29 protein-coding genes and 1 pseudogene are annotated in these 42,004 nt (G+C 72.3%); 12 read left to right on the top strand and 18 right to left on the bottom strand.

All coding sequences use genetic code 11. The annotated features are described in order from the left end of the window. Window positions 1–137 precede the first annotated feature (137 nt). Window positions 138–1,766, top strand: a complete 1,629-nt coding sequence (locus tag ACFYW9_RS30640; RefSeq protein WP_389157224.1) for a SpoIIE family protein phosphatase — start codon at window positions 138–140, stop codon at window positions 1,764–1,766. A 31-nt stretch (window positions 1,767–1,797) separates the two neighbouring features. Here the strand turns inward: ACFYW9_RS30640 and ACFYW9_RS30635 are convergent, their stop codons facing one another. The 7 genes from ACFYW9_RS30635 to ACFYW9_RS30605 form a co-directional block, all read right to left on the bottom strand. After that, on the bottom strand, window positions 1,798–2,295 hold the full coding sequence (locus ACFYW9_RS30635; RefSeq protein ID WP_326789595.1) for a hypothetical protein: 498 nt from the start codon (window positions 2,293–2,295) through the stop codon (window positions 1,798–1,800). A gap of 125 nt (window positions 2,296–2,420) precedes the next feature. Then, window positions 2,421–5,312: an ATP-binding protein gene (locus ACFYW9_RS30630; protein ID WP_389157096.1), complete on the bottom strand. Its 2,892-nt coding sequence runs from the start codon at window positions 5,310–5,312 to the stop codon at window positions 2,421–2,423. Between the two features lie 245 nt (window positions 5,313–5,557). Then, on the bottom strand, window positions 5,558–5,800 hold the full coding sequence (locus ACFYW9_RS30625; RefSeq protein ID WP_389157093.1) for a DUF397 domain-containing protein: 243 nt from the start codon (window positions 5,798–5,800) through the stop codon (window positions 5,558–5,560). A gap of 82 nt (window positions 5,801–5,882) precedes the next feature. Further along, window positions 5,883–7,049 carry a thiolase domain-containing protein gene (locus tag ACFYW9_RS30620; RefSeq protein ID WP_389157090.1) on the bottom strand — a complete coding sequence of 389 codons (1,167 nt, stop codon included), beginning with the start codon at window positions 7,047–7,049 and terminating at the stop codon, window positions 5,883–5,885. After that, window positions 7,046–8,101 (bottom strand): thiolase domain-containing protein, encoded by a 1,056-nt coding sequence (locus ACFYW9_RS30615; RefSeq protein ID WP_389157087.1) that lies wholly within the window; start codon window positions 8,099–8,101, stop codon window positions 7,046–7,048. The genes ACFYW9_RS30620 and ACFYW9_RS30615 overlap by 4 nt, the downstream gene beginning before the upstream one ends. Continuing rightward, a complete protein-coding gene (locus ACFYW9_RS30610; RefSeq protein WP_389157084.1) occupies window positions 8,102–9,055 on the bottom strand; it encodes a Zn-ribbon domain-containing OB-fold protein in 954 nt (317 codons plus the stop codon). Between the two features lie 78 nt (window positions 9,056–9,133). Next, complete coding sequence (locus ACFYW9_RS30605; RefSeq protein WP_389157081.1) at window positions 9,134–9,934, bottom strand: crotonase/enoyl-CoA hydratase family protein; 801 nt, start codon at window positions 9,932–9,934, stop codon at window positions 9,134–9,136. A 197-nt stretch (window positions 9,935–10,131) separates the two neighbouring features. On the opposite strand from ACFYW9_RS30605, the gene ACFYW9_RS30600 reads away from it, so the two are divergent. The 5 genes from ACFYW9_RS30600 (at window position 10,132) to paaK (ending at window position 18,228) form a co-directional block, all read left to right on the top strand. Then, complete coding sequence (locus ACFYW9_RS30600) at window positions 10,132–11,778, top strand: acyl-CoA synthetase (RefSeq protein ID WP_389157078.1); 1,647 nt, start codon at window positions 10,132–10,134, stop codon at window positions 11,776–11,778. A gap of 151 nt (window positions 11,779–11,929) precedes the next feature. Next, window positions 11,930–14,119: a sulfatase gene (locus tag ACFYW9_RS30595; RefSeq protein WP_389157075.1), complete on the top strand. Its 2,190-nt coding sequence runs from the start codon at window positions 11,930–11,932 to the stop codon at window positions 14,117–14,119. A 237-nt stretch (window positions 14,120–14,356) separates the two neighbouring features. Next, a complete protein-coding gene (locus ACFYW9_RS30590; RefSeq protein WP_389157072.1) occupies window positions 14,357–15,316 on the top strand; it encodes a 5-dehydro-4-deoxyglucarate dehydratase in 960 nt (319 codons plus the stop codon). A gap of 113 nt (window positions 15,317–15,429) precedes the next feature. Then, a complete protein-coding gene (locus ACFYW9_RS30585; RefSeq protein ID WP_389157069.1) occupies window positions 15,430–16,764 on the top strand; it encodes an enolase C-terminal domain-like protein in 1,335 nt (444 codons plus the stop codon). 153 nt (window positions 16,765–16,917) lie between these two features. Next, a complete protein-coding gene (gene paaK, locus ACFYW9_RS30580) occupies window positions 16,918–18,228 on the top strand; it encodes a phenylacetate--CoA ligase PaaK (protein WP_389157066.1) in 1,311 nt (436 codons plus the stop codon). 52 nt (window positions 18,229–18,280) lie between these two features. Here paaK and ACFYW9_RS30575 read toward each other — a convergent pair whose 3' ends face one another. Continuing rightward, window positions 18,281–19,780: an acyl-CoA synthetase gene (locus tag ACFYW9_RS30575; protein ID WP_389157063.1), complete on the bottom strand. Its 1,500-nt coding sequence runs from the start codon at window positions 19,778–19,780 to the stop codon at window positions 18,281–18,283. Window positions 19,781–19,931: 151 nt separating this feature from the next. Between ACFYW9_RS30575 and ACFYW9_RS30570 the strand changes: the two genes are divergently transcribed. Beyond that, a complete protein-coding gene (locus ACFYW9_RS30570; protein WP_389157060.1) occupies window positions 19,932–22,355 on the top strand; it encodes a penicillin acylase family protein in 2,424 nt (807 codons plus the stop codon). A 65-nt stretch (window positions 22,356–22,420) separates the two neighbouring features. On the opposite strand, the gene ACFYW9_RS30565 is transcribed toward ACFYW9_RS30570, so the two are convergent. Then, on the bottom strand, window positions 22,421–23,971 hold the full coding sequence (locus ACFYW9_RS30565) for an acyl-CoA synthetase (protein WP_389157057.1): 1,551 nt from the start codon (window positions 23,969–23,971) through the stop codon (window positions 22,421–22,423). Continuing rightward, window positions 23,968–25,080: an NAD(P)H-dependent flavin oxidoreductase gene (locus ACFYW9_RS30560; protein WP_389157054.1), complete on the bottom strand. Its 1,113-nt coding sequence runs from the start codon at window positions 25,078–25,080 to the stop codon at window positions 23,968–23,970. The genes ACFYW9_RS30565 and ACFYW9_RS30560 overlap by 4 nt, the downstream gene beginning before the upstream one ends. A 172-nt stretch (window positions 25,081–25,252) precedes the next feature. Between ACFYW9_RS30560 and ACFYW9_RS30555 the strand changes: the two genes are divergently transcribed. Beyond that, on the top strand, window positions 25,253–27,058 hold the full coding sequence (locus ACFYW9_RS30555; protein WP_389157051.1) for a serine hydrolase: 1,806 nt from the start codon (window positions 25,253–25,255) through the stop codon (window positions 27,056–27,058). A 101-nt stretch (window positions 27,059–27,159) separates the two neighbouring features. On the opposite strand, the gene ACFYW9_RS30550 is transcribed toward ACFYW9_RS30555, so the two are convergent. The 6 genes from ACFYW9_RS30550 to ACFYW9_RS30525 all read right to left on the bottom strand — a co-directional run bounded on the left by ACFYW9_RS30550 (window position 27,160) and on the right by ACFYW9_RS30525 (window position 34,007). Further along, a complete protein-coding gene (locus tag ACFYW9_RS30550; RefSeq protein ID WP_389157049.1) occupies window positions 27,160–27,567 on the bottom strand; it encodes a hypothetical protein in 408 nt (135 codons plus the stop codon). Window positions 27,568–27,780: 213 nt separating this feature from the next. Next, a complete protein-coding gene (locus tag ACFYW9_RS30545; RefSeq protein ID WP_389157046.1) occupies window positions 27,781–29,346 on the bottom strand; it encodes a phytoene desaturase family protein in 1,566 nt (521 codons plus the stop codon). A gap of 77 nt (window positions 29,347–29,423) precedes the next feature. Then, window positions 29,424–30,569, bottom strand: a complete 1,146-nt coding sequence (locus tag ACFYW9_RS30540) for an RNA polymerase sigma factor (RefSeq protein ID WP_389157221.1) — start codon at window positions 30,567–30,569, stop codon at window positions 29,424–29,426. Window positions 30,570–30,577: 8 nt separating this feature from the next. Beyond that, on the bottom strand, window positions 30,578–30,985 hold the full coding sequence (locus tag ACFYW9_RS30535) for a YciI family protein (RefSeq protein WP_328458672.1): 408 nt from the start codon (window positions 30,983–30,985) through the stop codon (window positions 30,578–30,580). A gap of 163 nt (window positions 30,986–31,148) precedes the next feature. Further along, window positions 31,149–33,425 (bottom strand): tetratricopeptide repeat protein, encoded by a 2,277-nt coding sequence (locus ACFYW9_RS30530; RefSeq protein WP_389157043.1) that lies wholly within the window; start codon window positions 33,423–33,425, stop codon window positions 31,149–31,151. 396 nt (window positions 33,426–33,821) lie between these two features. Beyond that, window positions 33,822–34,007 (bottom strand): hypothetical protein, encoded by a 186-nt coding sequence (locus tag ACFYW9_RS30525; protein WP_389157040.1) that lies wholly within the window; start codon window positions 34,005–34,007, stop codon window positions 33,822–33,824. A 93-nt stretch (window positions 34,008–34,100) separates the two neighbouring features. On the opposite strand from ACFYW9_RS30525, the gene ACFYW9_RS30520 reads away from it, so the two are divergent. The 4 genes from ACFYW9_RS30520 (at window position 34,101) to ACFYW9_RS30505 (ending at window position 39,938) form a co-directional block, all read left to right on the top strand. Further along, the gene (locus ACFYW9_RS30520; protein ID WP_389157037.1) at window positions 34,101–34,730 is read left to right on the top strand and encodes a TetR/AcrR family transcriptional regulator; all 630 of its coding nucleotides are present in this window, start codon (window positions 34,101–34,103) and stop codon (window positions 34,728–34,730) included. A 217-nt stretch (window positions 34,731–34,947) separates the two neighbouring features. After that, entirely contained in the window at window positions 34,948–36,606 is a 1,659-nt protein-coding gene (locus tag ACFYW9_RS30515) for an isovaleryl-CoA dehydrogenase (protein WP_389157033.1), read from the top strand. 485 nt (window positions 36,607–37,091) lie between these two features. Further along, on the top strand, window positions 37,092–37,757 hold the full coding sequence (locus tag ACFYW9_RS30510) for a DUF4389 domain-containing protein (RefSeq protein ID WP_351865399.1): 666 nt from the start codon (window positions 37,092–37,094) through the stop codon (window positions 37,755–37,757). 210 nt (window positions 37,758–37,967) lie between these two features. Then, entirely contained in the window at window positions 37,968–39,938 is a 1,971-nt protein-coding gene (locus ACFYW9_RS30505) for a potassium transporter Kup (RefSeq protein WP_389157030.1), read from the top strand. Between the two features lie 195 nt (window positions 39,939–40,133). On the opposite strand, the gene ACFYW9_RS30500 is transcribed toward ACFYW9_RS30505, so the two are convergent. Further along, window positions 40,134–41,270, bottom strand: a complete 1,137-nt coding sequence (locus tag ACFYW9_RS30500; RefSeq protein ID WP_389157022.1) for an FAD-dependent oxidoreductase — start codon at window positions 41,268–41,270, stop codon at window positions 40,134–40,136. Window positions 41,271–41,597: 327 nt separating this feature from the next. Beyond that, window positions 41,598–42,004: pseudogene (locus ACFYW9_RS30495) on the bottom strand (LysR family transcriptional regulator); the annotation flags it as partial.

Below are 42,004 nucleotides of genomic sequence, written 5' to 3'. Positions count from 1 at the left end.
CCCAGACCGAAGCCCTCTTCGGCTACGGGCGCGAGGAACTGCTCGGACACCCCGTCGAGCTCCTCGTGCCCGGCCGCTTCCGCGGCCACCACCACCATCACCGCGACGGATACGCCGACAACCGGCAGGTCCGCCCGATGGGCGCGGGACTCGAACTCCACGGACTGCGCAAGAACGGCACCGAGTTCCCCGTCGAGATCAGCCTCAGCCCGCTGGAGACCACCGACGGGCTCCTCGTCTCCGCCGCCGTCCGCGACGTCAGCGACCGCAAGCGCGCCGAGGCCCGGATCAACGAACTGGCCGGTCTCGTGGAGTCCTCGCAGGACGCGATCCTCGCCAAGACCCTGGACGGTCACATCACCTACTGGAACGCGGCGGCGCAGCGGCTGTACGGCTACTCGCGTGCCGAGGTGATGGGCAGGCACGTGTCCCTTCTCGCGACCACGGAACGGCGGAGCGAGATCGACCTGCTCCTCGACCGGCTGCGCAGCGGTGAGAAGGTCGAACATTTCGAGACCCTGCGGCTGACACGCTCGGGCGCCCTGCTGGACGTGGACATCACGCTGTGGCCCACCCGTGACGCGGGCGGTACGGTGATCGGCGCGTGCGCGATCGTCCGGGACATCAGCGACCGCAAGAAGGCCGAGGCGGAGCTGACCTTCCTGTACGAGCAGCAGCGGCACATCGCCCTCACCCTCCAGCGCAGCCTCATGGGAACCCCGCCCGCCATCCCCGGTCTGACCACCGCGAGCCGCTACCGGCCCGCCACGCAGGGAGCGGGGGTGGGCGGGGACTGGTTCGACCTGATCCCGCTGGGAGCCGGCCGGGTCGGGGTGCTGATCGGCGATGTGATGGGCCGCGGTCTGGAGGCCGCCGCCGTGATGGGCCAACTGCGGTCGGCCGCGCACGCCCTGGCCAAGACCGGTATGCAGCCCCGCCAGTTGATGCAGGCCCTGGAGGCCGTCGTCGGTGACCTGGACGTGCCCGACCAGCTCGTGACCTGCTGCTATCTGGTCATCTCCGCCGACGCGGGCGAGGTGACGGTCTGCTCGGCCGGGCATCTGCCGACCCTGGTGGCCACGCCCGGCGTCGGCGCCCGGCCGCTCCCCGCGCCGGTGAACGCGCCGCTCGGTGTCGGCGACATCCTCTATGAGCAGGCGACGTCGACGATCCCGCCCGGGGCGACCCTCGTCCTGTACACCGACGGTCTCATCGAGACGCCCGGCAGCGACATCGAGGACCAGCTCACCGAGCTCACCACCACCCTCACGGACCTGTTCGTCGCCGCGCCCGATCTGGAGGACGCCGCCGACCACGTGCTGTCCGCCCTGCTGCCGGACACCGACGGGCACAACGACGACGTCACGCTGCTGCTCACCCGGCTGCCCGAAGGACCCCTGGCCACCGTCAACACCGACCTGCCCGCGGTGCCCGAGTCGGTCCCGGAGGGCCGCGCCTTCCTCAGCAAGGCGCTGACCGCCTGGGACTGCGCCCCCGCGGCGGACGACGCCCGGCTGCTGCTCTCCGAGATCCTCACCAACGCCGTGCAGCACGCACAGGGGCCCATCGGTCTGCACCTGTGCCGCACCGCGACCGACCTGACCGTGGAGATCAGCGACCGCAGCCCGCACCTGCCGCAGCCCCGGACGGCCGGCGAGGGCGAGGAGTCGGGACGGGGTCTGATCCTGGTCCGCGCGCTCGCCGACAACTGGGGTGTGCGTCCCACCGACGCGGGCAAGACCACCTGGTTCACCCTCAAGCTGTGACACCGGGCGGGGTGTTGGGCCGCGTCGGGCCTCAGCCCTGCTGGAAGAGTTCCGCCGGGAGCGGCTTCAGGAGCGCGTACAGGTCGTCCGTGATCGGACGGTCCCAGGCGGCGATGGTCACCAGGACGTTGTCGCTGCGGTCGAACTGGACGCAGGAGATACGGGTCTCGGAGAGCTTCAGCCGGCGCACGATCAGAAGGTTGTCGCCCTGCATCACCGGCATGTCCTCGGTCCCGGTGACGGTGACCTCTTCGTTGTTCTCCAGCGCGATGAGGAGCTGGGCCACCTCGAAGGGGACCTCGTTCTCGGCGACGTCCCGGGCCTGGGAGCCCTCGGGCAGATTGCCGATGATCATCGCGGGACCGCGGCCGCCGAACAGGTCGTAGCGCAGGAAGACACCCTGGCAGCTGCCGTCGGGTGCGGGCAGCAGACCCGCACCGAGATTGCCGGGCCAGTCGCCCGGATCCATGGCCAGAACATCGAACTCGGGCCCGGCGGGCGTGGCACTGCGGCGGCGGAGGAAGGACATGCCGCAATGGTACGTGCACGGCCGCGTACCGGGCCCACGGGAGCTGTGCGTATCCGGCCCGCGGGTGCTGTACGCGGCGGGCTCACGGCGGCCGCGCGTGCGGGGCGGAGGACGGCCCGGCCGCGTCAGGACGTGGCCTGGTCCCCCAGGGCCGCCCCGAGTCCTCTGCGGTCGGTGCCGACCTTGCGGTAGACCGCCGACAGGAGCCGGGTCACGGTGTGCTCGTCGATGTGCAGTTCCTCGGCGATCTGGGCCGGGGTCCGGTCCCGTGCGGTGAGCGCGGCGGCGGTGCGCTCACGGGCGGTGAGGGTGTCCGTCTCGGTGCCGTGCAGACGGCGCGGCCGCAGCCCGGCCGAGGTCAGCTCGTCGCGGGCGTCCTCGATCAGCCCGTCGGCACCGCACTGGACCGCCGCGTCGAGGCCGCGGTAGAGGTGCTCGGCGGCTTCCCTGGGGCGTCCGGCGCGGCGCAGCTCGGTGCCCAGGGCGACCAGGGAGCAGGCCAGTTCGTAGGCGGCCGGGGAACGCTCCAGATGACCGACGGACTCCTCGAGGAGCTGGACGCGGGCCGGGCCGGGGGAGACCTCGGCGGCGACGCGCAGGGCCTGGCCGATCGTGGAGGGGGCGCCGTACTGGCGGGCGCGGTTCACCGCTTCGAGTGCCGTGTCGACGGCGCGCTCCGGGGCGTCGTGGCTCTCGGCGCGGGCGAGGTGGAGCTGCCAGGGGCACCAGGCGGGGTTGCGCATGCCGCGCCGGTCGAGCCTGCGGCCGGCGGACGCGAGCTCGGCGGCGGCGTCCTCGGTGAGGCCGCGGGCGAGCAGGAGTTCGCCGTACACGGTCTGGGCGTCGGGGAAGGTCACGGCGGCCGAGAAGGGCGCGTGGAAGGCGTAGGCCTCGCCGGTGCGCGCGGCCTGATCGACCTGGCCCCGGGCGAGCAGGACCTGGATGAGGGTGCCCACCGCGTACCAGTGGACGGGCGTACCGGGCCCGACGCGTTCGGCGAGCCTGAGGCCCGCGCGGACGAAATCCTCGGCCTCGGCGAGACGGCCGCGGCGGAAGCGGACGTATCCGAGGATCGTGTAGCCGAAGGAGAGGTGGGCGCCGTGCCAGCCCTGGGATTCGAAGTCGGCGATCCCGGTGGCGAAGAGTTCTTCGGTCCGGCCCGGCCGGTCGGCGTACATGAAGGTCATGGCGACCAGGACCGGGACCTCGAAGCCGCGGTCGGCCTCGGCCCAGCCGAGGCCGCCGGCCAGGGCGCGCTCGGCGTGCTGGAGGGCGACGGGGGCGGGTTCGCCGCGCAGGGTGGCGTCCCAGGCGCGCAGCCCGATGACATAGCGCTCGGTGAGGTCGTGGCCGGTGAGCCGGTCGGCGAGGCGGGCCAGCCGGCGGGAGCGGGCGGGCGAGTCGGGTTCGTCGGCGCGGAAGGCGTCCCACATGAACTGCTCGGACTGCATGCGCAGGCGTACCCGGGCGTCGCCGGTGACGGGGATCTCGCGGGCGAGGGTCTCGGAGGCCTCGGCGAGGCGGTCGCTGTGGGCGAGGACCTGGGAGAGGCGGTAGACGATGTTGTGGCGCAGCTCGGGGTCGGTGATCGGTTCCTCGAGGGCCGCGCGCAGATGGTTGACCGTGGTTCCCGGCTCGGTGAGCAGGGACGCGCAGCCCAGTTCGTACAGGACGGCGGCGCGGTCCTCGAAGGGCGGCGGTTCGCGCAGGGCGCGGGCGAGGTAGCGGCGGGCGGCGTCGGGGGCTCCGGCGCGCTGGGTCTCACGGGCGGCGGCGCGCAGTTGCTGGACGATCCAGGTGTCGCCGTCCGGGTGGGTCTCCATGAGGTGGCGGGCGGCGGCGGCCGGGCCGAGGCCTTCGTCGATCACGCACCAGGCGGCCTGGCCGTGCAGGGCGACGCGGACGCTTCCGGGGATGTCGCGGTAGACGGCGGTGGCGATCAGCGGGTGGACGAATTCGAGGGGGTCGACGCCGGTCAGGATGCGGGCGGTGCGCAGGGCGTCCGCGGCGTCGGCGGCCTCCTCGGAGCCGAGGCCCGCGACGGCCGCGGCGAGCGTCGGGTGGATCTCGGTGCCGAGGACGGCGCAGGCCCAGGCGAAGCGGACGGTCGCGGTGCCGAGGCGTTCGAGGCGGGCGATCAGGCCACTGCCCTTGACGGCGGCGGCGAGGTCGCGCAGGAGGTGCGCTCCGTCCTCGGTCGGGACCAGGCCGCGGTCACGGACCTTGGCGGTCAGCTCGACGGCCTCGAACGGGTTGCCCGCGGTGACCGCCCAGCACTCGCGGCAGAACGCGTCGTCGGCCTGGGTGCCGAGGTCTTCGCGGACGAGCCGGGCGACGGCCGCCGCGCTGAGCGGTTCGAGGCCGATGGGGCGCTGTCCGGCGCGACCGGGCAGTCCCCTGAACGCCTCGGCGTGTTCGGGCAGTTCGTCGGGGCGGTAGGCGACGACGAGCAGCAGGGGGAGTTGTTCGGCGCGGGGCGCGAACGCGGCCAGCCAGCTGAGCGATTCGGCGTCGGCCCAGTGCGCGTCGTCCAGGAGGAGCACCATGGGGGCGCGCTGTACGGCGAGGTGGGTGAGCACCCAGTCGAGTCCGGCGCGCAGGCCCTGCTGGTCGGGCGGGGCGCCCTCGGACGGTGCGCAGAGGCCGAGCGCGGGGCCGACGATGGCGTACCAACTCCCCAGGGAGGCACGGAGTTCGGCCTCGGTGAACCCGGCGAGCTGCGGTTGCAGGAGCTGTCGGGCGACGTGGAAGGCGACGCGCTGTTCCTGTTCTCCGCCGCGCGCGCTCAGCACGGTGCAGCCCTTGGCCGCGGCGCGCCTGCGGACCTCGCCGAGGAGGGTCGTCTTGCCGATCCCGGCACGTCCGGCGAAGGCGAGGAGCGCGCCGCGGGGGCGGCCGGGCGGCTCGCCGGGTTCCCGGCGCAGGCCGACGAGGTCGCTCAACGCCTCGTCTGCGGCCGAGAGTTCACTCTCGCGCTCGAAGAGCGTCCGACGGCTGCGAAGGCTGCGTTGCCCCATGATCACCCCCTGCCACGATCACGCGTCCGCGCGGGGAGCGAATGCGCACCGTGACCTCCAGGCACCTCAGCGTACGCCCCGATCATCCACGGGGCAGCCCGTTCGGACGCTCCTGGTCAGAACCTCGTGAGCGACGGCGGAGCCGCGGGAGGACCGGCCGGTGGGCGGCGTTCCGGGCGCGGGGACCCCGGCCGCCGCCCTTCCTCACTCTGGGGGCGGCGGAGCGGGTTCCGGCGGTCGTCGGTTCAGGTCAGGTCGAACTCCCCTTCACGGGCCCCCGATACGAACGCCCCCCACTCCGCGGGCGTGAAGATCAGGGAAGGGCTCTGGGGGAGGCCACTGTTGCGCATCGCGATGAAGCCCTCGACGAAGGCGATCTGGACATCTCCGCGCCCTCGGCTGCTGGACTGCCAGTCGGCTTTGCTGAGGTCCAGCTCCGGCTTGTCCCAGCCCGCGAGCGGGTGCTGCTCGATGGTGCTCTCGGCCACGTCCTGCTCCTCCCGGTTCGTCGTCCGCGGCCAGCCTAGCGATCGGTCCGTGCCGCGCACAGGCCATGTGAGGGGGACGGTGTCAGGAGGTGGGCGGCTCGGCGCCGACCAGCCACATCGAGAAGAACTGGGATCCGCCGCCGTAGGCGTGGCCGAGCACCCTGCGCGCCCCGTCGACCTGGTGCTCTCCGGCCTGGCCGCGTACCTGGAGGGCCGCTTCGGCGAAGCGGATCATGCCGGAGGCGCCGATCGGATTCGTGGAGAGGACGCCGCCCGACATGTTGACGGGCAGGTCGCCCTCCAGTTCGGTCACGCCCGACTCGGTGAGTTTCCATCCCTCGCCCTCGTCGGCGAAGCCGAGGTTCTCCAGCCACATGGGCTCGTACCAGGAGAACGGGACGTACATCTCGACGGCGTCGATGTCGCGGCGGGGGTCCGCGATCCCGGCCTGGCGGTACACGTCCGCCGCGCAGTCCTTTCCGGCCTGCGGGGACACGAAGTCCTTGCCGGCGAAGAGGGTCGGCTCGCTGCGCATGGCGCCGCCGTGCATCCAGGCGGGCGGGCGCGGTGAACGGGCCGCGCCGGCGCGGTCGGTGAGGATCATCGCGCAGGCCCCGTCGGAGGAGGGGCAGGTCTCCGAGTAGCGGATCGGGTCCCAGAGCATGGGCGAGGCCTGGACCTTCTCCAGGGTGATGTCGTGCTCGTGCAGGTGCGCGTACGGGTTCTTCAGCGCGTTGCGGCGGTCCTTGTAGGCGACGAGCGAGCCGACGGTGTCGGGGGCGCCGGTGCGCCGCATGTAGGCGCGTACGTGCGGGGCGAAGAAGCCGCCGGCGCCGGCGAGCAGCGGCTGCTGGAAGGGGATGGGCAGGGACAGGCCCCACATGGCGTTGGATTCGGACTGTTTTTCGTAGGCGAGGGTCAGGACGGTGCCGTGGACGCGGCCGGCGACAAGGTTGGTGGCGACGAGTGCCGTCGATCCGCCGACGGAGCCCGCCGTGTGCACCCGCAGCATGGGTTTGCCGGTCGCCCCGAGCGCGTCCGCCAGGTACAGCTCGGGCATCATGACGCCCTCGAAGAAGTCGGGCGCCTTGCCGATGACGACGGCGTCGATGTCGGCCCACGTCAACTCGGCGTCGGTGAGCGCGCGTCGGGCGGCCTCGCGGACGAGTCCCGCGATGGACACGTCCCGGCGTGCCGCCACGTGCTTGGTCTGGCCGATCCCTACGACGGCCACGGGCTCCTTGCTCATCGGGCGTCCCCTTCGAGTACGGCGACCAGGTTCTGCTGGAGGCAGGGGCCGGAGGTGGCGTGGGCGAGCGCCCGGTCGGACTCCCCGCGGTGGACGCGTGCGGCGGCCTCGCCGATGCGGATGAGCCCTGCCGCCATGATCGGATTGGCGGCGAGGGCGCCTCCCGACGGGTTGACGCGCACGCTGTCGCCGAGCCGCAGCGCCTTGCGCAGGACGACTTCCTGGGAGGAGAAGGGGGCGTGCAGTTCGGCGGTGTCGACGGGTCGTTCGAAGGCGCCCGCCCGTTCGGCGGCGAGCCGGGCGGACGGGGAGTCGGTCAGGTCGCGCACGCCGAGGGAGTGCGCCTCGATGCGGTGGTCGATGCCCCTGATCCAGGCGGGCCGCTCGCACAGTTCACGGGCCCGGTCCCCCGCCGCGAGGATCACGGCGGCGGCGCCGTCGCCGATGGGCGGGCAGTCGCCGGTACGGAGGGGGCGTACGAGGTAGTCGCCCTGGGGCACCGAACCACGGAGCTGGGCGTGGGAGTTGGCGCTCGCGGAGGCCCGGCTGCGGGCGCCGACGGAGGCGAGTCCGGCCTCGTCGGTCTCGCCCGCGTCGATGAGCGCCCGCGCCTGGAGTGCGGCGAGGGCGACCGAGTCGGGCCAGAGCGGGGCCAGGTAGTACGGGTCCAGCTGGCGTGTCAGGACGTCGCGGACGGAGCCGGGCGAGGACTTGCCGTAGGAGTAGACGAGCGCGGTGTCGGCGTCGCCGGTGAGCAGTTTGGTCCAGGCCTCGTACAGCGCCCAGGCGCCGTCCATCTCGACGTGCGACTCGGAGATCGGCGGCCATGCGCCGACGCCGTCGAGCGCCATGGTGAAGGAGAAGGCGCGGCCCGCGAGGTAGTCGGTGGAGCCGGAGCAGGTGAAGTCGATGTCACCGGCCCGCAGGCCCGTCCGGTCGAGGACCTCGTGCAGGACGGGGAGGAGCATCTCCACCTCGGAGAACTCGTCGGAGGTGCGCCGGTGGTCGCTCTGCGCGAAGGCGACGACGGCGATGTCCCTGATGGGCTCCATCTACAGCATCTCCTTGTACGTCTCGTAGTCCGCGTCGGGTTCTCCGGTGGGCCGGTAGTGGTCGGGATGGCGGCCCCCCTCGGACCACACGGGCTCCACGCGCAGGCCCATCCGGACCTCGTCGTAGGGGATGCCGCCGATCCGGCCGTGCAGCGCGAGGCCGGCGCCGTCGAGGGCGATGTGCGCGTATACGTACGGGACTTCGATGTCGAGGTTCTTCGCCTTGATGTTGACGATGCAGTACGTGGTGACGGTGCCGCGCGGTCCGACCTCGACCTGTTCGGAGGTGGCCACCCCGCAGGTGGGGCAGGCCCCCTTGGGCGGGACGTAGACCTTGCGGCAGGAGGGGCAGCGTTCGCCGAGGGTCCGCCGTTCGGCGAGGCCCGCGATGTAGGCGGCCTGGGCGCGGCCCGGCGAGTAGACGTAGTCGAGCCGTGCGGGGGCGACGATTCCCGTGACCATGTCCGCGAACCGGCCGTCGTGGCCCGCGGGTTCGCCCGCCGGTTCGTCCGGGGTGCCGTCGTGGGGCTCGAAGCAGGCGATGTCGGTGATCGCGCCGGAGCGTTCGCGGGCCCAGCGGACGCGGACGCGCATCCCGGTGCGCACGGCCTCGGGGCCGGGGGCGTCGAGGGCGTGCAGCAGGCCGGTGTCGGCGCCGTCGAGCCTGACCAGGACCCAGGCGAAGGGGGTGTCGAGGGGCTGGCCGCGGCGGGGTTCGTGGTTCCAGGCCCAGGTGGTGACGGTGCCGGTGGGGGCGACCTCGACGAGGTCGTGTATCTCCTCGGCGGTGACGGGGTCGTACTCGACGGGCGGGACGAGGGTGCGTCCGTCGGCGGTCCGCACGCCGAGGACGACCTGTTCGCGCAGGCCCGTGAGGAAGGCGCTCTGCACGGGGCCGAGCGAGCGGGTGAAGGGGAACTCGACGACGAGGGGGGCTTTGAGGACTTCGGGCATCCCGGATCTCTCCTTCCAACGGCCGGCCGTGCCGTGTCCGCGGGGCGGACAGGTCACGTCCGGGGCCGGGCGTGCGGGTCAGGCCCGGCGGTAGACGGGCGGGCGCTTCTCGGCGAAGGCCCGGGAGCCTTCCTTGGCGTCGGCCGTGTCGAACACCGGCCAGCCTCGCCGCAGTTCGGCGGCGAGCCCGTCGGTCTCGGTCAGCTCGGCGGTCTCGTACACGGACGCCTTGACGGCCTCGACGGCGAGCGGGCCGCAGGCGTTGATCTGCTCGGCGACGGCGAGCGCCTTCTCCAGGGCCGTGCCGTCGGGCACCACATGACCGATCAGCCCGATGTCCGCGGCCTCTTGCGCGGTGTACGGGCGTCCCGTGAGCAGCATTTCGAGGGCGTGGGTGCGCGGGATCTGGCGTTGCAGCCGCACCGTCGAGCCGCCGATCGGGAAGAGTCCGCGCCTGACCTCGAAGAGCCCGAAGGTCGCGGAGGCTCCCGCGACGCGGATGTCGGTGCCCTGGAGGATCTCGGTGCCGCCCGCGACGCAGTGCCCCTCGACGGCCGCGATCACCGGCTTTCGCGGGCGGTGGTGGCGCAGCATGGCCTTCCAGTGCAGATCGGGGTCGGCCTTGAGCCGGTCCCGGTACTGCTCGCCCTCAAGGCCCCGGCCGGCCAGGGCCTTGAGATCCATCCCGGCGCAGAAGGCACCGCCGGCGCCGGTGAGCACGATCGAGCGGACGGCGTCGTCCTCGTCGGCCTCGACCCAGCCGTCGTACAGACCGACCAGCATCGGCAGCGAGAGCGCGTTCCTGGCCTCGGGCCTGTTGAGCGTGAGCACCAGTGTGGCGCCTTCGCGTTGCACGGTGAGGTGTTCGGTCCCACCCATGGGCGTCCTCCCGTCTCGGATGCGAGAACAGGTTGCAGGAGCCGTCCATCCAGTACAAGGGTTTTCTGACAGACAGTCAGATTTCTTGTGCCGGGGCCCTTCCCACTTGGGTCGGGCTTTGCTCTGATGACCGTCGGGTCCGGGGCGGACACGCCCTGGCGGCACTCGGCCACGGACGTGCACGGTCAGGAGGAGCGGTGGAGTACAACCTTGCCGACCTGTTCGAATCGGTCGTCGACGTGGTCCCGGACCGCGAGGCGCTCGTCTACATCGACCACCCCGGCACGGGCGCGGAACGCCGCCTGACGTACGCGCAGTTGGACGCGGCCGCGAACCGGATCGCGCACCATCTGATCGACAGCGGGATCCGCCCCGGCGAACACCTCGGCCTGCACCTGTACAACGGCGTCGAGTACCTCCAGACGGTGCTGGCCTGCCTCAAGGCACGCATCGTCCCGGTCAACGTCAACTACCGCTACGTGGAAGACGAGTTGGCCTACCTCTACCAGGACGCGGACCTGGTGGCCCTGGTCTTCGACGCGGAGTTCGGCGACCGGGTGGCGGCGGCACGGCCACGGGCACCGCGGCTGCGGCATCTCGTCCGCGTGGGGGCCGCCGCACCCGGAGCGGGCGCGGAGGGCCCGGCGGGCTCCGAAGGCGCGGTGGACGCCGTGGACTTCGGTGACGCCGAGGCCACTGGTTCGCCCCTGCGCGGATTCTCCCCGCGTTCCGCGGACGACCAGTTCATCATCTACACCGGCGGCACGACGGGGATGCCCAAGGGCGTCATGTGGCGGCAGGAGGACCTCTTCTTCGCCGGGCTCGGGGGTGGCGCGCCGACCGGCGATCCGGTGACGAAGCCACAGGAGCTCGCCGAGCGCGTCGCGGCCGGGGGTGCCGGGATCACCTTCTTCCCCACTCCCCCGCTGATGCACGGCACTTCGACGCTCACCGCCTTCATCGGCTTCAACTTCGGCCAACGGGTCGTGCTGCACCGCAAGTTCTCACCCGAGGACGTCCTGCGCACGATCGAGAAGGAGAAGGTGACCAGTGTGTCGCTGGTCGGCGACGCGATGCTGCGGCCCCTGATCGACGCGCTGAACGGCCCCCTGAAGGGCACGGACTGCTCCGCCCTGTTCAGCGTGTCCTCATCCGGCGCGATCATGTCGGACACCGTGCGCGAACAGTTCCAGGCGCTCGTCCCGAACGTGATGCTGCTGAACAACTTCGGCTCCTCGGAGTCCGGCTTCAACGGCACCGCGACGGCCGACTCCGGACCCGGGCGCGGCTTCCGCATCCGCGTCAACGCCCGTACGCAGGTGGTGGATCCGGTGACGTACGAGCCGGTCACGGCGGGCGAACCGGGACGGGTCGCCCAGCGCGGCCATGTGCCCCTCGGCTACTACAACGACCCGAAGAAGACCGCCGAGACGTTCTTCCGCAAGGGCGACGAACGCTGGGTGCTCCTCGGCGACATGGCCACGGTCGACGAGGAGGGCATCGTCATCATTCTCGGCCGCGGCTCCCAGTGCATCAACACCGGCGGCGAGAAGGTGTACCCCGAAGAGGTCGAACAAGCCCTGAAATCGCATCCGGACGTGTACGACGCCCTGGTAGCCGGAGTGCCGGACCCGAAGTGGGGCAGCCACGTGGCGGCCGTCGTCCAGCTCCGCGAGGGCGCGCCGCGGCCGTCGCTCGACGACATCCAGACGCACTGCCGCGCCCGTCTGGCCGGGTACAAGGTCCCGCGCCAGTTGGTGATCACCGACTCCATCCAGCGTTCGCCGAGCGGCAAGGCCGACTACCGGTGGGCGCGGGAGGTGGCGGTGACGGCGGACCGGTAGCGGCCGGCGGTGACATCCGGGTGATCCTGTCGACGTACTCTGTGCGCGGTCGGCCTCCGCCGTTGAACCGGAGGTGACGGCCGGCCGTATGGGGGGTGACGGAAAAGCCTCCGTCGCGCCAGCACCGGGTTACGCACGGAAGGACCTTCGGGTGTCGCACCACACGCCTCCTCGTCAACTGCCGGATGCCGAAGCGGGTCCGGACCCCGACGCGACGGCGCCGGACGCGACCCGGGGGGACCCCGAGGCGGCCGAACGGACCGGGGCGCACACCGGTGCCGGAACGGATGAGCGGGCGGAGGAGCGGGCCGACGACGAAGAGCACCGCGATACCCCCGTCGAAGCCGGCGTCCCACGCCCCACCGCCCACGACGAAACCACCACGCACCCGGCCGACGACGAGGCCACCGTCCCGCACCCCGCCGACGACGAGGCCGCCGTCCCGCGCACCGCCGCCGCCCCTGCCGAGCCCACCGTCCCGCACGCCACCACCGACGACGAAGGCACCGTCCCGCACGCCACCGGTGAGGACGAGCCCACCGTCACGGACCCCGCGGAGGACGAAGCCGCCTCCGAGGCCGCCGACCGGCATCCGTCCGAGCCCGCGTCCCCGGACGAAGCCGAACCCGCCGCGGACGCCGCCTCCGCCGTCCGTCCCGGATGGTTCGGGTGGTTCGGGTGGCGCCGGCGCCACCCGCGGGCCGCGCGTGCCGTGCGGGTGGGCACGACCGTCCTGGCCGGTGCGCTGGTGGTCACCATCCTCATCCTGCCCAACCGCCTCGACTGGATGAGCGTCCGGGCGTTCTTCCGCCTCCCGGTCGAGGCGGTCTTCCTGTCGGCCGTCCTGCTCGTCCTGCCGGCGAGGGCGCGGCGCGTCACGGCCGGATCCCTCGGGGTGCTCCTCGGGCTGTCCGCCATCCTGAAGTGCCTCGACATGGGCTTCCGCCAGACCCTGGCCCGGCCGTTCGACCTGGTCTTCGACTGGGTCCTGCTGAGCGACGGGGCGGACTGGGTCAAGGACTCCTTCGGGCGCTCGGGCGAGGTGCTCGCGGTGGTCGGGGTGATCGTCCTGGTCATCGCCGTGCTCGCCCTGAGCGTGCTCGCGATGACGCGGCTGGCGGACGTCCTGGCCCGGCACCGCACCGGGGCCGTACGCGCCACGCTCGTCCTCGGCGTGGCCTGGGTCGTCTGCTTCACCATGGGCGCGCAGACCGGCGGCGTCACGATCGCCACCAAGGGCTACGCCCAGTACCTCTCCAACCGTGTGCAGTACGTCCGCGACGGCCTCGGTGACGCCGACGTCTACAAGAAGCAGATGGCCGTCGACGCCTTCGCCGACACCCCGTCCGACCAGTTGCTGACCGGGCTGCGCGGCAAGGACGTGATGCTCACCTTCATCGAGAGCTACGGCCGGGTGGCCATCGACGACCCGGCGATGGGACCGGAGGTCGACGCGACGCTCAGGGAGGGCGACGCGAGGCTGAAGGCGGCGGGCTTCTCGGCGCGCAGCGGCTGGCTCAAGTCGCCGGTGACGGGCGCCGGCAGCTGGCTCGCCCACTCGACGTTCCTGTCCGGCACGTGGGTCAAGAACCAGCAGCGATACCGGTCCCTGACCACCAGTGACCGCGCGACCCTCACCAGCTACTTCCAGAAGACCGGCGCGTGGCGCACGGTCGGCATCGTCCCCGGCGTGCGCAAGGCCTGGCCCGAGGGCAAGTACTTCGGCCTCGACCACATCTACGACTCGACGCACCTCGGCTACCAGGGTCCGTACTTCAGCTGGACGCCGGTACCGGACCAGTTCAGCCTGGAGTCCTTCCAGAAGCTGGAGCACGGCAGGAAGAACCGCGACCCGATCATGGCGGAGATCATCCTCGCCTCCAGCCACAACCCCTGGTCCCCCATCGCCCGCACGATCGACTGGAAGGACCTCGGGGACGGCAAGGTCTTCTACAAGATCAAGAAAGAGGGGACGAACCCCACGGAGGTCTGGAAGAGCTCGAAGCGTGTGCGGACCGAGTACCGCAAGGCCATCCAGTACTCCCTGGACAGCCTGACCCAGTGGGTCCAGCGCTACGGCGACGACGACACCGTCCTCGTCTTCCTCGGCGACCACCAGCCCGTTCCGACGGTCACCGGGAACAGCGCCGACAGGGACGTGCCCGTCACCATCGTCGCCCGCGACCCGAAGGTGCTGGACCGCGTCTCCGGCTGGGGCTGGACGGACGGGCTCAAGCCCGCGGCCGACGCGCCGGAATGGCCGATGAACGAGTTCCGCGACCGCTTCATGACGGCGTACGGCCCGAACCCGGACACCGGGGCCGCGACGACGTCGCACTGACGGCCCCGAGCCCGGCCGGGCCCTTCCCGCTCCCGCGGAGGCCCCGGCCCGCTCCGAACGTCCGACCCGAACACAGCGGGCCCGCAGCCTCCCCGGCCGCGGGCCCGCCGCGTTGCGCGGACACCCCGCGCCTGCCCGGCACCGGATCCGCGGCACCCTCCCCATTGACCCCGAGGGTTCACGAATCTAACCTGAGTTCTCATACATAGACAGCATCTGCATACAGGGATGAGACTCATGGCAGGGTTCAGCACGGATCCGGGCGACGTGGTCCAGCGGCTGCGGGACGGCATGGCGAGCGGGGTCCTGTCCTTCCCGCTCACGAGCTTCACGGCGGACGGCGACCTCGACCCGGAGTCCTACCGGACCTACCTGGCCGCCCAGGTCGCCACGGCCCCCGGCGCGGTGTTCCCCGCCTGCGGAACCGGCGAGTTCAGCGCGCTGGACGAGGACGAGTACCGCGCCGTGGTCACCGCCACGGTCGAGATCGCGGACGGCCGCATGCCCGTGGTCGCGGGCACCGGCTACGGATGGGCGCAGGCGCTGCGGTTCGCCCGGATCGCCGAGGAGGCCGGCGCGGACGCCCTCCTCGTACTGCCGCACTACCTCGTCGAGGCCCCCGAGTCCGGCCTGGTCGAGCAGCTGCGCCGGATCGCCGCCGGCACCCGGCTGCCGCTCGTCGCCTACCAGCGCGGCCCGGTCGCCTTCACCCCCGAGGGCCTGCGGGCCGTCGCGGCGATCCCGAGCGTCATCGGGCTCAAGGACGGACACAGCGACCTCGACCGGCTCCAGCGCCTCACGCTCGCCGCGCCCGACGGCTTCCTGTTCTTCAACGGGGCCGCCACCGCCGAGATCCAGGCCCGCGCGTACGCCGCCGTGGGCGTCCCCGCCTACTCGTCGGCCGTCCACGCGTTCGCACCCGAGATCGCCGGCGCCTTCTTCAGCGCCCTGCGCACCGGCGACGAGGCCACCGTGAACAAGCTGCTGCGCGACTTCTACGTCCCGCTCGTCGAGCTGCGCGACACGGTGCCCGGCTACGCCGTGTCCCTCGTCAAGGCCGCCGCCCGGCTGCGGGGGCTGCCCGTCGGCCCGGTGCGCGCGCCGCTCACCGATCCCGCCCCGGCCGATCTGACCGCTCTGGAGCTGATCCTCGACACCGGACTGGCCCTCGTCGGAGCGGTGCGGCGGCCCGCCTGAGGCACGCGGGGGAACGGCCCCACGGGGCTCGGGCCGGGCCGACCCCCCGGCCCGGCCCGTCGCCGTCACCCTGGGATTCCCGGCCCCGGTCACCCACGTACGCAAGGAATGTGATGAAGAGTCAGCAACCGACGATCGCCGAGTTCTCCGTCTACCCCGTCGCCGGACGGGACTGCATGGAACTGAACCTGTCGGGCGCCCACGGTCCCTGGTTCACCCGCAATGTCGTGGTCCTCAAGGACTCCGAGGGGCGGACCGGGCTCGGCGAGGTGCCGGGCGGGGAGAAGATCACCCGGACACTGCGCGACGCCGGGTCCCTGGTCCTCGGGGCGAAGGTGGGCGACCACCAGCGTGTCCTGCGCGAGATCGGGGACCGTTTCGGCGACCGGGACGCGGGCGGCCGCGGCGCCCAGACCTTCGACCTGCGCACGACCGTCCACGCCGTCACGGCCGTCGAGTCGGCCCTTCTCGACCTGCTCGGACAGCACCTCGACGTGCCCGTCGCCGCCCTCCTCGGGGACGGCCAGCAGCGTGACCGGGTCCGGGTGCTCGGCTACCTCTTCTTCGTCGGCGACCCGGACCGCACGGATCTGCCGTACGTACGCGAGAGCGGCTCGGACGTGGACTGGTACCGCCTGCGGCACGAGGAGGCGCTGACGCCCGCCGGGATCGTCCGGCAGGCCGAGGCCGCCCACGCGCTGTACGGCTTCCGTGACTTCAAGCTCAAGGGCGGTGTCCTGGAAGGCGCGGAGGAGGTCGCGGCCGTACGCGCGCTCAAGGACCGCTTCCCCGACGCCCGCGTGACGCTCGACCCCAACGGCGCCTGGTCCCTGCGCGAGGCGATCGAGCTGTGCGGACCGCTGGCCGGCACGCTCGCCTACGCCGAGGATCCCTGCGGCGCCGAGGACGGCTACTCGGGGCGGGAGATCCTGGCCGAGTTCCGCCGGGCGACGGGGCTGCCGACGGCGACCAACATGATCGCCACGGACTGGCGGCAGCTCACCCACGCCCTGGCGCTCCAGTCGGTCTCGATCCCGCTCGCCGACCCTCACTTCTGGACCATGCGCGGCTCGGTGCGTGTGGCCCAGCTCTGCAACGCGATGGGCCTGACCTGGGGCTGCCACTCGAACAACCACTTCGACATCTCGCTGGCCATGGTCACCCACTGCGGAGCCGCGGCACCGGGCCCGTACAACGCCCTCGACACCCACTGGATCTGGCAGGAGGGCCTGGAACGGCTCACGGTCGACCCGCCGCGCATCGTCGACGGCGAGATCGCCGTGCCGGACGCACCGGGCCTCGGCGTCGAGCTGGACATGGACCGGCTGCTCGCGGCGCACGAGCTGTACCTGAAGGAGGCCCTCGGCGCCCGGGACGACGCGGTCGCCATGCGCCACCTGGTCCCCGGGTGGGAATTCGATCCCAAGCGGCCCGCCCTGGTGCGCTGACCGCCGCCCGGGGCCGGACCCCTCCGGCTCCGGCTCCCGCAAAAAGCGCCGCCGACCCCTTGCACCGGCCACGGACACCTCATTACTGTCCGGAGCAGGACGACCGAATGATCGGTCGTCCGGTATGGCATGGTTGGCGAGGAAGAAGGCGCGATGACGGGCGGCTCGACGGACTCGAAGGGCCTGCTCGACGCGGGCGAGCGGCTGGACGCGGAGGAGCTGCGGGCGCTCCAGCTGGAGCGGCTGCGCGCGTCGCTGCGGCACGCGTACGAGAACGTCCCCTTCTACCGCGAGTCCTTCGACAAGGCCGGACTGCGCCCCGACGACTGCCGCTCGCTCGCCGATCTGGCCCGGTTCCCGTTCACGACGAAGGCGGACCTGCGGGAGAACTACCCGTACGGGATGTTCGCCGTGCCGCAGGAGCGGATCCGGCGCATCCACGCGTCGAGCGGGACGACCGGCCGCCCCACGGTCGTCGGCTACACGGAGAACGACCTGTCCATGTGGGCCGACATGGTGGCCCGTTCGATCCGCGCGGCGGGCGGCCGGCCCGGCGACAAGGTCCACATCGCCTACGGCTACGGGCTGTTCACGGGCGGACTCGGCGCCCACTACGGCGCTGAACGGCTCGGCTGTACGGTGATCCCCGCGTCCGGCGGCATGACGGCACGTCAGGTCCAGCTGATCCAGGACCTGAAGCCCGAGATCATCATGGTGACACCGTCGTACATGCTGACCCTGCTCGACGAGTTCGAGCGCCAGGGCGTGGACCCGCGCGGCACCTCGCTGCGGGTCGGCGTGTTCGGGGCCGAGCCGTGGACCGAGGAGATGCGCCGCGAGATCGAGGAGCGGTTCGCGATCGACGCGGTGGACATCTACGGCCTCTCGGAGGTCATCGGCCCCGGGGTCGCCCAGGAGTGCGTGGAGACCAAGGACGGTCTGCACGTCTGGGAGGACCACTTCTACCCGGAGGTCGTCGATCCCCTCACCGGTGAGGTGCTGCCGGACGGCGAGGAGGGCGAGCTGGTCTTCACCTCGCTCACCAAGGAGGCCATGCCCGTGATCCGCTACCGGACACGGGACCTGACGCGGCTGCTGCCCGGTACGGCGCGGGCCTTCCGCCGGATGGAGAAGATCACCGGGCGCAGCGACGACATGGTCATCCTGCGCGGGGTCAATCTCTTCCCCACGCAGATCGAGGAGATCGTGCTGCGGACACCGGGCGTCGCCCCGCACTTCCAGCTCCGGCTGACCCGCGAGGGCCGCCTCGACGCGCTCACCGTGCGGGCGGAGGCCCGGTCGGGTGCCACACCCGAGACGCGCGAGGCGGCGGCGCGGGCGATCACCGCGGGCGTCAAGGACGGGATCGGCGTCTCGGTCACCGTGGAGATCGTCGAACCGGAGTCCCTGGAGCGGTCGGTGGGCAAGCTCAAGCGGATCGTGGACCTGCGTCCGCGCGCCTGACCGGCCGCGGACAGGGCCGCGGGGGCTCCTGACACCCCCGCGGCCCTGTCCGCTACGCCTTGCCGAACCGGTCCCGCAGTTCCCGCTTCAGGATCTTCCCGCTGGCGTTGCGGGGCAGCTCGTCCACGAACAGGACCCGCTTGGGCGCCTTGAAGTGGGCGAGCTTCTCGCGTGCGTGGGCGATCAGTTCGTCCTCGGTGACCTCGCCCCGGGGGACGACGACCGCGGTGACGGCCTCGATCCAGCGCTCGTCGGGCAGCCCGACGACGGCGACCTCGGCGACCCCCTCGTGCGTGTACAGGGCGTCCTCGACCTGCCGCGAAGCGACCAGGACACCACCGGAGTTGATGACGTCCTTCACCCGGTCCACCACGGTGAAGTATCCGTGGGCGTCGCGCACGGCGAGGTCTCCCGAGTGGAACCAGCCGTCGCGGAACGCCTCGGCCGTCTCCTCGGGCTTGTCCCAGTAGCCCTCGCACAACTGCGGTGAGCGGTAGACGACTTCGCCCGGTGTTCCGTCCGGCACGTCCTTGCCGTCCTCGTCGACGACCCGCGCGTCCACGAACAGCACCGGAGTGCCGCACGAGTCCATCCGGCCCTTGTGCTCGTCGGGCCCGAGGACGGTGGCGAGGGGACCGATCTCGCTCTGGCCGAAGCAGTTGTAGAAGGCCAGCTTCGGCAGCCGTTCGCGCAGCCGTTCCAGGACGGGGACCGGCATGATCGACGCGCCGTAGTACGCCTTGCGCAGGCCGCTCAGGTCGCGTTCGGCGAAGTCGGGACGGTTCGACAGCCCGATCCACACGGTGGGCGGGGCGAACAGGCTGTCCGCGCGGCCCGCCTCGATCAGGTCGAGGATCTGTCCGCCGTCCGGCGCGTCGAGGATCGTGTTCGAGGCGCCGACCGCGAGGTAGGGCAGCAGGAACACGTGCATCTGCGCCGAGTGGTAGAGCGGCAGCGAGTGCACCGGCAGGTCCCCGGCGCTCAGATCGAGGGCGGTGATCGCGCTCAGGTACTCGTGCACCAGGGCGCGGTGCGTCATCATCGCGCCCTTGGGCAGCGCGGTGGTGCCCGAGGTGTACAGGAGCTGCACGAGCGTGTCGCCGCGGGGCTCGTCACCGTCGTACGGGCGTGCCGCCTCCAGCCGCAGAAGGAGCGAGTCGTCGGCGTCGCGCAGCGGCAGGGTCCGTACGCCCTCCGGGAGCCGGCCGGCGAGGTCGGGGTCGGTCAGGACCAGGGCGCATCCCGACTGGCCGACGATGTAGGCGAGGTCGTCACCGGTCAGGTTCTGGTTCACGGGCACATGGACGAGTCCCGCGCGGGAGCAGGCGAGGAAGCCGATCAGATAGGCGTCCGAGTTGTGGCCGTAGGCGCCGACGCGGTCCCCGGGGTTCAGCCCCTCGTCGAGGAGGACGGTCGCCGCGCGGGAGACGGCGTCGTCGAGTTCCGCGTAGGTCCAGGAGCGCTCCCGGTAGTCGACGGCGCGCCGCGCCGGTGTGCGCCGGGCACTGCGCCGCAGCACCCCGTCAACCGTACTGCCGTGTCCAGGCGTCATGTCACGTGATCCTCGGTCCACGGGAGGGGGAGGTCAAGTCACCGCACGCGAGCCGAACGGAAGCCGGACGGAAGCGGGGCGGACACGCCAGCGGCGTACTACCCGTTGGTACGCTCAACCGCCCCTTCCCTCAATGATGTTGGGAGGCACCATGCGCACCCGTGGAAGACGGTTACTCGTCACGGCCGTCGCTCTGTTGACCGCCGCGACCGCGCTGCCCGCGGCCGCGGCCGAGCGGCACGCCGGACAGGAACATCCCTCGCACGGCGGCCTGTCGGCCGTGATCCGCTACACCGAGTACGGCATTCCGCACATCGTCGCCGAGGACTACGCGAACCTCGGCTTCGGCACCGGCTGGGCCCAGGCCGCCGACCAGGTGTGCACCCTGGCCGACGGGTTCGTGACCCTGCGCGGCGAGCGGTCCCGCTGGTTCGGGCCCGCCGCGGCACCGGACGGTTCGCTCTCCTCCGCGTCCACGAACCTCTCCAGCGACCTCTACTACCGCGGTGTGCGCGAGGCCGGCACGGTCGAGGAACTGCTCGCCGAGCCCGCCCCGCGGGGACCCAGCCGCGATGTCAAGGACCTGATGCGGGGATGGGCGGCCGGCTACAACGCGTGGCTGTCGCAGAACCGCGTCACCGATCCGGCGTGCAAGGGAGCCGCCTGGGTCCGCCCGGTGACCCAGGTGGACGTCGCCGCGCGCGGGTTCGCGCTGGCCGTGCTCGGCGGCCAGGGGCGCGCGGCCGACGGCATCACGGCCGCGCAGCCACCGGCGACGGCGACGGCGGCGGCGGCGGCGGCAGGCACCGATGACCCCGACGTGAAGCGCACCGCCGTCGCCGCCCGCGAGCTGTTCGACACCGCCGACATGGGGTCGAACGCCGTCGCCTTCAGCGGGGCCTCGACCGCGAACGGCCGTGGTCTGCTGCTCGGCAATCCGCACTACCCCTGGCAGGGCGGACGCCGCTTCTGGCAGGTGCAGCAGACGATCCCCGGCGAGCTGAACGTCCAGGGCGGGGCCCTGCTCGGCACGGCGACGGTGTCCATCGGTCACACCGCCCGGATCGCCTGGAGCCACACGGTCGCGACGGGCGTCACGCTCAACCTCCATCAGCTCACGCTCGATCCGGCCGATCCGACGACGTATCTCGTGGACGGCAGGCCGGAGCGGATGACCCGGCGCGACGTCACCGTCGGCGTGCGGGACGGCACGCCGGTGACGCGCACCCAGTGGTGGACCCGGTACGGCCCCGTCGTCACCACGCTCGGCGCCCAGGTGCCGCTGCCGTGGACGGCCACGACGGCGTACGCGCTCAACGACCCGAACGCGGCCAACCTCCGCGCCCCGGACACCGCGTTGGGCTTCAGCAGGGCCCGCGACACGGCGGGCGTCCTCGCGGCGCTCACCCGAACCCAGGGCCTGCCGTGGGTGAACACGATCGCCGCCGACTCCGGCGGCCACACCCTCTTCACCCAGTCACAGGTGCTCCCGCGCGTCACCGACGAGTTGGTCCAGCGCTGCTCGACGCCGCTGGGCCGGGCCCTGTACCCGTCGTCCGGGGTCGCCGTGCTGGACGGATCGCGCGGCGACTGCGCGCTCGGCGGTGATCCCGACGCCGTGCAGCCCGGCATCTTCGGTCCGGCGAGGATGCCGGTGCTGAAGGACGCGCCGTACGCGGAGAACTCCAACGACAGTGCCTGGCTGGCGAACGCGGACCGGCCGCTGACCGGGTACGAGCGGGTGTTCGGCACGATCGGCACCCAACGCTCGATGCGTACGCGCGGAGCCGTCGAGGACGTGGCCCGGATGGCCGCGCGGGGGCGGCTGACCGTGCGGGATCTCCAGGCGCAGCAGTTCGCGAACCGGGTGCCCGCGGGTGATCTCGTCGCGGCCGACGCGGCGCGTGCCTGTGCCGCGCTGCCGGGCGGCACGGCGACGGGCTCCGACGGCAGGGCCGTCGACCTGAGTGAGGCGTGCGGTGTGCTGCGGGCCTGGGACCGTTCGATGGACACCGGGAGCCGGGGCGCCCTGTTCTTCGACCGTTTCTGGCGGAAGCTGACGGCCACGGTGCCGGCGGCGCGGCTCTGGAAGGTCCCGTTCTCGGCGGCCGATCCGGTCCGCACCCCGAACACCCTCGACACCTCCGTACCGGGCTTCGCGACGGCGCTGGCCGATACGGTGACGGAGCTGCGGGCAGCGGGAATCGCCCTCGACGCACGGCTGAGCACCGGCCAGTTCGTCGTACGGAACGGCCGGCGCATCCCCGTTCCGGGCGGCACGGAGTCCCTCGGGGTGTGGAACAAGGTGGAGATGCCGTGGAATCCGGCGGCCGGCGGCTATACGGAGGTCACGACGGGGTCCTCGTACATCCAGGCCGTCGGCTGGGACGGCGGCCGCTGCCCGGTCGCCCGCACCCTGCTGACGTACTCCCAGTCCTCGAACCCGAACTCGCCGCACTACAGCGATCAGACGCGGCTGTTCTCGGGCGAGCGGTGGGTGACGTCCCGGTTCTGCGAGAAGGACATCCTGTCGTCGCCGGGGCTGCGGGTGGTCAAGGTGAGCGACCACCGCTGACCTCCGGCGGAGGATGACGGTGCGCGCGGTGCCCGGAGCGGATCCGGGCACCGCGCGCGGCCGGGTCACATCGTCCGGGTGCGGCCCTCCCAGTAGGGGTCGCGGAGCCGTCGCTTGTACAGCTTTCCGTTGGGGTCGCGGGGCAGGGCGGCGATGAAGTCGACGCTCTTGGGCCGCTTGTACCCGGCGAGTTGCCGCTCGCAGTGGCCGAGGATGTCGGCGGCGAGCGCCGGTCCTGGTTCGTGGCCCGGCGCGGCCTCCACCACGGCCTTGACCTCCTCGCCCCAGTCGTCGTGCGGGATGCCGAAGGCGGCCGCGTCGGCGACGGCGGGGTGGGAGAGCAGCGCCGCCTCGATCTCGGCCGGGTAGATGTTGACCCCGCCGGAGATGATCATGTCGATCTTGCGGTCGCGGAGGAAGAGATAGCCGTCCTCGTCGAGCAGGCCGAGGTCCCCGACGGTGAAGAAGTCGCCGATGCGGTTCTTCCGGGTCTTGGTCTCGTCCTTGTGGTACGAGAATCCGCCGGTGCTCATCTTCATGTAGACGGTGCCGAGTTCACCGGGCGGCAGCCGGTTGCCGTCGTCGTCGAAGACGGCCAGTTCGCTGATGGGCCAGGCCTTGCCGACGGTGCCGGGCTTCTTCAGCCAGTCCTCGGCGGTCGCGAAGGCGCCGCCGCCCTCGCTGGCCGCGTAGTACTCCTCGACGCTCTGCCCCCACCACGCGATCATGGCCCGTTTCACATGGTCGGGGCACGGGGCGGCGCCGTGGATGGCGTGCCGCATGGAGGTGACGTCGTAGCGGGCCTTGACCTCGTCGGGGAGGGCCAGCAGCCGGTGGAACTGGGTCGGCACCATATGGGTGTGCGTACACCGGTGTACGTCGATGACCCGCAGCATCTCCTCGGGCGTCCACTTGTCCATCAGCACCAGCCGGTGGCCGATGTGCAGGGAAGCGCCCGCGAACTGGAGGACCGCGGTGTGGTAGAGCGGCGAGCAGACGAGGTGCACGTTGCCGTCGAACGGCCTGATGCCGAAGATGGCGAGGAAGCCGCCGAGATACGACTCCTCGGGGAGCTTGCCGGGCAGCGGGCGCCTGATGCCGCGGGGGCGGCCGGTGGTGCCCGAGGTGTAGTTCATGACCCAGCCGAGGGTGCGGTCTGCGGGCACGGAACCGGGCTGTCCGTCGAGGAGTTCGGCGTACGGGCGGAAACCCTCGACGGCGCCGACCGCGTACCGCTGTGCCGGGGCGAGCTTCGCCTCGTCGGCGGCGTGCCGGGCGGCGTCGGCGAAGCGTTCGTGGGCGATGAGGACCTTGGCCCCGGAGTCGGAGACGATCCAGGCGATCTCGGGTCCGACGAGGTGGTGGTTGACGGGGACGAGGTAGAGGCCCGCCTGCGAGGCGGCGAGGTAGGCGACGAGGAACTCGACGCCGTTGGGCAGGACGACGGCGAAGGAGTCGCCGCGTTCGAGGCCGGCGGCGCGCAGTCCGTGGACGAGGCCGTTGGCCGCCTCGTGCAGCCGCCCGGCGGTCCACTCCTCGCCTGTGGGGGTGACGAGGACGACGCGCTCGGGGTCGGCGCCGGCCTGGGCCCAGAAGCCGTTGGGTGATGTGGTCATGCCTCTTCTCCCCTGCCCGCGATGCGGTTGATGCGGTCCACGGCGTGCTCGAAGCCCCGGGTCAGGTCGTCGAAGACCTCCTGGACGGAACGTTCGCTGTTCATCCGGCCGACGATCTGCCCGACGGGGGTGCCGAGCAGCGGCTCCACCTCGTACTTCTGGATGCGGGAGACGGCGTCGGCGACGAGGAGTCCCTGGAGCGGCATGGGGAGTGTGCCGGGCCCGTCCGGGTCGTCCCAGGCGTCGGTCCACTCGGTGCGCAGCTGGCGTGCGGGCTTGCCGGTCAGGGCGCGGGAGCGGACGGTGTCGCCGGATCCGGCCGCGAGCAGTTTGCGGGTGACGGCCGGGGAGTGCATGTCGGCCTCCGTCACGGTCAGCCACACCGATCCGAGCCACACTCCCTGGGCGCCGAGGCTCAGCGCGGCGGCCACCTGCTGTCCGCTGCCGATGCCGCCCGCCGCCAGGACCGGCAACGGGCCCACGGCGTCGATGACTTCGGGGGTGAGCACCATCGAGGCGATCTCCCCGGTGTGTCCGCCCGCCTCGTAGCCCTGGGCGACGACGATGTCGATGCCGGCCTCGGCGTGCTTGCGCGCGTGCCGGGCGCTGCCCGCGAGGGCCGCGACGAGGACCCCGCGGTCGTGGGCGCGCCGGACCACGTCCGCGGGCGGCGAGCCCAGCGCGTTGGCCAGCAGTCTGATCGGGTAGTCGAAGGCGACGTCGAGCTGGCCGCGGGCGACCTGTTCCATCCAGCCGGTGATGCGCCAGCCGGACGCCTCGCCCTCCGCGAGTTCGGGGACGCCGTACTTGGCGAGGGTGTCCTCGACGAACCGGCGGTGGCCCTCCGGGATCATCGCCTCGACGTCGGCCTCGCTGACCCCCTCGACCTTCTTGGCGGGCATGACGACGTCGAGGCCGTAGGGCCTGCCGTCGACGTTCGCCTCGATCCAGTCGAGGTCGCGCTCCAGGTCCGTGGGGTCGGTGTAGCGGACCGCGCCGAGCACACCGAATCCGCCCGCGCGGCTGATGGCCGCGGCGACGGCGGGAAACGGCGTGAAGCCGAAGATGGCGTGCTCGACTCCCAGTTCCTTGCTCAGCTCCGTCTGCATGCGCGCAGGATGCCGCAGACGTCCGGACGAGGGAAGGCCTTTTCTGATACTCCGTCAGATAACCGGACACCCCTCCGGGAGGGTTGACACGCCCGCGCCTGACGGGAAAGTTTCACTCGGCACAGCAGACCCGGAAAGATATTTTCAGGCGACGCGAGCGAGAGGCTTCCCGATGACCGAAGGCGCGAAGGACCCGGCGAAAGACACACAGGACAGAGCGCGCGACGGGCTGACCCGTCGTCAGTGGGGCCGGGGCGTACTGGCGATGGGCGGGGCGGTGGCCCTCGCCCCCTTCCCCGCGGGCCCGGCGGCGGCCTCGGCGGGGAACGGCCACCGGACGCTCCGGCACGGCACACCCCGGCAGGCCGGACTGCTCGCCGGCCATCTTCGCCAACTCGTGGCGGACGCGCAGACGTTCCTCGCGCCCTCTCCCCGGCACCCCTGGTACGCCGGTGCCGTCCTGCTCGCGGGGCGGGGCGGCGTCGTGGCCCTGCACGAACCGATCGGCATGGCCGTGCGCTACGCGGCGTACGACGAGAAGACGGACACCGGCGTGGAGTTCCCCGCGGACCGCCGGATCCCGGCGTCGAGCGACACGGTCTACGACCTCGCCTCCGTGTCCAAGCTGTTCACGTCGATCCTCGCGGTGCAGCAGCTGGAGCGCGGCGCCCTGGAACTGGAGGCCGCCGTCGCCTCGTACCTCCCGGAGTTCGCGGGCGGCGGCAAGCAGAGCGTGACCGTCCGTCAACTGCTCACCCACACCTCGGGGTTCCGTTCGTGGATCCCGCTGTACAAGGCTCCGACCCGCGAGGGGAAGCTCCAGCTCATCTGGGACGAGAAGCCCGTCTCGCCGCCCGGCAGCGCCTACCTGTACTCCGACCTGAACCTGATCTCGCTCCAGCTCGTCCTGGAGCGGATCACCGGCCGGAGCCTCGACACGCTGCTGCGCGACGAGATCACCGGCCCCCTCGGCATGGAGGACACCCGCTACAACCCGCCCGCCTCGTGGAAGCCGCGGATCGCCGCCACCGAGGACGCCCGGGCGCCCTGGTCGGGACTGGACCGGGGACTCGTGTGGGGTGAGGTCCACGACGAGAACGCGTACTCCCTGGGCGGGGTGGCCGGTCACGCCGGGGTCTTCTCCTCCGCCTGGGACCTGGCGGTCCTCGGCCGGACGCTGCTGAACGGCGGTGCCTACGGCCGGGCGCGCATCCTGCGGCCGGAGTCGGTGGACCTGATGTTCACCGACTTCAACACCGCTTTCCCGGGCGACGAGCACGGCCTCGGCTTCGAGCTCCACCAGCACTGGTACATGGGCGCGATGGCGACACCGCGCACCGCCGGCCACACCGGCTTCACCGGCACCTCGCTCGTGCTCGACCCGACGACCGACTCCTTCCTGATCGTCCTCGGCAACTCCGTTCATCCCGTGCGCACCTGGCGATCCGGATCCGCTCCCCGGGTCGCCGCCGGAAACCATCTCGCGCGAGCCGTCGCGGTGCGTCCGGCGCACGGCCGCACCTCGTGGTTCTCCGGAATGACGAGCTCGTCGACGGCGACCCTGACCCTGCCCGCGCTCGACACCACCGCCGGTCCGACGCGGTTTCGCTGCGCGCTGTGGTGGGACACCGAACCCCGGTCGGACGTCCTGTTCCTGGAGTCCTCCACCGACGGCGGCACGACCTGGCAGCCGGTCCCCTTCACGACCCGGCGGCGGCCCGAGGACCCGCAGGACCATCCGGCGGGCACGGCCACCGGCTGGTCGGGACGCGCGTGGCACCGGCTCGGCGCCGGCCTGCCGAGCGCTGCGGCGCTCACACTGCGCTGGCGGTACACCACCGACCGGCTGTACGTCGGCCGCGGCGCGTACGTCGGCGCGCTGCGGGTCGAGACGGGTGACCGCGTCGCCTTCGACGAGTCCCGGCCCACGGACGCGGCGCGCATCACGGCGGCGGGCTGGGAGCCGGCCCGGGACTGATCCCGGGACTTCACGCTCATCCGGTCGGCATCCACACCTCTGACACCGAAAGCGGCCTCTGCCCCGAATGGGCAGAGGCCGCCGTGGTTCACGACGTCACATCAGGCGATGGTGAGCCCGGCCGGGCTGCTACAGGTCGATGTCCAGACATCCCGGGCCCCGTATTCGCCGACGCACGCCTCGTAGTACACGTAAGTCCCCTCGGGAAGCCCGTAATTGCAGTCCACGAACCCGTTGAGAGCGCCGTCGGCGTCCCAGCAGTAGTGGTACTGGTCATTCGGGCCGGGCTGGCGCCACCGCCCGACGGCCGAGTGACCGTCCGCCCTGACGTCCTCGACCCGGAGGTGCTCGCCGTAGGAGAAGAACTTGGCTTCCGCGGAGAAGGTGGTGTCGTAGATCCACGGCCCCTCCGTACCGGCAGACGCGCTTCCGGACAGGCCCACACTGATCGCGAAGACTCCGGTCATGGCGACCAGACCCCTGATGATCCTCTGGAAAGTCTTCCCCACTGCGTTTCCTTTCCCGTGCGCCCCCGCGGTCGCCGACCGGCACATCCCGCTGGGCCGCCAATTTCCCTCTGCTCGCGGGCAGTTCAAGGATCAATCCGCGATGATCTTGAAGATGCGGCCGAAAGGTTGACGGAGAGGAAACTCCACTGGCAACCGTAGGGGGCATTCGTTCACCCATGTCCTTCCTGCCGGCCGGCGGAGGCGGGAAAGGCCTCAGCGTCCCTCGCCCAGTGACTCCAGTACGGCCTTCGCGGCGTTGTGGCCCGGCACCCCGCTCACCCCGCCGCCGCGTACCGCGCCCGCCCCGCACAGCAGCACGTTCGCGTGCCGGGTCTCCACGCCCCAACGGCCCGTGCCCTCCTGCGCGTAGGGGAAGGCGAGGTCGCGGTGGAAGATGTTGCCGCCCGGCAGGCGCAGGTCCCGTTCCAGGTCGAGAGGGGTCTTCGCCTCGATGCACGGGCGTCCGTCCGCGTCGGTGGCCAGACAGTCGGCGAGCGGCTCGGCGAGGTGCGCGTCGAGCTGGGCCAGCGTCGACTTCAGCAACTCCTCGCGTACGGCGTCGTTGTCCCGCTCGAAGAGCCGGGCCGGCGTGTGGAGACCGAAGAGCGTGAGGGTCTGGTATCCCCGCTCGACCAGGTCCCGGCCGAGGATGCTGGGATCGGTGAGCGAGTGGCAGTAGATCTCGGAGGGCGGCGCGGCGGGCAGCTCACCGGCCGCGGCCTGCGCGTGGGCGGCCGCGAGCTGCTCGTACCCCTCCGCGATGTGGAAGGTCCCGGAGAACGCCTCGCGCGGGTCGACGGAGGTGTCGCGGAGCCTCGGCAGCCGCTTGAGCAGCATGTTCACCTTGAGCTGGGCGCCCTCGGCGGGAGTGGGCGGCTCGTCTCCGGTGAGGTGCGCGAGCTCCTGCGGGGAGGCGTTCACCAGGACGTGACGGGCCGCGACGACTCCCTCGCCGTCGGCCGTCCGGTAGGTGATCTCGGCGGACTCGCCGTCCGTGTCGATCCGCAGCACCTCGTGGCTGGTCTCGATCACGGCACCCGCCGCGCGCGCGGCGCCGGTGATCGCGTCGGTGAGGGCTCCCATTCCGCCGACGGGCACGTCCCAGGCTCCGGTGCCGCCGCCGATCACGTGGTAGAGGAAGCAGCGGTTCTGCCGCAGCGACGGGTCGTGGGCGTCGGCGAAGGTGCCGATGAGGGCGTCGGTGAGGACGACACCGCGCACGAGGTCGTCGGCGAAGTACTCCTCGACGGCCGTGCCGACCGGCTCCTCGAACAGGATCCTCCAGGCCTCCTCGTCGTCGACGCGCGCCCTCAGCTCCTCGCGGGTGGGCAGCGGCTCGGTGAGCGTCGGAAACACGTTCCTCGCGACGCGGCCGGTCATCCCGTAGAACCGCTGCCACGCCTCGTACTCGCGGTCCGAACCCGTCAGCCGGGCGAACGCCTCGCGGGTGCGCCGCTCGCCGCCACCGACGAGCAGTCCGGTGGGCCGTCCGCCGCGCTCGACGGGGGTGTACGAGGAGACCGTCCGGCCCCGGACCCGGAAGTCGAGACCCAGGTCCCGCACGATCTTCCGGGGCAGCAGGCTGACCAGGTACGAGTAGCGCGACAGCCTCGCGTCGACGCCGGCGAACGGCCGGGTGGACACGGCGGCGCCACCGGTGTTCCCCAGGCGCTCCAGCACCAGCACGGACCGCCCGGCCCGGGCCAGGTAGGCGGCGGCGACCAGTCCGTTGTGGCCTCCGCCGACGATCACGGCGTCATATCCCTCGTGTACAGGCATACCTCTTCGTAGCATGTGATGATCTACGTCGGCCAGGGGTGCGCGGCAAGCGGCGGCACCCCGTACGGCGGGGTCCGTCAGCGCGGCCGAAGGGTGTTGAGACGGGCGGCCTGGCGTGTCAGATGGTCGCGCTCGGCCAGGTCGGGCGCCTTGCGCGCCGCCTCCGCGTACAGCCGTGCCGCCTTCACCAGGTCACCGTCGCGCTCGTGGAGGTACGCGGCCACCGCGGTGTGGCGGGGCAGCGAGTCGTCCAGCTCCGCCAGCGCGGCGAGTCCCGCGCGCGGTCCGTCGGCCTCGCCGACGGCCACCGCGCGGTTGAGCCGGACGACGGGGCTGTCGGTCAGGCGCGCGAGTTCGTCGTACCACTCGACGATCTGGACCCAGTCGGTCTCCCCGGCGGTGGGGGCGTCGGCGTGGAGGGCGGCGATGGCGGCCTGGGCCTGGAACTCGCCCAGCCGGTCGCGGGCGAGGGCGGCCTGGAGGATCGCGACGCCCTCGGCGATGACCCGGGTGTCCCACCGGCCCCGGTCCTGCTCGGCCAGCGGCACCAGACTGCCGTCGGGCGCGATCCGGGCGGCGCGGCGGGCGTGGTGGAGCAGCATGAGGGCGAGCAGCCCCGCCACCTCGGGGTGGTCGACCTGCGCCGCGAGCTGGCGGGTGAGCCGGATGGCCTCGGCGACGAGGTCGACATCGCCGGAGTAGCCCTCGTTGAAGACCAGGTACAGGACGCGCAGCACGGTGGCGACGTCACCGGTCCGGTCGAAGCGCACGCCGGAGACGGTGCGCTTGGCCCGGCTGATCCGCTGCGCCATGGTCGCCTCGGGCACCAGATAGGCCTGGGCGATCTGGCGGGTGGTGAGCCCGCCGACGGCGCGCAGGGTGAGCGCGACCGCGGAGGACGGTGTGAGCGACGGGTGGGCGCACAGGAAGTAGAGCTGGAGCGTGTCGTCCACCGCCGGCGCGGGTCCCGGCGCCGGCTCCTCGTCGACGAGGTCCTCGCGCCGGCGGCGGGCGGTGTCCGCCCGGGTCGCGTCGAGGAACCGGCGCCAGGCCACGGTGACCAGCCAGCCCTTGGGGTCGCGCGGCTCGTCGTCCGGCCAGACACGGACGGCCTCGACGAGCGCGTCCTGCACGGCGTCCTCGGCCGCCGCGAAGTCGGCTCCGCGGCGGACGAGGACGGCCAGCACACTCGGTGTGAGGCTCCGGAGCAGGGCCTCGTCCAGGGGTGGGGTCACTCCGTGACCTTGTGGTGGGCGGTCAGGAACGGACGCACCTCGAGCCACTCGTGGATCGGCTCGCCGCCCGCGCCGGGGGCGGCCGACAGTTCCCCGGCCAGCTCGACGGCGCGCTCGGGGCTGTCGACGTCGATCACCATCCAGCCGGCGATGAGGTCCTTGGTCTCGGCGAACGGGCCGTCGGTGACCGGCGGGCGGCCCTCGCCGTCGTACCGGACCCACTGGCCCTCGGGGGCGAGCGCCTGGCCGTCGACGAACTCGCCGGTCTTCTCCAGCCGGGCCGCGAAGTCGTTCATGTACTGCACGTGGGCCGTGATCTCCTCCGGCTTCCACTGGTCCATGGGTACGTCGTTGACCGCGGCCGGGGCGCCCCGGTAGTGCTTGAGCAGCAGGTACTTGGCCATCGTGATCTCCTCGGTACGGGTGCGACCCATTGTGGTCGCCTTCACTGCTGGGACGGAGCGGGCCACGGGTTCTCGACATCGCCGGCCAGAATTTTTTTGGCTCTCGTGGAGGAACGCGGGTCAGCGGCCCTTGGGGGGACGGCCGCCGCACCCGATCGGGCGGTCAGCGCCCCGTGGCCGCCCGCCGCTGCCGCAGTGCGGCCACCCTGCGGTACAGCTCCGCCGCTTCCTGTCCACGCCCGAGCTGCTCCAGGCAGTGAGCCTCGTCGGTGCGGCTCGCGAGGGTGTCGGGATGGTCGGCCCCGAGCACCCGCTCGCGGGCGGACGCGACACGCCGGTACTCGGTGAGGGCGTCGGCCCAGCGCCCGAGCCAGCCGAGTCCGACGGCGACCTCGCGGCGGCTGACGAGGGTGTCGGGGTGGTCGGCCCCGAGAGCGCGCTCACGGATGGCGCACACGTCGAGGGACTCGGTGAGGGCCTCCTCCCAGCGGCCCAGCCGGCCGAGGTTCACGCCCAGCCCGTGCCGGGCGCGCAGGGTCTCGGGATGGGAGGCGCCCTGGGCGCGGGTGCGGTCGGCGACGAGCGAGCGGTACAGCTCCAGCGCCTGCGCGCTGCGGCCGAGTCTGCCGAGGCTGATGCCGACCTCGTAGCGGGCGGCGAGGGTGTCCTGATGATCGGGGCCGAGCGCCCGCGCCCGAGCCGCCGCCACCTCCTGGTAGGTGTGCAGCGCCTCGGGCCAGCGCCCCAACTGGCCGAGCGCGTAGGCGACTTCGTAGCGGGTGACGAGCGTGTCCGGGTGGGCCGGGCCGAGCACCCGGGCCCGGGCCGCGGCGACCTCGGCCGCCATGCGGTACGAGTCCTCCAGGCGTCCGAGCCTGCTGAGGTTGAAAGCCAGGTTGTGGCGGCAGCGCAGGGTGTCGGGATGGTCGGGGCCCATCGCGCGCTCGCGGGCGGCGAGCACCGACGTGTAGGCCTGGTGCGCCTCGACATGGCGGCCCAACTGCCCCAGCACATAGGCCATTTCCTGTCGCGCGGCCAACGTGTCGGGGTGGTCGACGCCGAACACCCGCTCTCTGGCCTGGGCGACATGCGCGTACTCGCCGAGTGCTTCGCCGGGGTGTCCGGTGCGGCTGAGGGTGAAGCCGACCTCGTACCGGCTGGCGAGCGTGTCCGGGTGGTCGGGCCCCAGCAGTCGCTCCCGTTCGGCGGCGACCGAGCGGTGCACCTCCCCCGCCTCGGTCCACCGGCCGAGCCGTCCGAGGCTCAGTCCGGCGTTGTGCCGCCCGGCCAGCGCGGTGATCGACTCCGTCGCGGGAGCGGGTCGTTCGCCACGGCCGGGGAGGGGCGGGACGGCGGTGGAGGGGCGGGCGGTCCACTCGCCGGTGAGTCCGGCGGAGGCGTCGGGCGGGGTGCCGCGCCATCCCGCGCCGGTGGCCTTGTGGCCGGTGGTCATGCCCTGGGTCCAGGACGGCAGCCGGGGTGCGCGGGAGGGTCCCCGGTCGGGCGGGGACGGGAACCGCGGTGCCGTGGCGTGCCGTTCGGGGGCGGGGGGCGGCGGCGCCGGGGCGACCATGGTCGGCACGTACATCGGCGTGGTGCGCCCGGCGGTGATGCGGCGGGCGAGTTCGCGGGCGTCCTGCGGGCGCTGCTCGGGCTGTTTGGCGAGCAGGTCGAGGATGATCCGCTCCAGGTACTCGGGGATGTCGGCCCGGTGGCTGCGGGGCGGCTCGGGCGCGGTGTCGCGGTGGCCGACGAGGATGGCCCAGGCGTCACCGAGGTCGAACGGCGGGGCTCCGGTGGCGATCTCGTAGAGCACGCACCCGAAGGAGTAGAGGTCGCTGCGCTGGTCGACCTCCGAGCCGCTGATCTGTTCCGGCGACATGTAGAGCGGGGTACCCATCGCGACGCCGGTGCCGGTGAGCCGCGAGGTGAAGCCGATGTCGTGGCCGAGCCGGGCGATGCCGAAGTCACAGATCTTCACGGTGCCGTCCGTCAGCCGCATGATGTTCGCCGGCTTCAGGTCACGGTGCACGATGCTCTGTTGGTGGGTGTAGGCGAGCGCGGCGGTCACCTGGTCGGCGATGTCGACGACTTCGTCGACCGCGAGCGGCCGCCGGTTCTCCTCCATCAACTGGCCGAGGTTGTGCCCCTCCAGCAGTTCCATCACCAGGTACAGCACCCCGTCGGACTCGCCGAAGTCGTGGACGACGGTCACTCCGCGGTGCTGCAGGGCCGCCGCGACCCTGGCCTCGCGCCGGAACCGTTCACGCAGGACGCGGGTGAAGGACGGGTCGTGGTGCGGACCGAGCGGCTTCAGGCACTTGACGGCCACCTGGCGGCCCAGCGACTCGTCCCGCGCCCGCCACACCTCGCCCATGCCGCCGCGCCCGATCGGATCGAGGAGCCGGTACCGGCCCTGGATCAGCCTGCTCTCCGCCATCGCGTGTGATCGCCCCCGTCACTGCTCGGCCCCGAGCCCGCCCCCGGCCTCGTCCAGTATGACGAGCCGTCTGCCCACTTTGTACGGCGTCGGAGGCGAGCCGGGGCCGAGCCGTGACACGGCCGGGAGAATGTCTCCGGGCGGGAGTTGCCGACACGCGCGTGCGGGGGCACAGCGTGCCGTGGTGCCCATGACACACGGTTCCGGAACGCGGCGGCGGGCGGCGGTACGGCCCTGCCGCGCAGCGCGTGGGCGCACGACGACACGGCGGCGCGCACGACCCCGGCCGCGCGCCTCCCTGGCGGCGCGCGCGCCGGTGGCCGCGGCGGGTGGACCGGCGGGCGCGCGAAAAGGCCACCGGGGTCCCGGCACGCGGTGCCGGCCGTGCCGACGACGTCACGGCACCGTGCCGTAGCGCAGCGCCGCGACGGCCTCGTTCACGGCGGTCCGGTGCGCGCGCCCGGTGCGGGGGTGGACCAGCAGGGTCGCGCCGAACGTGCCGGGAAGCCGGGTGTCGGCGAACTCCGCCGCGGTGACGTGTTCCCGCCGCGGCCGTCCCGGCTCCCCCCGCTCGCGCTCCACCCGCTGTTCCGCCGCGCCGCGCCCCTGGTCGACGCGTCTCTCCGGGCCGTACCGGCTCTGGCATGAAGCTCTGAATGGTGGTTCACTTCTTTCATGCCCTACCGCAAGACGCCTTCCGAGGTCCGCCGGCTGGAAGCCGCCCGAGAGCACCTCATCGCCTGCGCGACGGCGGTCGTCGCCGAGGTGGGCTGGGCTCAGGCCTCGGTGACCGCGGTCGCCGACTCGGCGGGGATCTCGGCCGGCTCGGTGTACCAGCACTTCCCCTCCAAGGCGGCACTCGCCGTGGAGGTGTTCCGGCGCTCCGCCGGACGGGAGGTGGAGGTGCTCGGCGCGGTACTGGACGGCGAGGGCGACCCCGTCGAACGGCTCGCCCGCGGGATCGAGGTGTTCGCGCGCAGGGCCCTGGAGAACCGCGGCCTGGCCTACGCCCTGCTCGCCGCCCCGGCCGAGGCCGCGGTGGGCGCCGAGCGCCTCGAATTCCGCCGCCGCTACGGCGCGTTGTTCGCCGCGGTGGTGCACCAGGGCATGGCGGCGGGTCTGCTGCCCGCCCAGAACGGCGCGATCACCGCCGCGGCGCTCACCGGCGCGATCGGCGAGGTTCTCGTGGACCCGCTCGGCGCCCCGTCCGAGCACACCGCCGACGAGCTCCTCGCGGAGCTCACCGCCATGGCCCTGCGGTGCGCGGGCGCCCCCGCCGTCCGGAGCCTGCCCGACGAGCCTTAGGGCCGGGCGCCCCGCCGACCGGAGGGCGGTGCCCGGACCGGCGCGGCCCGTCAGCCGAGGGCGGAGCCGGGACCGGCGCGGTCCGCCGACCGGGGGCGGAGCCGGGACGCGACCGGAGGGCGGAGCCGGCACCGGTCGCGGTCCGAACGGTACCGCCCGCAGTCCCCCGCACCGCTTCCCCGTCCGTCCCAGCCGACCCGCACACCGGAGGTTCCGTATGTCCGCGACCACCACGGCGCACAGCCGTCCCACCGCCGTGACGCACGAAGTGACCAACCAGCCACCGCCGTTGACAGGTCACGACGCCGCGGCCGACCCCGTGCTGCTGGAAGGCGTGAACCGCGAGGGGGCGTCCTGGCACCTCGACGACCTCCACCGGTTCGGCCGGTACGTCGGCAGCGCCGAGGCACAGACCTGGGCCGACCAGGCCAACCGTCACGAGCCCGAGCTGCGCACCCACGACCGCTACGGCCACCGCGTGGACGAGGTCGAGTTCCACCCCGCGTACCACTCGCTGATGGACGCCTCCGTGAGCGAAGGCCTCGCGGGTGCCGCCTGGGCCGACGAGCGCTCCGGCGCCCATGTCGCCCGGGCGGCGGGCTTCATGCTGGCCACGACGCTGGAGCCCGGCCATCTGTGTCCCGTCTCCATGACGTACGCGGTGGTCCCCGCCCTGCGCCACTCCCCCGAGCTCGCCAAGGCCTACGAGCCCCTGCTGACCAGCCGCGTCTACGAGCCCGGACTGCGCACCCCGGCCGAGAAGCCCGGCCTGCTCGCCGGGATGGGCATGACCGAGAAGCAGGGCGGCAGCGACGTACGCGCCAACACCACCACCGCGACAGAGCGGAGCGACGGCACCTGGCGGCTGCGCGGCCACAAGTGGTTCACCAGCGCCCCCATGAACGACCTGTTCCTCGTCCTCGCGCAGGCGCCCGGCGGGCTCTCCTGCTTCCTGGTCCCGCGCGTGCTGCCCGACGGCAGCCGCAACACCTTCCGCGTCCAGCGGCTCAAGGACAAGCTCGGCAACCGCTCCAACGCCAGCAGCGAGCCCGAGTTCGACGACACCGTGGCCTGGCTCGTCGGCGCCGAGGGCAAGGGCGTGCGCACCATCATCGAGATGGTGACCATGACCCGCCTGGACTGCGTCCTCGGCTCCGCCGCCGGTACCCGCGCGGCCCTCGCCCAGGCCGCCCATCACGCCCGTCACCGCTCCGCGTTCGGCGCCAAGCTGATCGACCAGCCGCTCATGCGCAACGTCCTCGCCGATCTGGCGCTGGAGTCGGAGGCCGCGACCACCCTCGCCCTGCGGCTGGCCGGTGCCGCGGACCGCGCGCAGCGCGGCGACGGCCAGGAGCGCGCCTTCCTGCGCCTGGCCACGGCCGTCGGAAAGTACTGGGTGTGCAAGCGCCAGCCCGCCGCCGTCGCCGAGGCCCTCGAATGCCTCGGCGGCAACGGCTACGACGAGGCGTCCGGCATGCCCCGGCTGTACCGCGAGGCCCCGCTCAACAGCATCTGGGAGGGCTCCGGCAACGTCAGCGCCCTCGACATGCTGCGCGCCCTCACGCGGGAGCCCGACTCGCTGGAGGCGTTCCGCGTGGAGATCGAGGCGGCGACCGGCGCCGACCCCCGGTTCGACGCCGCCTGGCGGGAGCTGAGGGGCGAACTCGTTCTGACGGAGGACGCGCCCCTGCGCGCCCGCCGGGTCGCCGAACGGGCCGCCCTCGTCCTCCAGGCCTCCCTGCTCGTCCGCCACGCACCGCCCGCGGTGGCCGACGCCTTCTGCGCGTCGCGGCTGGCCGGAGACAGGGGGCTGGCGTTCGGAACGCTGCCGCCGGGGGCGGACTTCGCGGGCGTGCTGGAACGGCTTCCGGCCTGACGGCCGTCGCGGCCGGACGACGGAAACGGTGACTCCAGGGCCCGACGACGCGAGTGGTCGTCGGGCCCGACGACGAGAATCACCGCTGGGGCCCGACGACGGGAACGGTCGGACGGGCTGCGGCCAGGATCGCTGGTGCATCGGGTGCGCACCGACGTCCGACGGTGCGCCGCACCTCACACACACTCCGGATCGCCTGATCGAGTCCGGTACAGCAGCCCCGGCCACCGCTTGCCCACCAAGGCTGACCGCCCGATGCTGGACCTGAGGAATTCACCCGGGCGCGCCGTCCGGGTGAGCCGGGCGTGACAGGCGGCCTTTTCGGCTCCGCCGCCTGTCCGCGGGGCTGTGCCCCGAACCGGCGGCTGCGCAGTGCGGCAGGCGCCCGTACGGTCTCCACTCCCGTCGCGGCATCGGGCGGAAGCGGCCAGGCTGGTCATGAGCCCACTCGGCGACTCCCTGCCGAGGTGAAGGAGCTGATCACCATGACGAACCTGGCGGGATTCCCTGAGCGCCCGGTCCGGGTGAACGCGCGTATCGACTCGCCACTGTCCCGATGGCTGTGGCTCGTGAAGTGGATCCTCGCCATTCCGCACTACGTGGTGCTGTTCTTCCTCTGGATCGCCTTCACCGTGGTGACCGTGATCGCGTTTTTCGCCATCCTGTTCACCGAGCGCTATCCCCGGGGCTTGTTCGACTTCAACCTGGGTGTGCTGCGCTGGAGTTGGCGGGTCTCGTACTACTCGTACGACGCCCTGGGCACCGACCGGTACCCGCCGTTCAGCCTGGGCGAGGAACCGGATTACCCGGCACGGCTGGACATCGCCTACCCCGAACGGCTCTCCCGCGGCCTGGTACTGGTCAAGTGGTGGCTCCTGGCCATCCCGCACTACGTGGTCATCGGCTTCTTCCTCGGCGGCGCCCAGTTCGGATGGTGGTCCGGCGGGCTGATCGGCGTGCTGACGGTCATCGCGGCCGTGGTCCTGGCCTTCACCGAGAAGTATCCGAAGGACCTCTTCGACCTGATCATCGGCCTCAACCGGTGGGTCCTGCGCGTCACCGCCTACGTCGCTCTGATGACGGACGCGTACCCGCCGTTCCGCCTGGACCAGGGCGGCTCCGAAACCGTTGCTCCGCAGCAGTGGCCGTGATCACCGCGCCGGCCGCGTTCCCCGAGCGGCAGTAACAGCACATCGGCCAGGAACCGGAAGCCGGCGGGGCTGCGATCTCCGCCGGACCCGCCCGGAAACGAACCGGCGTGCGCTACGAGGGATCGTGCACCTGATCGGTATCGTCGCGGCGGAAGGCACCCGTTGGCACACCTCGCCTGAAACGCGGCCGTCCGAGCGGAGGAGCACGCCATGACCGATCCCCGGAACGGGGCCGCGTCGAGCGGCGGACCGGTGACGGGGCAACCGGAGGGACATGGTCCGAGTACTCACGACACGGTGCGCCTCGCGCTGGTGATCGGTGCTCTCGGCGTGGTCTTCGGCGACATCGGGACCAGCCCGATCTACACCCTGCAGACCGTGTTCGACCCGGACGACCCGCATCCGGTCCCCGTCACCACGGACAACGTGTACGGCGTCGTGTCCCTCGTGTTCTGGTCGGTGATGACCATCGTGACGGTCACCTACGTGCTGCTGGCGATGCGCGCCGACAACGACGGCGAGGGCGGCATCATGGCGCTGATCACGCTCGTGCAGCGGTGGGGCTCGCAGCGCGGCCGGCGGGTCACGGCCGTCCTGGCCGCGCTCGGCGTCTTCGGCGCTTCGCTGTTCTTCGGCGACAGCATGATCACTCCGGCGATCTCGGTGCTCTCCGCGGTCGAGGGGCTCAAGGTCGTCCAGCCGTCGCTGGAGAGCGCGGTCGTACCGATCACCGCGGTGATCATCGTCCTGTTGTTCCTGGTGCAGCGCAGGGGGACCGCGGCGGTGGGCCGGGTGTTCGGGCCGGTGATGGTCACCTGGTTCGTGGTCATCGGCGCCTGCGGCGTGGACGGCATCGTCGACCACCCGGCGATCCTCAGGGCGCTGTCGCCCACGTACGCCCTGAGTTTCCTGTTCGGTCATTTCGGCACCGCCTTCTTCGCCCTCGCCGCGGTCGTGCTCTCGGTCACCGGCGCGGAAGCGCTCTACGCGGACATGGGGCACTTCGGCCGCCGGGCCATCACCCGCGGCTGGATGTTCCTCGTCTTCCCGGCGTGCGTTCTGAGCTACCTCGGCCAGGGCGCGCTGATTCTGGCGGACCACCGCAACATCAGCAGCCCCTTCTTCCTGCTCGTGCCCCACTGGGGCAGGTGGCCGATGGTCCTGCTGGCCACGGCGGCCACGGTGATCGCCTCCCAGGCGGTGATCACCGGCGCGTACTCCGTCACCTCCCAGGCCGCCAAACTCGGTTACCTGCCGAGGCTGCGCATCGCGCACACCTCCGAGTCCACGATCGGCCAGATCTACGTTCCCTGGATCAACTGGCTGCTGATGGTCTCGGTCCTCACCCTGGTCTTCGCCTTCCGCAGTTCCACGGCTCTGGCGTTCGCGTTCGGCATGGCGGTGACCGGCACCATCACGATCACCACGCTTCTGTTCTTCTACGTCGCACGGGCCAAGTGGGGAACGCCGCTATGGCTGGTCACGGTCGGCGCGGGCCTGCTGCTCTTCGTGGACCTGCTCTTCGTCGCGGCCAACCTGACGAAGTTCGTGCACGGCGCCTGGCTGCCGCTGCTGATCGGCCTCACCGCGTTCACCGTCATGACCACCTGGCAGCGCGGACGCAAGATCGTCACCGCGGCACGGGTACGGGACGAGGGGCCGCTGCCCGAGTTCATCGACCGCCTGCGCAGCGGTGAGTTGCCGACGCTCCGCGTCCCGGGAACGGCCGTCTTCCTCAACCGGGGCAAGCAGACCACGCCGCTGGCCATGCGGGCCAACGTCGAGCACAACCACGTACGGCACGACCAGGTCGTCCTGCTGACCATCGAGACCGAGCCGGTGCCCCGCGTCCCGGCCGAGCGACGGCTCGTCGTCGACGACCTCGGTTACAGCGACGACGGCATCATCCACGTCACCGCCCGCTTCGGCTACATGGAGACCCCGGACGTGCCCGACACCCTGGCCATGCTCGATCCGGCCCGGACCGAAGGGCCGCTGCAGCTCGACCGGGCGTCCTACTTCCTGTCGACGATCGAACTCCGTCGGGGCAAGGCACCGACGATGGCCCCTTGGCGCAAACGGCTGTTCATCGCCACCTCCTACATCACCGCGGACGCCGCCGAGTACTTCGGCCTCCCCCGGGACCGCACCGTCATCATGGGCTCTCAGATCGACGTGTAGACACGGATCCCGGGCGGGCCGACCGGCGAGGGAGGATGGCCGACCAGGTTGTGGCCGGAGGCCATGGACAGGTAACGGGCGCCGGCCCCGGGGGCCGCGGTGCCCGGCCGGCGCTGCCGGCTCCCGCCAGGTGGCCGGTTCGTCCGGCCCTGCGCCGGTGAGAATCGGTGGGGGTGCCCCTTCTTCGGGAACGACTCAGCGACTCGTGGGACGCGGGCGTCCGAGCGCGAACCGGCTCGGTCCGGGCTCTCCGCGTACCAGCGCGGCCGCCAGCTCGCCGACGACCGACGCGAACTTGAAGCCGTGCCCGGAGAACCCTCCCAGCACGGTGACCGGGCCCTGCCGGTCGATGACGAAGTCATGGTCGGGGGTGGTGGTGTACAGGCAGGTCACGGCCTCGGGCGCGGTGTGGTCCACGCCGGGGAGCCAGCGCTCGGCGTACGCCGCCAGCTCCCGCAGGACCGCGGCGTCCGGGGTGCGGTCGCGCCGGTCGGGGTCGACGACCGGGCCGACGCCGTGGAAGCCCGCCTTGACGCCGTCGGTGCTGCCGAGTCCGTACACCCCGTCCACGGTGAGGCCGTCCATGGGCAGCGCGGCGCCCGGGTGGTGAATGTAGCTGGGCCAGGTGAGCGCGTCCGCCGCGGGGAAGTGCGCGGGCTGCTCCTGGGTGACACGCAGCACCGGTACGCCGCCGACCAGCGGAGCGGTACCGCCTCCCAGCATTCCGGGCGCCCAGCCGCCGACCGCGACCACGACCGCGTCGGCGCGCAGTTCCTCCTCCGTGTCCGTGACCACCCGGACCTCGGCGTCGCCGTGCACCGACAGCCCGGTCACCCGGACGCCGTGCCGGACCTCCGCGCCGTGCGCCCGCGCCGCCTGCTGGAAGGCGGTGACCGCCTCGTCGGCGTGCAGGCGTCCGGCCTCCGGGTGGAAGACCGCACCGGTGTCGGCGCGCAGCCCCGGCCAGCGCTCGGCGACCTCCTCCGGGGCCAGCCGCTCGGCAGGGTGTCCGGCGGCGGTCAGCGCCTCGTACAGTGCCTCGGTCGTTGCGGCCGGGCCGTGGTCGACGGCTCCGGTGAGGGTGAGCACCTGCCGTCCCGTCTCCTGCTCCAGCCGCCGCCACAGCGGCAGCGACCGCACGGCGAGACCGACGTAGAACGGGTCCGTGTAGGCCAGCCGGAAGATCCGCGAGGTGCCGTGCGAGCTGCCCCGGTCGTGGCCGGGCGGGAAGCGCTCCAGCAGGGTGACGCGGTCACCCCGGGCAGCGAGCCGCCACGCGGCGGACGAGCCCATGACCCCGCCACCGATGACGACGACTCGACGAGAAGACACGATGTCCGATCCTTTGGTGAACGATCCGGACCGACCGGGCAACCGGACGCCCCGAGGTTTTCCGGTGTGACCTGCAACTTTCTATCAGCCGTCAGCCCGGAACGAACCGACCGGGTCGCCGCCGCCCGCCCCCTGCGCCCGTCGACACGCTCGACCGTGCTCCAACTCTCCTTTCCCAGGCCGGTTTGCGAGCTGTGCCAGGGGCGCGGTTCCGGGAACGCCGGTGCAGGCCGGTCACCTCGTACCGCACGATGTGTCGGGAGCTGATGGCGGACCGGACGCTGTCTCCGAGATCCTGCACGGTGTCCCGGCGTTCACCGCCGTCGGTCACAGGGCAGTGGCGGCGCGGACCAGTCCCGCGACGGCCGTTGAGTGGCTGTGCGGTGGCCAGGCGATGACCGTGGTGACGTGGGGGGCGTCGGGGACCGGTACCGCGGTGAGGTCCTCGCGCAGGCCGGTGCGGCCCGACTCCGGCACGACCGCGCAGGCGCGGCCGAGGGCGATGAGCTGGGTGAGCTGGGTGTGGTCGCGCACCTGCGGTCCGGGGCCGTCCGGGAAGGTGCCGTCAGGGCGGGGCCAGCGGGGCAGGGGCAGGTCGGGAAGGCCGGTGACCTCGGCGAGCCGCAGGTGGGGGCGGGTGCCGAGAGGGTGGCCCGCCGGGAGGATCGCGACCTGACCCTCAAAGTGCAGGTCCTCGGTGTCGAAGCCGGCCGTGTCGTCGAACGGCCGATGCA

It is taken from the genome of Streptomyces sp. NPDC002698, from assembly GCF_042888945.1.
Taxonomy (GTDB): domain Bacteria; phylum Actinomycetota; class Actinomycetes; order Streptomycetales; family Streptomycetaceae; genus Streptomyces.
This window is presented reverse-complemented; position numbering and strand designations above follow the sequence as displayed.

Coding starts and splice junctions, on each gene's coding strand:
- ACFYW9_RS30640 (WP_389157224.1), top strand. CDS start 138: ATGGGCGCGGGACTCGAACTCCACGGACTGCGCAAGAACGGCACCGAG.
- ACFYW9_RS30635 (WP_326789595.1), bottom strand. CDS start 2,295: ATGTCCTTCCTCCGCCGCCGCAGTGCCACGCCCGCCGGGCCCGAGTTC.
- ACFYW9_RS30630 (WP_389157096.1), bottom strand. CDS start 5,312: ATGGGGCAACGCAGCCTTCGCAGCCGTCGGACGCTCTTCGAGCGCGAG.
- ACFYW9_RS30620 (WP_389157090.1), bottom strand. CDS start 7,049: ATGAGCAAGGAGCCCGTGGCCGTCGTAGGGATCGGCCAGACCAAGCAC.
- ACFYW9_RS30615 (WP_389157087.1), bottom strand. CDS start 8,101: ATGGAGCCCATCAGGGACATCGCCGTCGTCGCCTTCGCGCAGAGCGAC.
- ACFYW9_RS30610 (WP_389157084.1), bottom strand. CDS start 9,055: ATGCCCGAAGTCCTCAAAGCCCCCCTCGTCGTCGAGTTCCCCTTCACC.
- ACFYW9_RS30605 (WP_389157081.1), bottom strand. CDS start 9,934: ATGGGTGGGACCGAACACCTCACCGTGCAACGCGAAGGCGCCACACTG.
- ACFYW9_RS30590 (WP_389157072.1), top strand. CDS start 14,357: ATGGCAGGGTTCAGCACGGATCCGGGCGACGTGGTCCAGCGGCTGCGG.
- ACFYW9_RS30585 (WP_389157069.1), top strand. CDS start 15,430: ATGAAGAGTCAGCAACCGACGATCGCCGAGTTCTCCGTCTACCCCGTC.
- paaK (WP_389157066.1), top strand. CDS start 16,918: ATGACGGGCGGCTCGACGGACTCGAAGGGCCTGCTCGACGCGGGCGAG.
- ACFYW9_RS30575 (WP_389157063.1), bottom strand. CDS start 19,780: ATGACGCCTGGACACGGCAGTACGGTTGACGGGGTGCTGCGGCGCAGT.
- ACFYW9_RS30570 (WP_389157060.1), top strand. CDS start 19,932: ATGCGCACCCGTGGAAGACGGTTACTCGTCACGGCCGTCGCTCTGTTG.
- ACFYW9_RS30565 (WP_389157057.1), bottom strand. CDS start 23,971: ATGACCACATCACCCAACGGCTTCTGGGCCCAGGCCGGCGCCGACCCC.
- ACFYW9_RS30560 (WP_389157054.1), bottom strand. CDS start 25,080: ATGCAGACGGAGCTGAGCAAGGAACTGGGAGTCGAGCACGCCATCTTC.
- ACFYW9_RS30555 (WP_389157051.1), top strand. CDS start 25,253: ATGACCGAAGGCGCGAAGGACCCGGCGAAAGACACACAGGACAGAGCG.
- ACFYW9_RS30545 (WP_389157046.1), bottom strand. CDS start 29,346: ATGCCTGTACACGAGGGATATGACGCCGTGATCGTCGGCGGAGGCCAC.
- ACFYW9_RS30535 (WP_328458672.1), bottom strand. CDS start 30,985: ATGGCCAAGTACCTGCTGCTCAAGCACTACCGGGGCGCCCCGGCCGCG.
- ACFYW9_RS30530 (WP_389157043.1), bottom strand. CDS start 33,425: ATGGCGGAGAGCAGGCTGATCCAGGGCCGGTACCGGCTCCTCGATCCG.
- ACFYW9_RS30520 (WP_389157037.1), top strand. CDS start 34,101: ATGCCCTACCGCAAGACGCCTTCCGAGGTCCGCCGGCTGGAAGCCGCC.
- ACFYW9_RS30515 (WP_389157033.1), top strand. CDS start 34,948: ATGTCCGCGACCACCACGGCGCACAGCCGTCCCACCGCCGTGACGCAC.
- ACFYW9_RS30510 (WP_351865399.1), top strand. CDS start 37,092: ATGACGAACCTGGCGGGATTCCCTGAGCGCCCGGTCCGGGTGAACGCG.
- ACFYW9_RS30505 (WP_389157030.1), top strand. CDS start 37,968: ATGACCGATCCCCGGAACGGGGCCGCGTCGAGCGGCGGACCGGTGACG.